The sequence below is a fragment of the Sulfurospirillum sp. E15m genome (assembly GCF_059415145.1).
This window is the reverse complement of the sequence record NZ_JCAHZS010000006.1, coordinates 1-57,671: the sequence shown is the minus strand read 5'-3', so window position 1 is coordinate 57,671 and position 57,671 is coordinate 1. Positions and strand designations below refer to the sequence as shown.

At 37.7% G+C, this 57,671-nt stretch carries 49 protein-coding genes and 1 other RNA gene (1 of these 50 running past the window's edge); 19 read left to right on the top strand and 31 right to left on the bottom strand.

Translation table 11 applies throughout. The features are described 5' to 3' along the window. Positions 1 to 473, bottom strand: the 5' portion of a protein-coding gene (locus AC5SLP_RS09070) for a 3-isopropylmalate dehydratase large subunit (protein WP_495254849.1). 793 nt of this gene lie to the left of the window's left edge; 473 of the gene's 1,266 nt are visible here — the first part of the coding sequence; the start codon lies at positions 471 to 473; the stop codon falls past the left edge of the window. A 127-nt stretch (positions 474 to 600) separates the two neighbouring features. Between AC5SLP_RS09070 and AC5SLP_RS09065 the strand changes: the two genes are divergently transcribed. Beyond that, on the top strand, positions 601 to 1,251 hold the full coding sequence (locus AC5SLP_RS09065) for a GntR family transcriptional regulator (RefSeq protein ID WP_495254848.1): 651 nt from the start codon (positions 601 to 603) through the stop codon (positions 1,249 to 1,251). A gap of 35 nt (positions 1,252 to 1,286) precedes the next feature. Here AC5SLP_RS09065 and ttdB read toward each other — a convergent pair whose 3' ends face one another. From ttdB to AC5SLP_RS09050, 3 genes are all read right to left on the bottom strand, one after another. Beyond that, on the bottom strand, positions 1,287 to 1,901 hold the full coding sequence (gene ttdB / locus AC5SLP_RS09060) for a L(+)-tartrate dehydratase subunit beta (RefSeq protein ID WP_495254847.1): 615 nt from the start codon (positions 1,899 to 1,901) through the stop codon (positions 1,287 to 1,289). Further along, positions 1,898 to 2,797: a L(+)-tartrate dehydratase subunit alpha gene (ttdA, locus tag AC5SLP_RS09055; RefSeq protein ID WP_495254846.1), complete on the bottom strand. Its 900-nt coding sequence runs from the start codon at positions 2,795 to 2,797 to the stop codon at positions 1,898 to 1,900. The genes ttdB and ttdA overlap by 4 nt, the downstream gene beginning before the upstream one ends. A gap of 134 nt (positions 2,798 to 2,931) precedes the next feature. Further along, positions 2,932 to 4,341 (bottom strand): DASS family sodium-coupled anion symporter, encoded by a 1,410-nt coding sequence (locus AC5SLP_RS09050; protein ID WP_495254845.1) that lies wholly within the window; start codon positions 4,339 to 4,341, stop codon positions 2,932 to 2,934. A gap of 266 nt (positions 4,342 to 4,607) precedes the next feature. Between AC5SLP_RS09050 and AC5SLP_RS09045 the strand changes: the two genes are divergently transcribed. Then, positions 4,608 to 5,786, top strand: coding sequence for a multidrug effflux MFS transporter (locus AC5SLP_RS09045; protein WP_495254844.1), 1,179 nt, complete (start codon positions 4,608 to 4,610; stop codon positions 5,784 to 5,786). Between the two features lie 30 nt (positions 5,787 to 5,816). Here AC5SLP_RS09045 and proX read toward each other — a convergent pair whose 3' ends face one another. The 5 genes from proX to AC5SLP_RS09020 form a co-directional block, all read right to left on the bottom strand. After that, positions 5,817 to 6,824: a glycine betaine/L-proline ABC transporter substrate-binding protein ProX gene (gene proX, locus AC5SLP_RS09040; RefSeq protein ID WP_495254843.1), complete on the bottom strand. Its 1,008-nt coding sequence runs from the start codon at positions 6,822 to 6,824 to the stop codon at positions 5,817 to 5,819. Beyond that, the gene (proW, locus tag AC5SLP_RS09035) at positions 6,817 to 7,842 is read right to left on the bottom strand and encodes a glycine betaine/L-proline ABC transporter permease ProW (RefSeq protein WP_495254842.1); all 1,026 of its coding nucleotides are present in this window, start codon (positions 7,840 to 7,842) and stop codon (positions 6,817 to 6,819) included. Before proW ends, proX begins: the two co-directional genes overlap by 8 nt. Continuing rightward, positions 7,835 to 9,037 carry a glycine betaine/L-proline ABC transporter ATP-binding protein ProV gene (gene proV / locus AC5SLP_RS09030; protein WP_495254841.1) on the bottom strand — a complete coding sequence of 401 codons (1,203 nt, stop codon included), beginning with the start codon at positions 9,035 to 9,037 and terminating at the stop codon, positions 7,835 to 7,837. Before proV ends, proW begins: the two co-directional genes overlap by 8 nt. Before the next feature lie 221 nt (positions 9,038 to 9,258). Further along, entirely contained in the window at positions 9,259 to 10,212 is a 954-nt protein-coding gene (gene mutY, locus AC5SLP_RS09025) for an A/G-specific adenine glycosylase (RefSeq protein ID WP_495254840.1), read from the bottom strand. Continuing rightward, a complete protein-coding gene (locus AC5SLP_RS09020) occupies positions 10,200 to 10,874 on the bottom strand; it encodes a uracil-DNA glycosylase (protein ID WP_495254839.1) in 675 nt (224 codons plus the stop codon). The genes mutY and AC5SLP_RS09020 overlap by 13 nt, the downstream gene beginning before the upstream one ends. 75 nt (positions 10,875 to 10,949) lie before the next feature. Between AC5SLP_RS09020 and ffs the strand changes: the two genes are divergently transcribed. After that, an RNA gene (gene ffs / locus AC5SLP_RS09015) (signal recognition particle sRNA small type) lies at positions 10,950 to 11,047 on the top strand. 107 nt (positions 11,048 to 11,154) lie between these two features. Here ffs and AC5SLP_RS09010 read toward each other — a convergent pair. The 6 genes from AC5SLP_RS09010 to dnaA all read right to left on the bottom strand — a co-directional run bounded on the left by AC5SLP_RS09010 (position 11,155) and on the right by dnaA (position 19,058). Further along, the gene (locus AC5SLP_RS09010; RefSeq protein ID WP_495254838.1) at positions 11,155 to 12,366 is read right to left on the bottom strand and encodes an HD domain-containing protein; all 1,212 of its coding nucleotides are present in this window, start codon (positions 12,364 to 12,366) and stop codon (positions 11,155 to 11,157) included. Further along, complete coding sequence (gene queF / locus AC5SLP_RS09005) at positions 12,360 to 12,755, bottom strand: preQ(1) synthase (RefSeq protein ID WP_495254837.1); 396 nt, start codon at positions 12,753 to 12,755, stop codon at positions 12,360 to 12,362. Before queF ends, AC5SLP_RS09010 begins: the two co-directional genes overlap by 7 nt. After that, positions 12,752 to 14,167, bottom strand: a complete 1,416-nt coding sequence (locus AC5SLP_RS09000; protein ID WP_495254836.1) for a bifunctional diguanylate cyclase/phosphodiesterase — start codon at positions 14,165 to 14,167, stop codon at positions 12,752 to 12,754. The genes queF and AC5SLP_RS09000 overlap by 4 nt, the downstream gene beginning before the upstream one ends. Beyond that, positions 14,167 to 16,479 (bottom strand): DNA topoisomerase (ATP-hydrolyzing) subunit B, encoded by a 2,313-nt coding sequence (gyrB, locus tag AC5SLP_RS08995; RefSeq protein ID WP_495254835.1) that lies wholly within the window; start codon positions 16,477 to 16,479, stop codon positions 14,167 to 14,169. The genes AC5SLP_RS09000 and gyrB overlap by 1 nt, the downstream gene beginning before the upstream one ends. A gap of 31 nt (positions 16,480 to 16,510) precedes the next feature. Beyond that, positions 16,511 to 17,578 carry a DNA polymerase III subunit beta gene (gene dnaN, locus AC5SLP_RS08990; protein ID WP_495254834.1) on the bottom strand — a complete coding sequence of 356 codons (1,068 nt, stop codon included), beginning with the start codon at positions 17,576 to 17,578 and terminating at the stop codon, positions 16,511 to 16,513. 154 nt (positions 17,579 to 17,732) lie between these two features. Beyond that, positions 17,733 to 19,058, bottom strand: coding sequence for a chromosomal replication initiator protein DnaA (dnaA, locus tag AC5SLP_RS08985; protein WP_495254833.1), 1,326 nt, complete (start codon positions 19,056 to 19,058; stop codon positions 17,733 to 17,735). A gap of 159 nt (positions 19,059 to 19,217) precedes the next feature. Here dnaA and ruvC point away from each other — a divergent pair, with 159 nt between their 5' ends. Beyond that, positions 19,218 to 19,682, top strand: a complete 465-nt coding sequence (ruvC, locus tag AC5SLP_RS08980) for a crossover junction endodeoxyribonuclease RuvC (RefSeq protein ID WP_495254832.1) — start codon at positions 19,218 to 19,220, stop codon at positions 19,680 to 19,682. Positions 19,683 to 19,728: 46 nt separating this feature from the next. Here the strand turns inward: ruvC and thyX are convergent, their stop codons facing one another. The 5 genes from thyX to AC5SLP_RS08955 all read right to left on the bottom strand — a co-directional run bounded on the left by thyX (position 19,729) and on the right by AC5SLP_RS08955 (position 27,399). Continuing rightward, positions 19,729 to 20,358 (bottom strand): FAD-dependent thymidylate synthase, encoded by a 630-nt coding sequence (gene thyX, locus AC5SLP_RS08975; RefSeq protein ID WP_495254831.1) that lies wholly within the window; start codon positions 20,356 to 20,358, stop codon positions 19,729 to 19,731. A gap of 57 nt (positions 20,359 to 20,415) precedes the next feature. Then, complete coding sequence (gene flgE / locus AC5SLP_RS08970; protein WP_495254830.1) at positions 20,416 to 23,205, bottom strand: flagellar hook protein FlgE; 2,790 nt, start codon at positions 23,203 to 23,205, stop codon at positions 20,416 to 20,418. An 87-nt stretch (positions 23,206 to 23,292) separates the two neighbouring features. Continuing rightward, positions 23,293 to 24,993, bottom strand: coding sequence for a flagellar hook-basal body complex protein (locus AC5SLP_RS08965; protein ID WP_495254829.1), 1,701 nt, complete (start codon positions 24,991 to 24,993; stop codon positions 23,293 to 23,295). A gap of 23 nt (positions 24,994 to 25,016) precedes the next feature. Continuing rightward, positions 25,017 to 25,727, bottom strand: coding sequence for a FlgD immunoglobulin-like domain containing protein (locus AC5SLP_RS08960; protein WP_495254828.1), 711 nt, complete (start codon positions 25,725 to 25,727; stop codon positions 25,017 to 25,019). Between the two features lie 16 nt (positions 25,728 to 25,743). Then, entirely contained in the window at positions 25,744 to 27,399 is a 1,656-nt protein-coding gene (locus AC5SLP_RS08955; protein ID WP_495254827.1) for a flagellar hook-length control protein FliK, read from the bottom strand. Between the two features lie 194 nt (positions 27,400 to 27,593). On the opposite strand from AC5SLP_RS08955, the gene typA reads away from it, so the two are divergent. From typA to AC5SLP_RS08935, 4 genes are all read left to right on the top strand, one after another. Continuing rightward, entirely contained in the window at positions 27,594 to 29,393 is a 1,800-nt protein-coding gene (gene typA, locus AC5SLP_RS08950; RefSeq protein ID WP_495254826.1) for a translational GTPase TypA, read from the top strand. Positions 29,394 to 29,468: 75 nt separating this feature from the next. Beyond that, positions 29,469 to 30,023, top strand: coding sequence for a LemA family protein (locus tag AC5SLP_RS08945; protein ID WP_495254825.1), 555 nt, complete (start codon positions 29,469 to 29,471; stop codon positions 30,021 to 30,023). Positions 30,024 to 30,035: 12 nt separating this feature from the next. Then, positions 30,036 to 31,001 (top strand): DUF3137 domain-containing protein, encoded by a 966-nt coding sequence (locus AC5SLP_RS08940; RefSeq protein WP_495254824.1) that lies wholly within the window; start codon positions 30,036 to 30,038, stop codon positions 30,999 to 31,001. After that, on the top strand, positions 30,986 to 31,456 hold the full coding sequence (locus tag AC5SLP_RS08935; RefSeq protein WP_495254823.1) for a flagellar basal body-associated FliL family protein: 471 nt from the start codon (positions 30,986 to 30,988) through the stop codon (positions 31,454 to 31,456). Before AC5SLP_RS08940 ends, AC5SLP_RS08935 begins: the two co-directional genes overlap by 16 nt. On the opposite strand, the gene AC5SLP_RS08930 is transcribed toward AC5SLP_RS08935, so the two are convergent. The 10 genes from AC5SLP_RS08930 to AC5SLP_RS08885 form a co-directional block, all read right to left on the bottom strand. After that, on the bottom strand, positions 31,440 to 32,528 hold the full coding sequence (locus AC5SLP_RS08930) for an MFS transporter (protein WP_495254822.1): 1,089 nt from the start codon (positions 32,526 to 32,528) through the stop codon (positions 31,440 to 31,442). The two genes, AC5SLP_RS08935 and AC5SLP_RS08930, sit on opposite strands and share 17 nt — an antisense overlap. 6 nt (positions 32,529 to 32,534) lie before the next feature. Next, complete coding sequence (locus AC5SLP_RS08925) at positions 32,535 to 32,996, bottom strand: RDD family protein (RefSeq protein ID WP_495254821.1); 462 nt, start codon at positions 32,994 to 32,996, stop codon at positions 32,535 to 32,537. Positions 32,997 to 33,002: 6 nt separating this feature from the next. After that, on the bottom strand, positions 33,003 to 33,611 hold the full coding sequence (pyrE, locus tag AC5SLP_RS08920; RefSeq protein WP_495254820.1) for an orotate phosphoribosyltransferase: 609 nt from the start codon (positions 33,609 to 33,611) through the stop codon (positions 33,003 to 33,005). An 8-nt stretch (positions 33,612 to 33,619) separates the two neighbouring features. Further along, a complete protein-coding gene (gene frr / locus AC5SLP_RS08915) occupies positions 33,620 to 34,180 on the bottom strand; it encodes a ribosome recycling factor (RefSeq protein ID WP_495254819.1) in 561 nt (186 codons plus the stop codon). Beyond that, positions 34,167 to 35,123, bottom strand: a complete 957-nt coding sequence (locus AC5SLP_RS08910) for a polysaccharide deacetylase family protein (RefSeq protein WP_495254818.1) — start codon at positions 35,121 to 35,123, stop codon at positions 34,167 to 34,169. Before AC5SLP_RS08910 ends, frr begins: the two co-directional genes overlap by 14 nt. 7 nt (positions 35,124 to 35,130) lie before the next feature. Then, positions 35,131 to 35,475, bottom strand: coding sequence for a preprotein translocase subunit SecG (gene secG, locus AC5SLP_RS08905; RefSeq protein ID WP_495254817.1), 345 nt, complete (start codon positions 35,473 to 35,475; stop codon positions 35,131 to 35,133). A gap of 68 nt (positions 35,476 to 35,543) precedes the next feature. Then, on the bottom strand, positions 35,544 to 37,934 hold the full coding sequence (locus tag AC5SLP_RS08900; RefSeq protein ID WP_495254816.1) for an HD domain-containing phosphohydrolase: 2,391 nt from the start codon (positions 37,932 to 37,934) through the stop codon (positions 35,544 to 35,546). Positions 37,935 to 37,936: 2 nt separating this feature from the next. Next, positions 37,937 to 40,159, bottom strand: a complete 2,223-nt coding sequence (locus AC5SLP_RS08895) for a CHASE2 domain-containing protein (protein WP_495254815.1) — start codon at positions 40,157 to 40,159, stop codon at positions 37,937 to 37,939. A 3-nt stretch (positions 40,160 to 40,162) separates the two neighbouring features. Then, on the bottom strand, positions 40,163 to 41,467 hold the full coding sequence (locus AC5SLP_RS08890; protein ID WP_495254814.1) for a surface lipoprotein assembly modifier: 1,305 nt from the start codon (positions 41,465 to 41,467) through the stop codon (positions 40,163 to 40,165). Then, positions 41,464 to 43,101, bottom strand: coding sequence for a FecR family protein (locus AC5SLP_RS08885; RefSeq protein ID WP_495254813.1), 1,638 nt, complete (start codon positions 43,099 to 43,101; stop codon positions 41,464 to 41,466). Before AC5SLP_RS08885 ends, AC5SLP_RS08890 begins: the two co-directional genes overlap by 4 nt. Before the next feature lie 133 nt (positions 43,102 to 43,234). Between AC5SLP_RS08885 and AC5SLP_RS08880 the strand changes: the two genes are divergently transcribed. The 11 genes from AC5SLP_RS08880 to AC5SLP_RS08830 all read left to right on the top strand — a co-directional run bounded on the left by AC5SLP_RS08880 (position 43,235) and on the right by AC5SLP_RS08830 (position 56,588). After that, positions 43,235 to 43,936 (top strand): methyltransferase, encoded by a 702-nt coding sequence (locus AC5SLP_RS08880; RefSeq protein WP_495254963.1) that lies wholly within the window; start codon positions 43,235 to 43,237, stop codon positions 43,934 to 43,936. Positions 43,937 to 44,380: 444 nt separating this feature from the next. After that, the gene (locus tag AC5SLP_RS08875) at positions 44,381 to 46,720 is read left to right on the top strand and encodes a molybdopterin-dependent oxidoreductase (protein WP_495254812.1); all 2,340 of its coding nucleotides are present in this window, start codon (positions 44,381 to 44,383) and stop codon (positions 46,718 to 46,720) included. Between the two features lie 2 nt (positions 46,721 to 46,722). Continuing rightward, positions 46,723 to 47,286: a 4Fe-4S dicluster domain-containing protein gene (locus AC5SLP_RS08870; protein WP_495254811.1), complete on the top strand. Its 564-nt coding sequence runs from the start codon at positions 46,723 to 46,725 to the stop codon at positions 47,284 to 47,286. 9 nt (positions 47,287 to 47,295) lie between these two features. Further along, positions 47,296 to 48,471, top strand: coding sequence for an NrfD/PsrC family molybdoenzyme membrane anchor subunit (nrfD, locus tag AC5SLP_RS08865; protein ID WP_495254810.1), 1,176 nt, complete (start codon positions 47,296 to 47,298; stop codon positions 48,469 to 48,471). Positions 48,472 to 48,576: 105 nt separating this feature from the next. After that, positions 48,577 to 48,897 (top strand): cytochrome C, encoded by a 321-nt coding sequence (locus tag AC5SLP_RS08860; protein ID WP_495254809.1) that lies wholly within the window; start codon positions 48,577 to 48,579, stop codon positions 48,895 to 48,897. 18 nt (positions 48,898 to 48,915) lie between these two features. After that, the gene (locus AC5SLP_RS08855) at positions 48,916 to 49,827 is read left to right on the top strand and encodes a LysR substrate-binding domain-containing protein (RefSeq protein ID WP_495254808.1); all 912 of its coding nucleotides are present in this window, start codon (positions 48,916 to 48,918) and stop codon (positions 49,825 to 49,827) included. Positions 49,828 to 50,014: 187 nt separating this feature from the next. Next, entirely contained in the window at positions 50,015 to 50,449 is a 435-nt protein-coding gene (locus tag AC5SLP_RS08850) for a hypothetical protein (RefSeq protein ID WP_495254807.1), read from the top strand. Positions 50,450 to 50,801: 352 nt separating this feature from the next. Next, positions 50,802 to 53,228 (top strand): molybdopterin-containing oxidoreductase family protein, encoded by a 2,427-nt coding sequence (locus AC5SLP_RS08845; RefSeq protein WP_495254806.1) that lies wholly within the window; start codon positions 50,802 to 50,804, stop codon positions 53,226 to 53,228. 2 nt (positions 53,229 to 53,230) lie between these two features. Continuing rightward, positions 53,231 to 53,893, top strand: a complete 663-nt coding sequence (locus tag AC5SLP_RS08840) for a 4Fe-4S dicluster domain-containing protein (protein ID WP_495254805.1) — start codon at positions 53,231 to 53,233, stop codon at positions 53,891 to 53,893. After that, positions 53,881 to 55,146: an NrfD/PsrC family molybdoenzyme membrane anchor subunit gene (nrfD, locus tag AC5SLP_RS08835; protein ID WP_495254804.1), complete on the top strand. Its 1,266-nt coding sequence runs from the start codon at positions 53,881 to 53,883 to the stop codon at positions 55,144 to 55,146. Before AC5SLP_RS08840 ends, nrfD (AC5SLP_RS08835) begins: the two co-directional genes overlap by 13 nt. A 224-nt stretch (positions 55,147 to 55,370) precedes the next feature. After that, a complete protein-coding gene (locus tag AC5SLP_RS08830) occupies positions 55,371 to 56,588 on the top strand; it encodes a rhodanese-like domain-containing protein (RefSeq protein WP_495254803.1) in 1,218 nt (405 codons plus the stop codon). Between the two features lie 75 nt (positions 56,589 to 56,663). Here the strand turns inward: AC5SLP_RS08830 and AC5SLP_RS08825 are convergent, their stop codons facing one another. Next, positions 56,664 to 57,371 (bottom strand): Bax inhibitor-1/YccA family protein, encoded by a 708-nt coding sequence (locus AC5SLP_RS08825; protein ID WP_495254802.1) that lies wholly within the window; start codon positions 57,369 to 57,371, stop codon positions 56,664 to 56,666. Between the last annotated feature and the right edge of the window lie 300 nt (positions 57,372 to 57,671).

Sequence of the window (57,671 nt, the reverse complement as noted above, 5' to 3'; positions counted from 1 at the left end):
TTGATAATTTCAGGAACCCTAAACCACAGCTTGCCAGTGGCTAAAATAATGGCTAAGTCCGTGGCGCCTACGCCCGTTCCAAAAGCACCAAAAGCGCCATGTGTGGTCGTATGTGAATCGGTGATAACCACAATTTCTCCAGGGTAAGCCAATCCCTTATCGGCTAAGACTTGATGGCAAACGCCTTGGTCAATATCCATCAATAAATCAATCCCTTGATCCCAACAAAATTCACGAAATTGTTTCTGATTTTGAGCTTGCGTAATTGTCGAAGCAGGGGCATAATGGTCCAAAAACATAATCACGCGGCTTGGGTCATGCACCTTGGTAGCTCCCATCTCAAAAAAAGAACGAATGGTTTGTAAGTAGAGATCATTAATGCCTGCCATATCGACATCGCAGTTAATAATCTCACCTGTTGTCACGCGTGGTTTGCCAGCTTTTTTGGCTAATAATTTTTCGATAGCATGCATCTTTTTCCTTTCACTTATTTTTTACATGTAAAAATTTGTATCTCTTATGTAAATATAATCCCTTTCTTCTTGAAAAGATAGGCTTTGAATGCTATACTTAAATAAAAGATATACGTAAAGAGACTCCATGATCAATCTTAAAAAAGTTCAAATGCTACCTGCTCGTGAACAAGTGGCTTCCATCCTTCGCTCTTCTATTCTTTCTGGCGGTATTACACCCGGTCAGTCCATCACCCTTGATAGCGTGGGCGAGCAAGTCGGCATGTCACGAACACCCGTAAGAGAGGCTTTTCAAATCCTCGCTAATGAAGGATTGTTGGAGCTTCGTCAAAACCGTTGTGCCATCGTAAAAGGCATCTCTGTCGAAGCCATTAAAGATCACTATGAAATGCGCATCTTGCTTGAAACGGAAGCCCTTCGTAGAGCATGTGAACGCATGACTGACGAAACACTCAAAGTCATCCAAAGTGTCAATAAACAAGGACAACGTGCTAAAGATGCAGGCGATACGGAAGCCTACAATCTTGCCAATCAAGCCTTTCATATGACTATTTGGGAAGCCGCTGATAGCGAAAAACTCAAATCATTTCTTTCGTTACTTTGGAATGGTCTTTCCATGAACCGCTTAGTAACAGCGCAAGAGTATGCAGGCATCTCTTTAGCAGATCACAACAAAATTGTAGAGCAACTGACCCACAAAGATTATGAAGGAGCATGTGAAACAATGCGCCAACATATCATCTACAGTATGAACAGTACACTTTCAAATTTTAAATAACAAAAAGGCGCATACAAAGCGCCTTTTACAATACGCTAACTCTTAGCAATCATCGAGACAATTTCTTGGGCTGTCTCTTTTAATGCAATCTCTTTTCGGTGGTGAAATTCCACTTTATTGGCTTCAAAAAGGTTATTGCCTTTGGTATCAATAGAGATGATAAGCGGTCCAAACTCTTTGACTTTCATAATCCAGAATGCTTCAGGCATACCAAATTCTGGCCACTCTTTGGCTTCTATTTTTTCCACTTGTTCCGCAGCTACTACGCCACAGCCTCCCGGAAAAACAGCATGAACGGCAATGCTTTCTTTACAGCCTTCGGCGGTTTTAGCACCCATGCCCCCTTTACCAATGACAAGTTTTACACCCGTTTGCGCTAAAAATTCTTTTTCATAACGTTCCATGCGCATACTGGTTGTTGGTCCAATTGAAACCATCTCCCAACCACCTTCGACATCTTTAACAATCGGTCCTGCATGAAATATAGCAATTCTATCCATAGGAAGCTTAGGCATAATGCCTTCTGCGACAACTCTTCGATGCCCTTCATCTCTGCACGTAACCAACGTTCCAGTTAAATAGACAATATCTCCTACGTTAAGTGACTGAATATCTTCATCTTGTATCGGTGTTGTTAAAACCTTTTTCATAGTCTAACTCCTTTGTGAGAGAGGATTTCATAGTGCATATTTTCATCGAAACGAATAATGCCGTGGCGATTTGCCCAACATCCAACCGTTACCCCCACACCCAAAACAGAAGGGTGATGCGCCATACCTTCGACATGCACTGCCATCACGGTATTTTTTCCAGAGATGCCTTGAGGTCCTAAGCCAATGGCATTGAGTCCTTCCTCAATTTTTTTCTCCATCGCAGCTGCTTTTGGATGCGGATGAGATGTACCGACAGGACGTAACATCGCTTTTTTAGAAAGCAGTGCAGCTGAATTAGAACACGTGCCGATTCCCACGCCCACTACAAGAGGAGGGCAGGCGTTAATGCCCCAATCTACAATCGTATCAAAGACAAATTTCATTGCCCCTTCATACCCTGCCAAAGGTGGCAAAACGATACTTCGCCCAGGAAGAGAACAACCACCACCGGCTTGATAGACTTCAATTTCTACATTACTGCTATCGTCCACAATTTCCCACTCAATAAAAGGAACATTCGTCCCTACATTCGTGCCGGTATTGACTTCATCAAATACTTCAACCGCATTAAGACGCAAAGGCGCACTTTTGGTTGCTTGAATGGTTGCTTCTCTTAAAATAGAACGCAGTTTCCCTAAATAGGGGAATTTTGCACCAGAACGGATAAAGAACTGGATAACCCCTGTATCTTGGCACGTAGGGCGATTGAGTTTTTTAGCTTTATCCATATTTTCAAACATAACATCGTAAATTGTTTTTGCAAGAGGAGAGTTCTCTTTGGTTCTTAATTCCGTTAGCTTTGCCATAATATCATCTGGCAACTCCTTGGAAACAACGTCTATAAACCTACCCAAAATATCTACCATCTCTTTTTCACGTTCAAGAGCAGACATTCTATCTCCTTTTTTGTGATGTGTGATATTTTATCACATTTAAATTACAAACGCGATAACTCTCTATAAAAGCCCTTCAATACGAAAAAAATCCTTACATGTAATTTTACATGTAAGGATGGAAAAACTGATTTTTAAACAAAAATGAGGACGCCAAGAAGAAGCATAGCAATATAAACGGCTCCAAAAATGGCACCTAACGCCCACCATCTGCCTTGTGAAATATAGCCAGCACCATACCAAAGTGGAGAAGGTCCTGTACCATAAGGGGTAATAATACCCATCAAACCGATAGCACTCGCCAATAAAATCATAAATGTTGGTAGTTGTTCAGGGGCAATTAACTTCACGGCAATGACGATAAAGATTGGTAACAATGCTGTTGTATGCGCTGTTAAGCTTGCAAAGAAGTAGTGAAGCAAGAAGAAAAAGACAATCATTGAGAGCATCAGCATGGTTGGAGAAAGCCCTGAAAGATACACTTCTGTACCTTTGCCAATCCAGGTCAAAATACCAACGTCTTTAAGCCCACTGGCAAGTGCAACAAGGGTTGAGAACCATACTAAAATGTTCCAAGCAGCTTTGTTACTAATCACATCGTCCCAAGAGACAATATTGGCCAATACCATCAGCACAACAACGACAATAGCGGCGGTTGTTCCGTTGATATTAAGTTCTTTTCCAAAAATCCACATAATAAGCGCTAAAAAAGCAAACGTTCCCATCAAAATCTCTTTAACGGTAATCGGTCCCATTTTAATAAGCTCTTGTGCTGCCCACGCTGGAGCTTCTGGAGATTTTTTTTGGGTTGGAGGATAGATAAGATAAACCATCAAAGGTGTCACTAAAAAAAGCGGTAATAATAGTGGAACCATAATGCGCGCCCAAGCACCCCATTCAATAGAGATATTTGCACCTTTTGCAATTAAGTCCAACGCCAAAAGATTTGGAGCAAGTGCGGTTAAAAACATGGAACTGGTGACACACGTAGCTGCCATAGCAACCCACGTAATATACGCACCCATTTTTCGAGGCTCGTTTTCAGGGGTTGAATTAAAAATAATCGGAATGTTAATAGCAATGGGATAAATCGTACCACCGCTTCGTGCGGTATTAGATGGCATAAAAGGCGCCAACACTAAATCCGCAAATGCAACCGCGTAGCCAAGACCCAAGGAGCTTTTACCCATATATTTAATCATCACTAAGGAGATGCGTTTTCCAAGACCCGTTTTTTGATACCCCATGGCAAACATAAATGCGGCAAAGATGAGCCAAATGGTACCATTGGAAAAGCCTGAAAGTGCCCATTTGATGTTGGCACCCGAAGTTTTGCCCACAAGACCCAAGAGGGCAGCTAAAGAGACACCGACTAATCCTACAAGAGCAGCAGGAACCGGTTCTAAAATCAACCCGACAATGACGGCTAAAAAGATAGCCATAAAATGCCACGCCCCAACACTTAACCCTTGCGGTACAGGAATAAACCAGACCACTAACAAAACAAGAATAGGAATAAGCATTTTGATTGCTTGCTTCGACATTGTAAAACCTCCCAAAATAAATTTTTAACATATTTCACATAATAGCTTCAATTCATGGGTAAAGGCTTTATCTTTAATCGGTGATAACATATTAAAGATAAAGTCATTTTAGGTCGCATTAACTTAAAGTTATATTAATATATATACATAAAGATAATTTAAGCTACCCGTGTTTCTAATGGGGATTCATTGCCTTCATTAACATACAATTTAAATTTTTATCCTATAATGAATAGAAACACTATTCCAATGAAAGAACTTTTTGAATGTCAAAACCACTCAGTGAGCGCCAGCTTATCTTAGCCCTTGCCTCTTTAGCAGCGATAACACCTTTAGCAATTGATATGTATCTACCTGCTTTTCCTTCCATTGCCAAAAGCCTTCAAACGCCTATCCCCAATGTTGAAATCAGTCTCAGCCTTTTCTTTTTCGGTATGGCGATGGGGCAGCTATTTGGTGGGCCAATTTCTGATGCCTACGGCAGACGACCTATGGTGATTATAGGACTCATCCTCTTTGGAATCAGTAGTCTTTTGCTCTCGTTTACAGACCATATTGAGCTTTTTTGGATATTAAGGGCGATTCAATCGTTTGGTGGCGGCATCGCAACGGTTAATGTCTCAGCAACCGTGCGCGATATGTTTGAAGGCAAAGAGAGTGCGCGCATCTTTTCGATGATTGCGATGGTCATGCTGATGGCACCTTTGCTTGCACCAACGATGGGCTCTTTATTCCTCAAATTTTTCGAATGGAACATTATCTTTATTTTTCTAAGCCTTTATACCCTTTTTGCGCTCGGGTTTTACCTTTTTCGTTTTCCCCCTGTTGCGCAAAAACGCTCAAAAGTGACACCCATACAAAATTATAAAACGGTTCTGAGCCACAAAATGGCGATGATTTTTATTGTCTCTCAAATCCTTTCATCCTCAGGAATGTACACGTTTATCACCTCTTCATCGTTTATCTATATGGAACATTTTCATGTTAGCCCAAGTGAGTTTGCTCTCTTTTTTGCACTGAATGTAACAACGTTAATGATAACAGGAAGAATCAACGCATGGTTGGTCAAGTACAAAGACCCTCTGATACTTCTGCGTTTTGGTATGTGTGCCCAAGCACTCCTTGGTATTGCACTTTTTAGCGCACAAAATCAGAGCATTTATGTTCTTTTCCCCATTATTGGGCTTTATGTTGGTACGCTTGGATTTATTTTTGGCAATTCCGTTTCATTAGCATTAGAATTTTTCCCAAGCATTAGCGCTTCTGCCAATGCGATTATTGGTGTTTTACAGTACAGTGTAGGTGCATTTATGGGCTTTACCGCAAGTTTTTTACACGATGGTACGCTGTTTCCTATCACGGGAGTGATGATGAGCGTCAGTCTTTGTGCTTCGCTTCTTTTGCTCTTAGGGAGTCGTGGGTATAGCCCGCATCATCAAGGATAAAGAGAAGAAAATTCTTCTCTTTATTCACCGCTATTTTGCGGCTTTTTTTGCTTCGTCAATCCAGCTTTGAAATGTTTTTTCATGCGCTTTAATCCACGATTTTGCATGACGAATGATATCTTGCTCACTTTTCTCACCTTTATTGATAAGCATGTTTTCAGCACTAATATCATTAATATCCAGTTTTGCAATTTCAAAGAGTTTCGCTGCCGCAGGATTTTGCGTTGCGATATCGCCGTTAGCAACAATTTTCATGGCATTAACATTAAAGCCATAATTTTGACCATTAGGCAAGGATGTATCTTTGGTAATAGGATGGGCACTGTGTGTGACTTGAAGCCATACGGTATCTTTCCCCGGTACTAAAACACCACTCACCCAATACGGTGTCCATGTGTAGTATAAAATCGGTTTACCCTGTTTATAGCGTGCAATGGTTTCAGCGATAATCGCCGAATATTCACCTTGATTGTGTTTAATGTTTTTTCTAAGGCCAAAAGCATCTAGTTGATATTCAATGACCTTTTCACATCCCCAACCCGGATTACAGCCTGCTAAATCTGCTTTTCCATCGTTGTTGCTATCAAAAAGTTTAGCAATTTTGGGGTCTTTGAGGTCATTAATGTATTTAATATGGTGTTTTTCCGCTGTCTTTTTATCAATAAGATACCCTTGTGCACATCCTGAGACATACACTCCTTTGCGGAACATAATGTTTTCACCACCTGCTTTTTCAAACATTGCATCGTGCAATGGTGTCCAATTAACCGCTGTATAATAGATATCTTTTGATGCTCTATTTTGAGCGATTGTTTGATAAATAACAGCATACGCCACTTCATCTATAGGTAAAATATCATACCCTAGCGTTTTAAGTGCCTCGTTGATAATAACTGTTTGAAACTTCTCCTCAGCAATAGAGCTGTGCATCGAATGCACTTTAATACCTTTACCGGGTAAGTCTTCTGCCATACTTATGCTACACAACAGCATAGAGCAAACGATGCCTATGACCCCTTTTTTGAGTCGATTAATCATGCTTTCTCCTTTGTTTTAAGATGGTCTTATAGATAAAGCCCAAAGGACCTTTCTCATACCATGTTGTATGAATACGTGTCATATCTTTTTCACCTAAAGCCTGCGTAATACGATCTAAAACGACGGCTAGAAGAACAATGCCGACACCACCGATAGAGGCCAATCCCATATCAAGCCTTCCAATACCTCGAAGCACCATTTGTCCAAGACCTCCCACCGCAATCATCGAAGCAAAAACGACCATGGAAAGCGCTAGCATCAATGTTTGGTTAATCCCAGCCATAATCGTTGGCATAGCAACAGGAAGCTGTACTTTAAAAAGCATTTGCCAAGGAGTGGCCCCAAAACTTTTTGACACCTCAATCAAATCTTTAGGCACTTGCCTAATACCCAGATTGGTTAAGCGAATGAGTGGAGGTAATGCAAAGATGATGGTCACAACAACACCAGGAACATTGCCAATACCAAAAAGCATCACCACAGGAACCAAATAGACAAATGCGGGTGTAGTCTGCATCGCATCAAGTACAGGTCTTAAGATAAAAGAAGCCCTGTCGTTGTGTGAAATCCAAATACCCATAGGAAGGCCTATCATCAAACAAAAAAAGACCGATGTAAATACCAAAGAGAGCGTTATCATCGCCTCACTCCACGCGCCAATACACCCAATAATCACCAAAGAGACAAATGTTCCAATGGCAATTTTTCGTCCTGCAAATTGCCATGCGATCAATGTTACAACCACAATAAAAACAGACGAAGGAATTATTTGAAAAAAGCTTTCAATCGCGCTTAAAACAGCATCAATAGGCACTCGAATCGATTGGAAAACATGGCGAAAATGCTCAACCGTCCACGAAAGACCGGACTCAACATAGCGATCTAAAGGGAAAAGAGTCTCTTTAAAAGGATGCAACCAATCAAACGATACCGCAGGTGCTTGGGATGCTGAATTGGCTAACCAATCACTTTGTGTTGTAGAAGCCTCAGCCCATGGATTTGGAGTTGTTTCACTCATGTTCATCCTCCCATTGGTAATCCAATGCTCTTAAAAGGGATGCTTTAGAAATGGCTCCCATATATTTTTGATTTTCATCTACCACCGGTACGGAGTAAGGCGTGCTTGCAACAATGCCAACAATGTCATTTAAACATGCCATGCCATCAATAATGGGAATTTCTTTTAAAAAAGCAACGTCGATACTTTCTCGCTTCGGCTTTGCTCGTAAACTATCCACCGATACAATGCCTAAAAAACGTTTCCTTCTATCAACGATATAGGCAAATTCACGGTCATGCTCTCTTAAAATTTGCAGTGCTTGTAATGTCCCTTGTCCATCTTTTTGAATCATGGTCACCTGTTGGTTACTGGCAATATCTTTAGCCGTAATGATGCCTCCAACATTCACGCCTTTAAAGAAAGAACGCACATATTCATTTGCTGGATTTTTCAAAATTTCATCAGGACTGCCAATTTGTACCACAGTACCTCCTTGCATAATTGCAATGCGGTCTCCTAGCTTCATCGCCTCGTCCAAATCATGAGAAATAAACACAATCGTTCGTTCTTGTTCACTTTGAAGCTTCAACAATTCATCTTGCATTTCAGCACGAATCAAAGGGTCAAGCGCAGAAAATGCTTCATCCATCAACAAGATATCGGGATTGTTGGCAAGAGCACGGGCAAGTCCAACGCGCTGTTGCATACCACCACTAAGCGAGTCAGGATACGCGTGAACATAATCAATAAGCCCCACTTGAGAAAGTGCTTCTTTTGCTTTGCAATAGCGCTCTTCTTTTCCTATACCGCTTAATTCAAGTCCAAAAGAGACATTATCGATAATATTAAGATGGGGTAAAAGAGCAAATGATTGAAAAACCATACTCATTTTAGTTCTGCGTACAGCTCTAAGCTCCGCATGATTCATTGTAGCGATATCTTCACCATCGATTAAAATAGACCCACTGGATGGTTCAATCAAACGATTAAAGAGTCGAACCAACGTTGATTTACCAGAGCCCGATAGACCCATGATGACAAAGATTTCACCTTTGTAAATTTGAAAACTAGCGTTATTAACGCCAATGGTTTGAGCAGTACGTCTAAAAATTTCCTCTTTGTCCAAACCTTTTTTTAAAAGAGTGAGTGCTTTTTTGGGTGAATCTCCGAAAACTTTATAGACATTTTTTAGCTCAATTTTAACCTCTTTCATTCTATCTCCTAAGGTAAAATTAAGTCAAATACAATGACTGTCTCTTTTCACCTTAGCAAAAAAGGTTTAAATGAAACTAAATTTTCAGGATATTCTTAAAATTATCTTAAGTTTTAAAACTCTCAAAAGGGCTGTGAGAGACTATGGGGTGGTACTTTAGGAAGTTTTAAGCAAATTGATAAAAAAATAGTTTTTTTGTGTATATTTGTAACATAAAATTGCTACTTTGACGAAAAAACCTTTTGAATAACTTTTTTATCAACCGTTGAAAGGGCTAAAGTTGTTATTTCATCCAAACTAAACCAACCGTCTATTTTTATATGGTCTGCTTCGCTTTGGATAATTTCAAGGTCGAGTTTAAAATGGCTGTAAGTGTGTGTCACATGACCTAAATGAATTCCTTTAGGATGTTCATCCATTTGTACAAATCCCCACAATCCGTGAAGTAGCTTTTCTTGACGTTGAATCAGTCCTATTTTTCCCTCTTTTTCGACCACAAGCGCAAACCGTTTTTTGGTGGGAACTTTTGCTTTTTTAAGTGGTAAAGGGTAGTGTTCGGGTGATTGTTTACCTTTACATGTAAAAGCAAGTGGACATTCGGTACATTGGGGATTTTTAGGGGTACAAATTAGTGAGCCTATATCCATCATTGCTTGATTGTATTCAAAAGGATGCTTCATATCTAAAAGCTTCCATGCTTTTTCCCACAGTACTTTTTCATCTTTGGAAGGTAAAGCAAAATAGCGGCATAAAACACGCTTCACATTAGCATCTAAAATAGGAAGTGCTTGATGATAGGCAAATGCACAAATCGCATGGGCAGTGCTTTTACCAATCCCTTTAAGCCCACCTAATTCTTCAGGTCTTGTGGGTAGAACACCTTTACATGTAATGGCAGTATGATGCAGATTTCTTGCCCTCGTATAATAGCCTAGCCCTTCCCACATTTTAAGAACATCATCGAGCGGAGCATCTGCGACACTTTGAAGTGTGGGAAAACGCTCTAAAAAAGGAAAGTAAAAGCGCTCTAATACAGTTTTAACTTGTGTCTGTTGAAGCATAATTTCACTAAGGTATATTTTATACGCATCATTACTCTGTCGCCATGGCAAGTCATGGCGACCATGCTTTTGATACCATGCGTAAATGGCTTCTTTTACATTCAAGCCAAACACCAAGCAATCGGTTTTTTGTTATAACATGTCAGATATTCGTTGCTTTTTGAAAAAGGTTTAGAACCAAAAAAACCACGATACGAAGAGAGAGGAGAAGGGTGAGGAGCGCGTAAAATCAGATGTTTTTTACCATCAATAAGGCTAGCTTTTGCCCCAGCAGGACTGCCCCAAAGTATAAAAACCAAATGCTCTTTTTTTTCACTCAATGTTTTAATAACGGTGTCAGTAAATGTTTCCCAACCCTGCCCACGGTGTGAATTAGCTTCACTCGCACGTACGGTTAAGACTGTGTTTAGAAGAAATACACCCTGATTTGCCCAAGCTGTTAGATTGCCATTTTTGGGAATGACGCATCCTAAATCATCTTTGAGTTCTTTAAAAATATTTTGTAAAGAAGGTGGATGAGGCACACCATCTTGTACTGAAAAAGAGAGCCCATGTGCTTGACCTGCTCCATGATAAGGGTCTTGCCCTAAAATGACCACTTCAACCTTATCAAATGGCGTATGATCGAATGCTGCAAAAATATTAGCACCACTTGGATAAACGGTGTGTGATTTCTTTTCTTCGACTAAAAAATTTTTTAGAGTCTCAAAATAAGGTTTTTGAAACTCATCCCATAAAATACGTTTCCAACTCTCTTCAATTTTTGGATCAACCATTATCATCCTTCTTATCGCTGTTCTACAATCATTTTCTTTTCTTTAAGAAATTTTGGGTAAAATACGCTTCGCCTTCTTCTAGACCTGTGCAATGTCTTCTAAGAGTAAAGCTTCAGGGTGGGAACACAGCAGAGCACTTTTTTTAGGTGTGTGCCGCAGTCATCTGGGAGAGGGTTTTTCTATTTTAACACACTTCTTAAGCAAAGCACAAGAAGCTACGTTGCACTAGGCACTAAAGCTAGCCTCTTTGAGGCAGAATCTTAATGCTTTTTGTGCATTTTTACACTCCAAAATACTTTTCAAGTTCCAACGCTAATCTATAAAAATCAGCATTCTCCATCATCCCTTTTTCTTTCAATTTACCACGAATATGTTCTTTACCTTGTATAAGTTCTTTAGACCTAACGCCGTGCGAAATCGAAAGTGTCGCTTCAACAAATGCGGCTAAATTATCACAATTTTTGAGTGCTTTTCCATCGATTGCATTAAATTTATCTTCATTATATGAGGAGAGTTCTTCAACCATTTCAATTTCATTTTCATTGATACGGTTCATAAATTCATCTTTTTGATTATCCCCATATAGTCCAAGAAGGTATTTAAATTCATTCACAAGCCCTTCAGGAAGGTACGGTAAAATCTCTTCTTCTATCATCTTAATTTCAAACTCACTGATAATATCATCCAATCCACTCACAGAGTATTTTACTGGAGAGATAATATCGCGTGTCAAAGCTTCTGGAAAATCGTGAAAAAGGGCACAAAAAAAGTTATTGACCAGACGCCCATCACACGCTTTGACAGAGAGAGAATAAAAATAACCCAAAATAGCAACGATAAGCATATGCCCAAGCACAGAAGTTTCAGGAATTCTAGGTGTTTGTGCCCAACGTTTTTGAAAACGCAATCTTCCACTGAGGTCAATAATTTTAGAGATTTTTTTATTCATTGCCATTTTACGAACACTGATAAGTTCATAATAATCTTCAATTTCTTCTTCGACAGCTTCTTTAACACGGTCTATATTGTTTAGAAACTGACTGGTTTGATAAACAATAGAAAATTCCCATCGTGTTGCCATATAAGAGGCTGCTTTAAGAATAAAACGCTCTTTTTTATACATGGAACTATCGCTAATGTATGTTTCAAAACGTTTGTAAAATGCACCATTTTCAATATCGCTGAGTGAATCATACAGTTGTGAAAGTACCCATGTATTAATCTCTTTCTCTTTTTTTTGAAGTGCTTTTCTAAACACATCGGGGCGAATATCCGTCACAACCACTCGACGTAAAAACTCAAAAATTCCCGCTTCAATCATAGAACGCATATCAATGTCTTCTTTACCTTCCATTTTTGCAATAAAATAGGCAATGATAAATTTATGTGCTTGCTTATCCAGTTCTACAAGTTCCACCATACGTGGATAGTCGTTCCAGCGCTGAATTGAAGCTGCTCCAAAAAACTGCTCAATGAGCTTTGGACTTAACATGGACTCTCATTTCGTACTTGTTTTGAATCAATTTCAATTACGGTATGAACATTCCCTCTTGGGTTAAAATCTGCAACGACTTTAAGCCACTTTGGTTTGAGCTTAGAATCGAGTAAATCATAAATTTCATTCGCAGAATTTTCATGGCTAATATTGCGATTCATAAAACTATTGATATAGAGTTTAATGGCTTTAAGTTCCACCACAAACTCATTTGGAATATAATCAATGTAAATCGTTGCAAAGTCAGGATAACCGCTGCGTGGGCACAAACAACAAAACTCAGGAAGGGTAAGTTTAATCACGTAGTTTTTTTTATGTTGATTGGGCCAAATTTCCAAATCTTTTTCAATATCAAATTCTTTAATAATTTTTTCACCGTATTTCATAAATTGTCCTTTATAATATGTTCTAAATTTTTAGGTTTTGAAATATAAAACCCTTGTATAAAATCAGGTTCATATCTCTTTATTTTTTCAAAAAGAGCCTCTTTATCGACGAATTTTACCATACTTTGAATATGAAGTGTTTGGCAAAGCTTTATATAATGACTCAAGAGTTCTTGATACTTTAAATCATCACTGTTTTTGGTAAATTCAATATCAAATTTCACCATATCAATAGGAAGTTGTTTTAAGTACTCTAAGCTTGAGTTATTTCCTCCAAAATTACCAAGAGTAATTTTGAATCCTATATCGTGGTATGCTTTAATAATTTCACTAAAACGATGCATCTCTTCGTAACTCTTTTTTTCTACGATTTCTAAAATAAAATGGTTGGGGTTCATCTTTTTTTGTTCAAAAAGCGTGACTAAAAAACGTTTAAATGAATTATTGCGAAGTGATACAGGTGAAACTTCTATACTAAAATAGATTTCATTTGATGTTAGTAGAGGTTCAATTTCTTCTAATAATAGAGAAAAAACTTTTTCATCAAACTCTTTTTCGTATCCAGCATGATTAACAATACGTTGGATTTGATGTTTTAAAAGTGTTCCATGTTCTTTTGATTCAATGCGCGTTAAAACTTCATAAATCATTTTTTGACCGTTTTTAAGCGCAATACAGGGCTGATATTTAAACAAAAGATCATTATGCTTCATTGCTTCTTCAATAACCATTTTTAAAGCGTCTGGTTTAATATTGGGTAGATTATCTCCGTTTTTAATCTGTTCTTCTACAAGGACCAACAGTCTTTCGATGAGATTTTCAACAGAAGAATCATACGAAGCTTTCAGCAGTGAAAAATTGACTTTAATTTCGATATTGTCAATACCCACATTTTGAATACTTTTGATAAAAATAGTCAAAAGATGTTTAAGTTCACTTGGAGAGAAGGGAATGATTAAAATAAAATTGATATTACTGTAACGACCAATAGGAACATTTTTAAAATGATGCTCTTCTAAAAATTGTTGTAATTTTTGAATAAATTGCTTTAAAACCACATCTCCATTTGTAAGCCCATAACGCTCATTAATGTCATTTAAATTTTTTACATGTAAAAGTACAATCGTAGTATGTTCGGTATTTTTGATTTTTTTGATTTTATGAATAATTTTTTCGCGATTGAAAGTCTTAGTAACAGCATCTATCAATGTGGTTTGAAATCCATTATAAATTAAATAAACCGTATAGTAAACATAAATAGGAATCAGTAAAATGATTAAATAAATATCAAGCGCATTATGATGAAGTTGAAAGGAGTGAAAAAAAATTCCTAAGAGAAGGAGAAAAGGAAAAACGATTTTAAGTGCTGTAATAAATCGATTTTCTCTCTCCTTAACCTCAGAATAGAGCATTAAACGTCCAAATGTTTTACATCTTTGGCATGGTCTTGAATGTATTGACGTCTTGGTTCAACTTCATCTCCCATAAAGAGAGTAAAGGTGTCGCTAGCGGCTTCTGCATCTTCAACTTTCACTTGTAAAAGACGTCTATTTTCAGGATTCATGGTTGTTTCCCAAAGTTGTTCAGGGTTCATTTCACCAAGACCTTTATAACGTTGAATATAAGCGCCTTTTTTAGCATTTTTTTCAATTTCATCTAAAATTTCAATAGGGTCACGTCCGTCAAACACATCAAAATCACGCTCTTGAATTTTTGTATAAATATAACGTGCTTCTTCGTACAACGGATTGGTAAAGAAGGTATCATCTAAAAGAAGTTCTTCTAGTCCATCGTTCGTTTGAATAAAAATATGAATGCTATCATCTGAAATATAATGATTAAGTAAGTTATACCCTACACCTTCGATAAAAACTTTAATAGCGGTAAAAAGCTCTTTGGAAGGCAATGCAATTAAATCTGGATTTTCGATTAAATAACGAATTACTTCAATCATTGAAAAACGTTTTTCCAACTCTTTTAAAATACCGCGATACGCTGCAATAATTTTAAAATAATCAACCAAATCTGGGGTTCCAACGCCTTCAATAGCAACACTTTCCATACCTGATTCAATTAAAAAGACATTCATTTCACCATCATCTTTGAGATAAATCTCTTTTTTACCTTTTTTATAACGATACAATGGCGGTTGCGCTAAATAAACATACCCGTTATCAACGATTGGACGTAAAAAGCGGAAAAGAAATGTTAAAAGAAGCGTTTGAATATGGCTACCATCAACGTCGGCATCGGTCATAATAATGAGTTTATGGTAACGAAGTTTTTCTTCGTTAAACTCATCGCCAATTCCACATCCAAGCGCTGTAATCATATTTTTAATTTCATCGGATTTTAAAATTTTGTCTAAACGACTTTTTTCAACGTTAAGAATTTTACCTTTAAGTGGCAAAATGGCTTGAAACACTCTATCGCGTCCCTGTTTTGCAGAACCACCCGCACTATCGCCCTCTACCAAGTAAAGTTCACAGATGCTTGGGTCTTTACTTTGACAATCGGCTAGTTTTCCAGGAAGCGTCCCAATGCTCATGGCATCTTTACGTCTTGTTAAATCACGTGCATTTTTAGCCGCTTCACGACCACGTGCCGCAGCAAGTGCTTTATTCATAATCGCTTTGGCTTCGATTGGGTTTTCTTCAAAATATTTAACCAATTGTTCATAGACAAGTTTTTGAACGATAGGCTTTACATACGAGCTTCCTAGTTTTCCCTTTGTTTGGCCCTCAAATTGAGGCTCAGGGACTTTAACGCTTACAATGGCAATCAATCCCTCACGAACATCATCGCCAGTGATTTTAGCGTCCTTTTCACGTACACCTGCATTCAAACTAATATAATTAGTAATTGCTCTGGTTAAACCTGCACGAAAACCACTTTCATGGGTTCCACCGTCAATGGTTTTAATGTTATTAACAAATGAGTAAAGAATTTCACTGTACGTTGAGTTATACATCATAGCAACATCAACTTCAACATCTTCTACGCTGGCTGTATAATGAACCGCATCGGCAACTTTTTCTTTTTTATTAAGATCTAAAACAAACTGTTTGATACCACCTTCAAAGTGATACACTTCAGCGCGTCCATCTCTTTGATCTTTGAGTTCAATCGTAATTTTTGGATTAAGATAAGCAAGTTCACGAAAGCGTTGAGCCAAAATATCAAATTGGAATTCTACGGTTTCAAAGATACTTCCATCAGGCCAAAATTCAATCATCGTACCTGTGCGATTGGTTGTTTTAACAATATCAAGTGGTGTTTGAGGAATACCGCATGCAAATTCTTGACGATGCTCATTACCTTCACGTTTAATCGTTGCAATCAATTTGGATGAAAGCGCATTAACAACTGAAACACCTACACCATGTAGACCACCACTCACTTTATAGGTATCTTTATCAAATTTTCCACCTGCGTGAAGTACGGTTAAAACAACCGTTGCCGCTGACATATTTTCACCATCATGCCAACCAACAGGAATACCACGACCATTATCGGTTACAATGGCTGATCCTTCGCGCGTAAGTTCAACTTTAATCGAATCACAATAGCCTGCCATCGCTTCGTCAATTGAGTTATCAACAACTTCATAAATTAAGTGATGAAGACCATTAATATTTGTGTCCCCAATGTACATACCAGGACGTTTTCTAACTGCTTCAAGACCTTTTAAAACTTTAATATTGTCTGCACCGTAAGTACTCATATTTTCTCCGCTTCTCTTTTTCTAATTATTTTTAAATCATAATTGGCATAACAATGGTCATAAAGTTGTCGCTCTCTAGTGTGAAAGGAAGACCACTGTCATTAAAGCCTAAGGTAAAGTTACTATTTTCGATATTGGATAAGAAATCTAAAATATAACGACTATTGACCGCAAGATAGATATCGCTATCGAGTCCTGTTTTAAAATCAATTTCTGTTTTTGCTTCAATGTTATCATCATTTAAACTTTCAAAAACAATTTTTTCAGGTTTAAAAATGATTTTAATTTCAGGAGAAATGATTGCAATTTGTTTAATGGAATCAACCATAAACTCTCGATTAAGTAAAATTCTGAAATTTTTATTTTTTGGAATAATACGTGCGTAATCAGGAAATTTACCGTTGATCAATTTTGTATAAAATGTAAAATGATCGGATTGTGCAATGAGTGTATTTTCATCGTAAAAAATTTCAATATCATCAAAAAAGAGTTTTTGAATTTCACTGATTGCTTTTTTAGGAATAATCAATGAAAAATTATATTCTGTTTCTTGTTCAATACTAATAATAGCTAAACGTTTTGTGTCTGTTGCAACAAAATGAATCGTATTGTCTTTAATATCAATAAGTGAGCCATTGAGTTCAAATTTTGGGTTGTTGGAATCAATTGCAGGTGCAATTTTTTTAATAGAACGAACCAAAGTTGCACTGTTGATATTAAATTTTGGTTTTGAATCAATCGTAGGGAAGAGGGGAAACTCTGTTGGATTGAGCATAGGCAGTTTAAATTTTGAGCTGTTTTGTTTAATATAAAGGTAATCGTTAATGGTTTCTAAAACAACTTCATCATCTTTCAAACTTTTGATAATATCCAAAAGCTTTTTACCATTAGCGGTTGCATTACCACTTGTTGCAATTTTTATTTCAGGAGTGTGATAACTAAGTCCAATCTCATAGTCAGTTGCTTTGATTACAAATTGATTATCTTCACCTTGTAATAATACATGGGATGTGATTTGACTAAGGTCTTTTTTTTCCAAATAAGGTTGGATGTTAAGAAGCATGTTTTCCAAAATGCTTTTTTTGATCGAAACTTTCATTGAGTCTCCTTTAATATATTAAATAAAAATAGTTGGAGTAGTAGGCTAGGTTGAAATAGTGAAAACATCAACATTATACCTAAAACTAGGGGTGATTGGTGTGAAAGATACCCATGGACTTTTTCACATTTCATCACATTTTGTTTTAAAACTTTTATTTTTCCTTGGTCAAAATTTTATTTTTTAAGTCTTCAACTTTCAGTTTAAACGATTCATTGGTTTCAATAAGTTCATTAATTTTTTTAATGTTATGAGAAACGGCTGTGTGGTCTTTCATGCCAAAATAGGTTGCAAGTGAAGGCATTGAATTTGGAGTAAGCGTACGCGCTAAATAGATACCAATACGTCTTGCTTCGACAATGTTTTTACTGCGCTTGGTTGATTTGATTTCACTTGGCTTGATATTGAGGTCTTTGGCAATAATTTGAATAATATCTTCAAGACTGATATTTTCACGTCTTTCTTTGATTTGTTCGCGCATAACATTTTTTGCAAAATCAAGGGTTATTTCTTGGCGCATCAATAAGGCGTATGCATTAAGGTTAATAATAGCACTTTCAATTTCACGGATATTATCGCCCATATTTGAGGCAATGTAATTTACAATATCGCTGTTAAGGTTAATACCATCGAGTTCGCATTTCTTTTTGATAATAGCAATTTTCGTTTCAAGTTCAGGCAAACCAATGTCAGCAATCAAGCCCCATTCAAAACGACTTTTAAGACGATCTTCCAAACCATTAATCATTTTTGGCGGTTTATCAGACGTAAGAACAATCTGTTTACCTGCGGAATGAAGTTCATTGAAGGTATGAAAGAACTCTTCTTGTGTTTGAATTTTATTGGATAGAAATTGAGTATCATCAATGAGTAATACATCACAATTACGATATTTTTCTCTAAACCTGTCCATAGATTGGTTTCGAAGATTGTAGGTAAAGTCATTCATGAACTGTTCAATCGTCGCATAAATAACAATTTTACCTTTTGATTGTACATAATTACCAATAGCGTGAATAAGGTGTGTTTTACCAAGTCCGGTTGGTCCATAAATAAAAACAGGGTTGTACATGATGCCTGGTTTTTCTGCAATGGATTTAGCGGCGGTATAAGCGTATTGGTTTGAGCTTCCTACAACAAAGCTATTAAAGGTGTAAGAAGGGTTTAGTATAGTATTTTTAGTGCTTTTAATCGATTCAATCGTTTCAATAGGAGCCGTTTTAACTTTTGTTGTTTTAAGATGCTCTTTGAGTACGATTTTGATTTCGGGTTTTTTATTGGTTTTGAGTTCAAAAAGGTGTGCAATTTTTTCGGAGTATTTGGTTTTAACCCAATTAGCGATGAGAATATTGGGAGCTACAAAAACCATTTGGTCAGAATTAGAAGCTTTTTCGTTAAATTTAAGTTGTTTAATATAACGATCATATTCTTGTGAAGAGACTTCCTCTTTTAAAAGTTCAATGACGTTATCGGCTAACAAATAATCTCCTTAAAAAAATCTTCACCCTGTGAATATCATGTGAATAAGTTTGATTTATTTTATCCAAACTATTATTAGTTATATGTTAAAGCGTCTATCGGTATAATGTGAAAAAAGTTATTCACCCTGTGAACAAAACTGTGAATAAAGGACAAAAAATTGGTTATTTTAGGTATCGATCCAGGAACACGAAACTGCGGCTATTCCATCATTCGTAAGGAAAAAAACAGCATTATTTTAGTAGAAGCAGGACTCATTAAAATTAAAGAAAAAATACTTCAACATCAAATCATGGAACTCGTTGAAGGACTCGATACAATTTTTGCTCACCATGTGATTAACGAAGTGGCTATTGAAGATATCTTTTATGCGTATAACCCTCAAACCGTTTTAAAATTAGCACAATTTAGAGGTGCTTTAAGCCTTAAAATTTTACAAGTTATTGGTAATTTTAGTGAATATACACCCTTGCAGGTGAAAAAGGCTGTAACGGGCAATGGTAAGGCGGCGAAAGAACAAGTAGCGTTTATGGTGAAGAAGATTTTGGGAATTAAACAAGAGATAAAACCTTTGGACATCACCGATGCAATCGCCATAGCTATTACACATGCCCAAAGGAAGTAGGGGTCAGCGCTAACACTTTAAATCTTTTATTATAAAAGTTTAAAGTTTAGCTCTGTACACCCATTATAGTTTCTTTGATACTAAAGAGGTATTTATGTTCCTCTGGAAGCGCATCATAGAGTGCATGGGCAAGATTTTGAATTTCCCAAAGTGCACTTTTATCACTGCGAAGGGTTAAAAAGTTTTGAAGACTTCTGGCATTAACTGTCCACGTTAATTCCGTTTTATAGCTCTCTGGAAGGCAGTATTTTGCTTTATCGTTGCTGATGCCTGCTACTAAGACTAAACGCAAGTTTTCAAGCGCTTTAATGCTCATTTCATCGACCATCTCTACATCTGTTAAAACCAAGTATTTTGAGGCTCTCTCAAAGTCTTTACATGTAAAAGATTCTTCGTTTTTAAGTTCCTTTAATGTGTAACGTGTTGATTTGACAGAAAGCGAAGCCATGCGGTGACGTGCAAGTTCTTGAAGAAGGGCACGTGAAACGCCTTCAATGTAAAAGTTATACACAAGGTGTTCTAGGGTTGAGGCATGTTTAAATTTGTTGCCAACACGGTCAATGAGCTCTTTATCTTTTTCGCCGCCATCGTCGCTTTTGTCAAAACTTTGCCAGCAGGTACGAATAGCATCGGCACAAATGAGAAGAGGCGTGTAGTGATTAAGTGTGATTTTCATGTGTTGAGTCCCAAGTTTTTTTGGGACTCATTGTAGTATATGTAAGCTAAAAAATTGTTATTTGAGTTGTAGTAGAGTGTTGAGCATCTCATCAGCAGTTGTAATTGTTTTAGAATTGGCTTGATAGCCTCTTTGAATAACAATGAGCTGCGTCAAAGAGCGCGATAGGTCTACGTTACTCATTTCAAGTGAACTAGCTTGAATAGAGCCTTTTCCACCCGTTCCTGCTTGTCCAACAATAGGATCACCTGAGTTTGACGTTTGGATAAAACAGTTTCCACCATCACTCTCCAAACCACCATTATTTGTGAAGGTTGCCATCGCAACTTGAGCCAAAGCAAAACTACGTCCATTGGTAAAACTACCGATAATCGTTCCTGTTTCATCAACACTCAAACCGTTAATATCACCACCGGCATAACCATCTTGACTGATACCTGTGGTACTTGAGTCTTTATCAAAACTGGTAATACCATCAAATTGTCCGAGTGTACCAAAATTAATGATAATATTTTGGTTGGCAGTTGAACCGTTATTGGCGGTATAGGTTAAGTTTCGTGGTGTATAAGTGGCTAATGAACCATCGGAATTAAAACTAATTGTTCCTGTGACCATATTTTCAGGATAAGTTCCTAAATTAATGTCGCCTGGTTCAGGTACAGAAATAAGAACAGACCATTCGGTTCCTCCTGTACTGGTGAATCCTGTTTTAGTAAATTCAAAGCGAACAGTATGTTTTGAACCGAGTGAATCGTACACATCTGTACTAGACGCTAAAGAAGCGGCATAGATACTTTGAGAAGTTCTTGTTGAACTACCTGTAGTGATTGCACCTTGAAGGGCATTAACTATTGTTGATAGGCCTTTATTAGCCGAAACATTATTACTTGTTAAATTTGTTACAGATAAATAAAGGTCATAATCATCTTCTCCTTTATAATTTGTTCCTGCAAGGAGGGTTGTACTAGCACCTAAAATATTAGTTGAACCACCTGCTGCGACAGTTGAACCCATCGGAATTGTAATAGGTCCTTCTGTTGCTAAAATAGTCGCACCAGCGGGTATTGTATCTCCACCTGTATAGGCTGTACCATTAATTGTTAATGTTCCTGTGTAAGTTGCTGGAAGCGTGATGTCTGCTCCAATTGTTTCACCCGCTGCAATATCAACACTGGAGCTGGCTAATAATGTGCCTAAAGCTGCTGCTGTTGTAGCTGTAGAAGTTCCAACAGTAGAGCCTTGAGGAATGGTTGCTGGTGCTGAAAGCTGAGTACCTGCTGGAATAGTGCTTCCTGCAGGATAGATTACAGGAGCTCCAGCAACTTCTATAGTTGTTGAAGCAGAGACAGTGATAGCTGCTCCGAAAATTGTATCAGTTGGAAATAGAATGGCTTGTGTTGAGAGACTACTGTTAAGATTTGTGACCGATGTAGAAATAGGTGTAATTAATGTTGTATTGGTAATATCGCCATCGTCGCTATTAAATGCATCGCCTTTTGGATTTGCAATTTCAAATTGACCAGCAGCATTGACAGTGACTGTAACACCATCATTTTTATCGGGTGTACTAGGGGTACCTGATGATTCATCGTAATCTACAAAAAGCCTTGCATCTTTTTGCATTGCTTCTCTTAAATCTTCTGTGGTAGTAAAAGTTCTTGCTACTTTATCGTCATAGGTATGATTAGCATTAATCGGTGTGTTACTGTACGTATATTGGTAAGCGGTAATAACAGAAGTCGATGCTAAACCTGTGTTATCAGTGCCTCCTACAACTAATTTGATATTTTTTGAAGCTACTGTTGTTCCTGATTGATTGTCATTGCTATTGCTTAAATAAAGTCCATTACCGCCTGTAATATTGGCTTTAACACCTGTGGTAGATGTTTGTGCATTAATTAACTGTTCAAGGTACGTTGTAAGATTATTGTTATTTTCAGCTGCTGTAGCCGTAGCACTTGAGGTAAAAGATCCGCTGATGGTAACACCGTTAATAGTCATATCAATCGTTGTAGTACCAGCAGAAGCTATAATAGCAGTTGTCCCTGTTTGTGCTTTTGCATAGCTAACCCAAACACCTTGTCCATTAGTAAGATTGAGTGCATTACCATCAGCATCAAATAAAACACCAAAGTCTTGTCCACGTTCGTAAAGTTCTTTACTTGAATTAAAGAGGTTTGAGCCTGTATCGTTTTCATCATGTACTTCAGTATCTTGCATAAGACCATCGCCGTTGGTATCAACCCAACCATTGTTACTATCTAAGGAGTAGATAACAGATTTTAATTTCCCGACAGAAGTACCTGAATCAAGGTTTGCTTTAACTGTTACTGTACCAGTTGCATTTGCAGGGGTAGTAAGTCCGGGAGGAATAGTAATGTTAGCAATCGGCGAAGTGGTATCAATATCGCCAGTCGTTTCATTTTTTATCCAACCTTGAGCGATGTAACCGTTGGTATCGACAAAGTTACCATTCGCATCAAAGCTAAAGTTACCATCTCTAGTGTATTTGTAGGTACTTCCACCGTCTGGAGATACGACGAAAAATCCATCACCGCTAATTGCAAGGTCAGTTGTTTTATCGGTAGTTTCGATAGAGCCTTGTTTAAAAATTTTTGTGACCGTGCTGACTTGTGTTCCAAGACCGATTTGCATAGAGTTTTGTCCACCAAGTTGGCCTTGAGGTGCTGTCGCAATGGATACGGTTTGACTTAAAAGGTTTGAAAAATTGGCACGAGAATATTTATAACCAGAAGTATTAACATTGGCAATGTTATTGCCTTCAACGTCCATTGCCATCTGATGCGCTTGTAATCCGGTAACGCCGGCCCAGAGTGATCTCATCATCGCGTATCCTTTTTAAAGTTACTTTTTATTGTTAAATTTTTGTATCAAAATAAAAGCAATAATTATTCCACTTTAGAACAATGATTGCTATCTTTTCATGTTAATAGCATTTTGAAGCAGTTCATCACTGGTCGTAACACTTTTAGAGCTGGCTGTAAAAGATTTTTGAACGACAATAAGCTCCGTTAAAGCCGTTGCAAGACTGACATTGCTACCTTCTAGTTTTTTACTTAAAATATCGGTACCTAAAAAACTGTTTCCATTAGCATCTTTATAAAAAATGGCTTTACCACTGTTTGCAGATTCGGCAAACAGGTTGGAAGAAACAGACGTTAATCCTTGGTCATTTTGGAAATGATAGACTGCAACTTTTGCAATGGCTGAGCTCTTACCATTGGTAAATTCAGCAACAACATTGCCATTGCCATCCATCGCATACCCTTTTAAGAATCCCTCTTTTGTTCCATTTGCAGTAGCAACATTGGATTTTTCAATACTTGTGCTTGAAATAAGCCCATCGTAACCTCCAATGGTTCCAAGATTAAGAGTCAATGGTGTTCCACTGTTGTTGAGTGTCGATAGGGTATTGCTCGTAAGTTGTCCTGAGCCACCAAACGTTAGCACACCTGTTTGCTCATCAACAATTTGATAGACTTTATTGGAGGACGTGTCGATAGAGTATAGGGTAGGGTCATAAGTCTTTGTTTTATCATAATTTTCATAATAGGTTAAGACTTTTACATCAGCATTCCATGTGGTTCCAGAAGTTCCTTGTGGCACAACTTTAGTAAATGTCATATCTACAATATCGCTGTTTCCATTAGCGCCAATGATGCCTGTTGTAAAGTGTTTTTTCGTAGCCACTTCTTGTTCCGTCTGAACGGTTGCAGAAGTAACAGTTAAATCGCCACTTAAATCAAGACCGCTAACATCTGAATTTGAAATGCTCCATGCTAAATTTGAATCTAATTTCGTATTGATTGTTTGTGTATTTCCATTGACATCGGTTAATACTAAAGAGATGATGTCACCCTCTTGTGGATTAAGAGCCGCTGTTGTATTGGATACTGTACCACTAAGGTTTACGGTACCTGACGCTGTGGGCGTAACGGTTGCTGGATAATCTGCACTATCAAGATCAAGGGTTACGGCATCTACTGTGACAGTTGGGTCAAGATTGGCTCCATATGAGACGGTAGTCGTTGGTATAGGGGGATAATAAAGTAAATCAGGTAGTGTGATTTTAGTTTGTTTTCCAATACTTCCCAACGGGACATCTTCCAAAGGAGTGATTGCATAAGGAGTTGCATTAGAAGAACCCGTGCCTGAATAGTATTTTCCAAATTTATCGATGGTCGCTTGGTCTAATGATGTGGGTTGTATGTTATTGCCAGATGTTGCCAAAAGATAATTACCCTTACCATCGACTAAGTTGCCGCTTCCATCCAGAGAAAAGTTACCTGCTCGTGTGTAATAGGTATTCCCGTCACTTCCAAGAACACCAAACCATCCCTCACCATTTAAAGCAAGATCAAATGCGTTATCGGTATTTTCAAGTACGCCTTCAGACATATCTAACGCGGTTGTTAAACTTTGTGCTCCTAACCCGTCATCATTTGTGTAGGAATTGTGTGTACCCAAAAGTATGGATGAAAAAAGAGAAGATACTTCTGCTGTACTTCCTTTGTACCCATTGGTACTGACATTGGCAATATTGTTTCCAATGACATCCATATAAAATTGACTGGTTTTAATACCTGATATACCATTGTAAAGAGAGCTATTCATTGCTTTATTCCTCTTATTCTGCGTTAAATCAATGATTTATCGTAAAATTCAACAACATCGCTTATTGCGTAGTAATTTGAGCCTAATTTAACATAGGTTGTTCCATCTTGATAACGCACAGATTCAACAGGATAAACGCCTGCTTGTGTTGTTTTCGCATCACCATTGGCATCGGTGTAGGTGGCTGTAACGCTGTAATAACCATCGTCAAGTTGATTACCATTGTTATCAATACCATCCCAGTTAAAGGCGACCACGCCACTTTTGCCTGCTGCTGCATCCCCAAGGTCAATGGTTTTAACGGTATTACCTTTGGTGTCTTTAATGGTCATTGTACCATCGGTAATTTCTGTTGGGAAATAGACTTCAAAGTCAGAATTGCTCTTGTCAAGAGTGATAGCAGATGAACCAAGGCTTGCCATTTTACCAATGGCTGAAACTGCATTCATATCGGTTGATGCCGTAAGCTTATCTGAAAGTTCAGTTAATGCCGTTGTTGTATTTTCAGAAGCTTCTAACGAAGCAAGTTGAGATGTTTGCGTTAAAATTTTATCACTGTCCATTGGATCTGTTGGGTCTTGATGTTGCAGTTCCGTGAGGAGGAGTGATAAAAAGTCGTCTTTATTTAGAGATGAAGAAGAACTCGATGTTGTTGAACTTTTTGTATTTGTTGTTGAAGATGTATCTGTTTTAAGAAGGTTAGAGTATCCATTTGTGTTAGTTGCTGTTGCCATCATTTATCCTTTAGTGTTATACGTATTGAGGAATGACGATTTCCATGAGAGTCGTATCTTCCTCGGTTGAATCGGTGGTAAATTCGTCAAAATTTCCACTGCTGTGCTTTTGATTGTTTTGTTGAGATTGTTCTTTATTGCTTTGATCGCTAAAGTTCATCTCTAAATTGGTAAATCCCATACTGACGAGCGCGTTTTTGACCTCTGTTTGATTTTGTGTGAAGAGGTTCATGGTTGTTGAGTTAGATGAGATATTTACATGTAAATTGTTGCCCCGTGTCAATAATGTCACATCTACATCACCTAAGTTTTTTGGACTGAGTGCAAGTTCTACTTTCATAATAGGAGGCTTGTACGCTTCAATTTTTTCTTTCAAATCGGTTGCAAATTGATTTAAACTATCTTTCGTTGAATTGGTTTGTTTATTATTTGTGATGTCTTGTTTGGCTGTCGATTTGATGTCATTTTTTATATCAAGACTGTTTTGTCCATCATCGGATGAGCTTTCACTCACTTCACGTTCATCATGTTCTCTCGTTGAAACTTTTTGTGTGAGTATTAAATCTTCATCACTAACCGTTTCATCGGTTGTCTTTTCAGATTTAACCGGTTTGATAATGGTCTCGGGAATATCTTCAGTGATAGAAGACTCTGTTCTGACCTCATTGGTACGAGCAGAATTTGTTGTTACAACAGGGACAGTTTCTTCTTGTACATCTGCTGTTGTTGTTTGAACAGGCGTTTCTATTTTTTTAGTTTCATTACTGTTCACAACTTTTTGCACGATTGTTTCAAGCGGTTTTGCTGTTGTCGGTGTTGTCTCTTCTTCTACGGTTTGTGCAACTTTAATTGCAGTATCGTGTTGTTTTTCATTTACTATTGGCGTTTCATTTTCCAAAGTAAGCGTCGTATCTAATGTTTCATCTGGTTTGACTTGTGTTGTTGGTTGAACAAGTTTTGGCTCACTTGGTAGCGATGCATCTTTGGAAATCAACTCACTTAAAATAGATGGTGTCGTATTTTCTGTTTTTGGTGTTTGTTTGGTTAGCAATGACATTAAATTGGTCTGTGTCGTTGCTTGTGTCGTTGTCTCTTGTGGTGTTGATGTTGTTTGTGAATTATCAAGTGCCGTTTGTAAGTCATTAAAAAAATTGTTTTGTGTCAGTGTTGGAAATTTGGTTTGCAAACTTTCCACCGTCTCTTTTGAAATGGAAATTTTTTCAAGCCCTAAGTTGTATTTTTTAGATAAAGCCAGTAAATCGCTCACGCTATTAACATTCGCAAAGTCTTGACGCGCACTTTCACTTGCTAAAATTTTTTCCAAATTTGATGAGGCTTTTAGTGTTGGGAATGTTGTTGTTTGTGAATCATTTTTTAAAGCATTAACGACACTTAAAAGGTCTTCTAAAAGATGTTCGTCAATGCTTTTTCCTTCATCATTTAGCGTAAGGTCGGTTGTTGCAGATGTTTCTTCTTGCACGAGTCCAGACGTGTCTTGCGCGACTAAATTGAGGGAAACTTTCTCATCATCATTGGTGAGTTGTCCCAAAATCATAGAGAAAAAACTCTCTGAAAAAGAGTCGTCGCCACTTTGTGTTTTTGCAACATCATTGGTGGTTGGCGTAAGTGATAAAGGGCTTTTTGCCTGAACAAAAGCGAAGATGTCTTGCATTGTCATTACCTTATTATAAATTTATATGAGACAATTCTGCACCAATGACAAGCAATCTTCATTCCATATTGGTAACAACTCTTTACATGTAAATTTAGTAAGAAGATGGTATAATGAAGCATATTACTTCTTCAAACTACACAAATCACGTACGTTTCATATGATGTAAAAGTTAAGATTACGAGGAGAATTTTTTGCAAGAGTTTAGAAATATTGCCGTGATTGCACACGTTGATCACGGAAAAACAACTTTGGTTGATGAATTGTTGAAACAATCTGGTACGTTCAGTGCCCACCAAAAAGTAGAAGAAAGAGCAATGGATAGCAACGATCTTGAAAAAGAACGTGGTATCACCATTCTTTCAAAAAATACTGCTATTCGCTATAAAGAGACTAAAATCAATATTATCGACACTCCAGGCCACGCTGATTTTGGTGGTGAGGTTGAGCGTGTTTTGAAAATGGTCGATGGCGTTTTATTGCTTGTTGATGCACAAGAAGGTGTTATGCCTCAAACCAAATTTGTTGTGAAAAAAGCATTGAGTTTGGGACTTTGCCCTATTGTTGTGGTTAATAAAATTGACAAGCCTGCGGCTGATCCTGACCGTGTTGTGGATGAGGTTTTTGATCTTTTGGTTGCTTTGGGTGCAAATGAACACCAACTAGAGTTCCCTATCGTCTATGCTGCGGCTAAAGAGGGTTATGCTAAATACAACATGAGTGATGAAAATAAAAACCTCGAACCTCTTTTTGAAACGATTATCAAGCATGTTCCAACACCTTCTGGAAATGCTACCAATCCACTTCAACTTCAAGTGTTTACCCTTGATTATGACAACTATGTCGGTAAAATCGGTATCGCACGTATTTTTAACGGTACTATCAAGAAAAATGAAACAGTGATGCTTGCAAAAGCAGATGGCGAACAAGTGAAAGGTAGAATTTCAAAACTCATCGGATTTCACGGATTGGAGCGCATCGATGTCGATGAAGCTTTCAGTGGTGACATTGTAGCCGTTGCAGGTTTTGAAACACTGGATGTTGGCGATAGTTTGGTGGATCCAAACAATCCTATGCCACTTGACCCATTGCACATTGAAGAGCCAACGCTCTCCGTTGTTTTTGCGGTCAATGACTCTCCATTTGCGGGACTTGATGGTAAATTTGTCACATCCAATAAAATTTATGAGCGCTTAGAATCTGAGATGAAAACGAACATCGCAATGCGTTATGAAAATGCTGGCGAGGGTAAATTTAAAGTCTCTGGCCGTGGTGAGCTTCAAATTACCATTTTGGCTGAGAACATGAGACGTGAAGGGTTTGAGTTCTCTTTAGGACGCCCTGAAGTTATCGTTAAAGAAGAGAATGGTGTCAAATTAGAACCGTATGAGCATTTGGTGATTGACGTACCGGATGAGTTTACAGGAACCGTTATTGAAAAACTCGGTCGTAAAAAAGCAGAGATGAAAGCGATGAACCCAACAGGTGATGGACAAACCAGAATTGAGTTTGAAATTCCAGCACGTGGTTTGATTGGTTTTCGTGGACAGTTTCTAACCGATACCAAAGGTGAGGGTGTTATGAACCACTCATTTTTAGAATTTCGACCACTTAGCGGTGAAGTTGAACATCGTAAAAACGGTGCTTTAACCTCTATGGAAACAGGTACGGCGATGGGTTACTCTTTGTTTAGTTTACAAGAAAGAGGCGTTTTATTCATTGATGCGCAAGTCAAAGTCTATTGCGGTATGATTATTGGTGAGCATTCACGTCCAAATGATTTGGATGTCAATCCAATTAAAGGTAAGCCACAAAGTAACGTTAGAAGTAGTGGTGCTGATGAGGCGATTAAACTGGTTCCACCACGCAAAATGAACTTAGAATTAGCGTTAGAGTGGATTGAAAATGATGAATTGGTCGAAGTAACACCGACTAATATTCGTATTCGTAAAAAATTCCTTGATCCAACACAACGTAAGCGTATGAGTCGTTAAACCATATTTACATGTAAAGACTTTGCCAATGCTGATGGTAAGGTCTTTACATGATGATTTATTGAGGAGCGTAAAATGCAGACGTTTTTAATAATCGTAGGTGCACTTCTTCTTGCGATGGTTTTTATGTACAACACTCTCATCTCTCGAAAAAATCAAGTTGATAATATTTTTGCTGGACTTGATGCCATCTTAAAAAAACGCTATGACCTTCTTCCCAACCTTGTCGCTACGGTAAAAGAGTATATGGTGCATGAGCGCATTACGCTTGAGAAAATCACTGAGCTTCGCACGCAAGCGTTACAAGGGAATTTGAGCGCTAATGAAAAAATTGTATTAGAAAAACAACTCTCCTCGATGCTAGGTAGTGTCATGGTTGCTGTTGAGAATTACCCAACACTCAAAGCCAATGAAAATTTCTTACATCTACAACACACCCTGAATGAAATTGAAGAACAAATCTCCGCTGCACGCCGTGCGTATAATCAAAGTGTGACTGATTATAACAACGCCATAGAAATGTTCCCTACCAATTTTGTAGCAAGTCTTATGAAAATGGACCGCAAAGTCGTTTTTAATGTTCCTGAAAGTGAGCGTCAAAACGTCAATGTCAAGAACCTCTTTCAATAACACCTCCTTTGCATGGCAAATATAGCATCGTTATTGGATTATTATTATGAATCCATGTATCCAGAATTACAGGTTTTGGAATTGGATAGGCTTCGGATTATTAAAAAACTTCAAAAGGCAGCTCTTTTCCTTGCTCTCATAGCCGTTGGAGTATTTCTGGTTCTTATACACCAGACTATCATGGCTCCTTTGCAAGCCGCACTTATCTGCGCAATGGGTGGATTTTTAATCTATATGTTTGTCTACCGCCATGAAAGTTCAGGTTATGCTCTTTTATTTAAAGACCAAGTCATTGAGAAGATTATTCATTTTGTGGATGATTCCCTTACGTACCGCAAAAGTGACACTATCAGGGAAGCAGAGTATCAAACAAGCGAACTTTTTCTTGAATCTTATGATCGTTTTAGTGGAAGTGATCTTGTCAGTGGAAAAATTGAAGGGGTAGATGTACGTTTTTGTGTAATGCATGTCGAAAGAAAAGAGCGTGATAAAAACAATAAAGAGCAATGGCACGATATTTTTTCAGGACTCTTTTTTGTGGCTGAATTTAATAAAGAATTTCACTCAAACGTTGTTGTTTTACCCGATATTGCTGAGCGAACATTAGGTGTTTTAGGAACATGGTTACAAGGGATGAACATTAGTCGAGGAGAGCATATCAAGCTTGATCATGTAGCGTTTGAAAAATATTTTGTGGTCTATGGCAATGATCCCATTGAAAGCCGTTATATTCTTTCGCCATCGCTTATGGAAAAAATTGTCGAATTTCGTCACAAAATCAATAAAAATATCTCTCTTTCTTTCATAAATTCAAAAATATATATCGCCATACCCTACACAAAACCACTTTTTGAGCCGATATTATCTCGTTCCCTTTTAGATTTTTCCTATATTAAAGAGTATTTTGAGATTTTAAATACTATGATAGGAATTGTTGAGGAGCTTAAACTCAATGAAAAGTTATGGAGCAAACGTTAATGTTTAATGAAAGACTACTCAAAATATCGTTAGGCTTTATTATTTTATTGATTATAGTGGGATTTGTCGCGATTAATTATATGCTCAAAGATGAAGCGAGTATCTCTTCTTACGCCGATTCTCCTGTTGCCAAAAAAGTAACAAATGTAAGTACCGATGCACAAGAAGTCAGCTTAGATACAATTTTCATCAATATACGTTCTCAAAAATTTAAAATCCTAAAAGCAGATATCGCATTAGAAATGAAAAGTAAAAGCGGCAAAAAAGCGCTTATGAACAATATGGATAATGTACGCAACGCCGTGCTTCAATATCTCAACACGATGGATTCTAATGGTCTAGAGACGGTTGCGGGGAAAGAGAGACTCAAGAGTGAGCTTATCAGTATGTTAGAAGATACCTTCGGTTATGAAATTGATACAATCTATCTTAAAAATTTTATTCTTTCTCCTTGAAAAGCATTAAACTACCCCATGAAAGAAGCGCAATAAAACTGGCATAAAGATAAAGATACTCTCCGTAAAAATTTCCTGCAATCAGCGCTCCTACAAATCCTCCAAGTCCAAATGAAAGACCATAATAAAACTGTGCCGCAAGTTTTTTCTGCTGATACAGCGTATATAGAAGACTTAGGGCTGCTGTGTGATGCAGTGCAAAACAAAATGCATGAAGAGATTGTGCCGCGTAAGCAATCAAGAGCGATGAGGGAAATAAAAAAAGTAAAAACCAACGAAGCGCTGCTGTTAAGACACCAAATTTCACTAAGCTCAAAAGATTAAAACGGCGTAACAGAGGGGATTGAAAATAAAAGAGCACAATCTCACAGATAACACCAAATGCCCACAAATAACTGGTGGTTTCTAGACTAATGCCATGACTGGTTTCATAAATGGTAAAAAAGTTATAAAACGCACCAAAACTAACTTGCAAGAGAAAAAAGCTAATCCATAAAAACTTTACATGTAAAAGTTGAAACGGTGTGTCGCGCGGTGTTAGAACTTCAAACACAGGGTTATTATTTGTCAGCCAATACGCAAAAAAAGCTGTCAGTGAAATACCCAATAAAAGATAATGCAAGCCATTGCTGTAATCTTCTAAATGTCTTGCTAAAACAATACCAATGAGCATAAAGCCAATGGAACCAAAAAGCCTTGATTTACCAAAACGCTCTTTTTGAAGATGCTCCATAGCGTAGGTTTCAACGTAGGGAAGTATCATTCCAAGGCATGCACCCAGTAACATATTGGGAAGCATAAAAAAGTAGAAGTTATGAATAGCAAAATAAAAAAGTACGATTGCAAAAATGGCGCCGAAAAGAGCAGTATAAAAAACTTTTTGTGTCAGCTCAAAATGTTTGAGAAAGAAAAAAGGAACCACAAACCGCATTAATGGGGCTAAGGCAAAAATAGTACCAATTTGTAAAGCACTGTACCCAAGCATTTGTAAAATTTTCGGCATAAAAATGACGTAAACGCCTGTTACGGCAAAGTATGAAAAGAAAAACCCAGAGATTTTAAAAAAGATCACGCAATTTTACTTCAAAACAGGAGCAGAGTGTGTGAGAATATCATGAATAAAAAGACGATCTTTGCGAAAGAAAGGGAAGAAAAGCCCAATAAAAGTGGCAAATACACTAAGTGCAATGACGTAGCGTATCAGAAGACGGCTGAATGAAACTCTTTTCAGCGTGGTTGTGTCTATCAATTCAATTTCATAGGCTTTATAGCCAGGCGTTTGACCTTTTATGGCAAAGAAGAGGATCGTAATAAGCCCATAAGGGACGATGACCAGAAGCCATCCTAAAATCATATGTGCCGCAAAGCCTTCACGCGAGCCAAAAATAAGATAGAAAACAATGTAAAGAATGGGCATGAGAAGCATAAAAGAGTCCACAACAAACGCCTTAGCGCGTCTTGTGAAAGGTGCGATGGTGTAAGGAAGTAAAGAAGCGTTTGCCTCCTTCTTTCCTCCTCTTTTTGTCTCTCTCCATCGCATTGTAATTTAATTACCTCGGCTACCAGGTTTGATGGCAACACTCCCTTCTTTGCATAAAGGACATTTGCTTGGCTCATAAATGTCAAATTCAAAATCAGCCAGAGCAAAGAATGGTGCATCGTTGGGTAATTTACATGTAGGTTTTCCCTCTAAATTACTGCCCACGCGTTTACAAAAACCACGATTGGCTAGGGCTGCAAATCCAACGATAATGCCACCCATGTTTTCGGCAACTTTAGCGGCTTCAAGTGCAGAACCGCCTGTTGTGATGATGTCTTCACACACAAGGATTTTTTCACCTTTTTTGATTTCAAAACCTCTTCGAATAGTCATTTCGCCATTGACGCGTTCTGCAAAAATAAATCGTTTTCCAAGTGCGCGCGCAAGTTCATACCCTGCTAAAACACCGCCAAGGGCAGGGGAACAAATGGTATCAACTTCTAAACCATGGGCTTGAATCATACGTGCCAGTTCAACTGCTAATGCTTCGGCAACTTTTGGGTCTTCCAAAACTTTGGCACTTTGAAGATAGAAGCGAGAATGTTTACCGCTACTGAGTAAAAAATGTCCTTCAAGAAGGGCATTTGCATCTTTATAAATTTTCTCAACTTGCATGGGTTACCTTAAATTTTAAGTAGTTCGGCTTCTTTTTCTTTCACTAAATCATCGACTTTTGAAACAGCCGCATCGGTAATTTTTTGGACTTCATCTTGTCCTTTTTTAGACTGATCTTCTGTGATAAGTTTATCTTTTTCCAGTTTTTTCACTTGATCATTTGAGTCTTTACGTACATTACGAATAGCAATTTTTGCTTTATCACCCATGATTTTCGCTTGTTTTGCACCCTCTTTACGTTGTTCGCTTGTCATTGGAGGGAAGAATAGCTTGATAGCCTCACCGTCGTTGTTTGGATTGACGCCGATATTAGCTTGCATAATTGCTTTTTCAATCTCTCTGAGCATCTTTTTTTCCCAAGGAGAAATTGTAATCGTTGTTGCATCTGTTGCTAAAACAGTAGCCACTTGGCTAAGACCTGTAGGTGTTCCATAGTAATCGACATGAATGTTATCTAGAATTGAGATAGAAACTTTACCACTACGAATGGTCGTGAAGTCGCGTTTAAGTGCTGCAATACATTTTTCCATATGCTCTTTTTGTTCAGCATAGATTTTATTCAGTTCCATATTTATCCTTTACAAGTAGTTTCGTTGAGATTTTATTGCCCACAGAGACAATAATGCGTGTACGCTCTTTAGAGGCTATTTTATTAATTTCTGCCTGAAAAACACCATCGCTTAAAGAGGTTTCTTGGTATCCATATCCACTAATATAAATACCGCCTTTTGAAGCAGACGTGTCCGCTTTGACATAAAGTGAGGTAATTTCATTCTTTTGGTTAAGTGTCTCTGGTTTATTCCAAGAGGCATTAAGTGCTTTGTATTTAAGGAAGCTTGCGAGGTCACTTTTGCCTACCAATGCTGAACGATCCAAATCCAAAGGATCGCTGAAGGTTGCAATAGCACCCATATTTTGATTTAATAGGGCTTCAAAGCCATAGCTTTGTGCAACTTTTTTCACTCTGGGGGTAAATTCACCAAAAGGGTACGAAAAATAGTGAGGTTTGAGACCCAGACGTTGCTCAAAAAGTGAAAGTCCCTCTTGAAAATCATGGTGAAGTGCTTCATCGCTGAGTTCGTTCATATGTGGATGATTCATAGAGTGAAATTCCAATGAGCCATACTTTGCAGTATCTTTTAGTTGTTCCCAGCTCATAAAATCACCGTATTTATGCTCGGTAGCGCCTACATAGACAAACATCGAAAAAGGGTAGTTGTACTCTTTAAAAAGGGCTAGCCCATGCTCGTAAAAGCTTTTATAATTATCATCGATGGTTAAAATGACCCAGTTGTCGGGGATGCTTTCTTTGTTGTGCAGTGCTTGAACCAATGTCTGAAGAGGAACAACTTTATAGCCATTGTTTTTAAAATAATCAAACTCTTTGCGAAGCTCTTCTAGGGACGTGTTGGTTGAAGGGTACCGGTTGTCATTAAAACGATGGTAGATGAAGATATGCGCATCAGCCCATACCATCATGCTCAAACACAACACAATCCAAAGAGGTTTCATTGTTTACTTATTTAGTGCTAGGTGCTTCAGGAGCCACTGGCGCAGTAGGTGCTGCTGTCTCTGGCGCTGGAACGCTTGGAACAACATTTTTCTCTACTTTAATATCTTCAGCAACAGAAACTTTTTTATCTTGATTGTAAAAATAACCGAGTGTAAGTGTGTTTGCTACAAAAAGGATTGCAACAACAAATGTGAATTTTGCCATAAATCCTGCTGGACCTTTAGCTCCAAAAAGAGATTCATTACTTCCGCTATAGGCGCCAAGTCCAATAGATGAGCTTTTTTGTAGTAAGACAGAGACAGTTAAAATGGCGGTTAAAACAAATTGTAAAACCAATAAAACGGTGGTCATAAGAGATGTCCTTTGTTTTCAAAATAGTGTAGAACCAAGGATTATACCCAAAATGGGTTAAAAAATCGTTAAAGCATATTAAAATCAACCGTGATTTCGTCGATAGACCGCGCAGGTAAGTAGGTTTTAGCGTATTCTAGATAGACACCAGATGTGTAAAAAAACTTCACCAAATCTTTATCGAGTTCATTTTCTTTGGCCATGGTGTACAGAATTTTCATAGCGGTTGATAGAGGCATTCCTGCTTTATAAGGTCGGTCACTGGCGGTGAGGGCTTCAAAAATATCGGCGATGGCTAAAATACGAGCTTCAAAACTGATTTCGTCTCCTTTGAGCCCTTGGGGATACCCTTTCCCATTAATTTTTTCATGATGGTTTCCTGAAATTTGAGGAATTTCTTTGTACTTTTTTGGAAACGGTAACTTATTTAATAAATCAACGCTAAGTTTAGCATGGTCGTTGATAATGTCGCGTTCCTCTTTGGTTAATGTTCCTTTTTGTGTGCTTAAATGATAGGCTTCATCTTCCGTTAAAATTGTATAGATTTCATCACCGATATGCCATGACGTGTGCGCAAGTGCTTTGATTTTAGCAGCATCCGTATCGCTTAAGAAGGTATCACCTCTGTTATGGGTTTGAATCAATTCCCACGCATCTTGTAATCGCTGTTTTTGCGTCATGTAGTGAGCTTCAAGCACTTCAAGCTCATACGTCTCCTTGCCTTCTAAATGTGCAATTTTTTTCTCCAAAAAATTTACATGTAAAGCGTGCTCAATAGTCGAAATACGGCTCTTAACAAGCGTGATGCGGTCAAAAATTGCTTCGAGCTTTGTAGCCTTATCAACAATTTGTTCAGGGGTTGCAAGTTTCCCGATATCGTGCATTAAGGCGGCGAAATTAATCTGTTTGAGCTCTTCTTGGTTGAAATGCTTTTGCGTGTAGAGCGTTGTGTCATTATTGATAGCCCGTGATAGCATAAGACTCAGTTTTACCATACGTTTGATGTGCCCTGCCGTATAGGGTGATTTTTTCCCAATAGCAAAGATGATGCTTTTTAAAAAGGCTTCAAGTAGACTTTCTAGGCCTTGAATGAGCGATGTATTGGTAATCGCAATGGCTGCTTGTGACGCAAGGGATAAAGAAATTTTTTCATCATCACTATCAAAGGGAATCACTTCGCGTGTTGAGGAGTGTAGTTTATTAAGAAGCTGTAAAACACCAATGATTTCATTTTCATGATTTTTCATTGGAATCACCAGCATAGATTTGGAGCGATACCCTGTTCCTTGGTCGAATTTCTTGGTTCCATCAAATGAAAAGCCTTCGGTTTCATACACATCGGGAATATTAATCAACCTATCTTCCAAGGCACATGTTACGGCAACCATTTTTTTATTGGGTTCGTTGTTTTCTAAATACAGTGGAAGTGGCTCCCAGGTGATTTTTCCGCTTGATCCACCCATTTTGATGTTTAAAGAGTCGGTTTGTGCAATTGTAAAACGAAGTTGGTGCTGGTCTAGCAAATAGAGTGTGCCTCCATCAGCACTGGTTAGATTTTTAGCTTCGGTAACAATTATCTCCAAGAGTGAATTAAGGTTTTCATTGGCTGAAAGCGCTGTTCCAATTTGCGTTAGCTTTTGAACACGTTCATCACTGCTCAATAACGTACTAAGGCACAGTTCGCCTGTTGCAATGTCAATGAGTTCGCCATCTTTTAAAATATTATGCTTTTCAATGCCGATAGCGCAAAGCTCGTCGGTAATTTGGTCCATATAAAAGGGCTTGAGATGATTGATATAAATTTTGACATCTCTGTTTAAAAGTTTGAGCCCTGATTCTAAAAAATTAGGGGTAAGATGTTTACTCTCCTTTGCAATTTTTGTCAAACGATTGGGAAAAGAGACATCAATAATCAACGCTTTAATGGCACTGTTTTCATTCAGTGTTTGCCAGAGCAGTTCATTGTGAAAGGAATCCCCAGAAAATAAAAGTGCGCTGTTGTGCTGTTCAATAATATACCCGCAGCAAGGAACGGTATGGTTGGATGGTATAGGAATGAGCGTAATGCCATCTTCAATAGGATAACGCTCAAAAGGAGTAATGCTGACATACTGCAATGCCGGTACGGTTGAATTTAAAAGAGGAATTTTGTTGAAATTAGGCCACACTTCATCGTTAAAGAGGTGTTTTTGTAGTGCTTCTATGGTTTGAGGAAGCGCATAGAGTATCAGTGATTCGCTGCGCTTGACAAAAAAATTATCAATCATAAACGCGCTATCAATGATATGGTCTAAATGGGCGTGTGAAAAGAAAATACGATGGATATGTAAGGCGTCATCGCCTAGCGCATGCATGATGTTCCCTGCATCAATAAGCGTGTGTTTTGTAAGTTGGAGGCACGTGGTAAAAGCATTTTGTGCTCGGCTCCCTTGTGCGCCAAGAATGCGAATCTGACTCATACTTATCCTTTGGTTGTGTGAACAAACACACCGTTAAATTCACTGGGTGGAAAAGCAATATAGTGCGAACAGCGTTCACAATAAATTGTGTAAATCGTATCATTAATATGATAATTTTTTTGTTTTAAATCTTCAAATAAGGTCAGTGCTTCACGAAACTGTGCTTGTTGATACTGTCGGAGTGCTTCATGGTACAACGTCAGTTCTTCTTCAAGCATCTCTTGCGAACATTCATACAAAGGTTGTTGATGGTTAGGAATGCTTTTAAAATCATGCACCTGCCATATCTCAACGGGTTCTTGCTTCCCTTTTACCGTGACTAAATCCAATAATCGCATAATGTACTCACCTTTTAATTGGCGCTTGGTAAAATGCGAAATAATCACATGGGCTCCGTAATATTTGCACAATGATTCCAACCGTGAACCAAGATTGATAGGATCACCAATAACGGTAAAATCGCTTCTGCGACTGGTTCCCATTTCGCCAACAATGGCAAGACCCGTATTGATACCAATACCAATATCAATGATGGGCTTGTTGTTGTGAAGCGCCATCGTATGAATAGCGGAGAACTCAGGGTTTTTCTGTAAACTTTGATTTAATTTGACCAAATGATGCAGTTGTTCTAATGCCGCAGAGACTGCTTTATCGGCATGATTTTCAACACTCAGTGGCGCGTTCCAATAAGCCATAATCGCATCGCCGATAAACTTATCAACCGTACCACCCGCTTTGATGATAATGTCTGTCATCGGGTCCATATACGCATTCATAAAATGAATCAGATGTTTTGGATCTCCCGCTGCTTCGGAAATGGCTGTAAAATTACGAATATCCGAGAAAAAAATCGTAATCTCTTTTTCCATACCTTGTAAAAAATCGGCTTCACTGCTTAAGATATTATTCATAACGGCAGGGCTTACTTTACTGGCGAATTTATGTTTAATCATCTCTTTTTGCTTGATTTCAAGAAAATAGTTAATGGCTTGCCCCACGATAAAAAGAATAGTGATAGAAACAATCGGCAGAATAGTGTTGAGCAAAATACTTTGATAAACCATCGCATAATAGTGCGCTGCGATAATGATGAGATTAAGCGCCAAAAGGCCACTAAAACTCAACAAAGCGCTGGGGAGCAATAAAAGAGCAAACGTGACCAACACCAATAATACAATACTCACCATATCAACACCGCGCGTCCAAATGGGTTTTGCAATAAAATTTTGATGGAGGATATTGTCAATGGCATTGGCATGAACTTCGACACCTGCGTAAACACTTTCAAACGGAGTACTTCTTAAGTCCAAAAGTCCTGCGGCTGAGGTTCCCACTAGGGCTATTTTATCTTTTACATGTAAAGGATTGACATGCTTGTTGTACACGTCAATCGCGGAGATATACTGATAACTGTTTTGGCTCCCTCTATAATTAATCATTAAGCGCCCAAAAAAATCGGTAGGGATTTTGTGTTCGCCTATAACAATTTGATTGAGACCATTTTCATCGTATAAGATGTCCACTTTTTTTTCACCCAAAATGAGGCGCGCCATCTCTAAACTAAGTGAAGGATAAATCACGCCATTGTATTCCATGACTAAAGGGATACTTCGGACGATGCCATCGCTATCGGGAATGGTATTGAAATAGCCGCTAGAATAAGCTTTTTGTTGAATAAGAGGTATATTTAAAATAGGGCGATACGGTTTTATCACATACGAGTGATTAGGACGTTCATGCTCAATCATAATGGCAGATGTTTTAGGTTGCCCTTCGGGTTGGATAGAATCAGGCGTAAGTGCAAAGACATAACCCACAATGGTGGGAGTGTCTTCAATCGTTTTTGCCAACATTTCATCGTAATTAGGAACATCCTGAAACGGAAGCCCCAATTTTTGAAAAACATTGTGAGGCGAGCTATTATCTGCCTCTGCAAAGACAACATCCAAGCCAATGATAGCAACGCCAAGGTCAGATAAATTTTGAAGCAAGGTAGCCACTTTGTCTCTGCTCCAAGGCCATTGTCCTAGTGCTTTAAGACTTCTTTCATCAATATCAACAATGATGATGTTTTCATCGCCCGGAAGTTCTCCACGGCTTTGAAGCATCAAATCTTTGATTTTATACTCAAAAGGTTGCCATACGGCGTTAAAATGCAAATAGCCTACAACACCACTGAGTATTACTACCAGTGTAAAAAAGAGTTGCAGTAGGCTTTTTCGCATAGGTTAAAATGTCCACATAATACTGGCTAACGCATTGAGTTTATCGTAATCGTACGGTTCATGATTGGAATGATTGTCGCTGTAAGCAACACTCGCACCTAAAGAGAGATTTTTTTGGACGGTATAGCCCAAAGAGAGTTCATATTGGTCTTTTTCATCATGACGTTTTGTTAAAAAGATAGAATCGACATCGCTGTAACGATCTTCAATGCGAGTATAGCCAAAAGAGCCTCGTAATGTTTTGGTAAACTCTTTGGAAAGGTCTATGCCGTATTTAAATTCGGTGTAATCTACATCGGTGCGTGTTGATTCAACCTCTTTGTTAATGCCATAGCTGGTTTGAAGGGCAAATGAGAAAAGATTGTCACCGACGATGCGTCGATAATTGGCGTAAATGAGATGCGCATTGACATCATGTGTCTCTTCGTGATAGTACCCTCGTTTAAAGGTGTACCCTCCTTCAATAGCCGAAAGTGGATCAAGCAAATAAGTATTTTTAATACCAGCTCCAACATTGTAAAGATAGCCTTTACCATCAATATACACACGATCAAACATCACGGGGAGTGCGAATTTGACTTGCTTTTCACTCCATGTGGGAGCACTGGAGAGTGAAAAAAGAACAAGATTATTGAGGCTTGATTTTGAATACAGCTTATCATACCCTACAAAACTATTTTCCAATGTCCACCCGCCACGTTCACCAAAATCATAGCTATGGTTGAGAACAAATGTTGAAAAACCGTAGCCATCTTTTTCTTTACTGCTTCCAGAAATGGGTATATTAAGAGAAGGAAGGATAAATGCTTTATTGCCAATATCGTTATTGACATTGCTATCATAACCACCACCTACAATAACGGCGCCATTAAAGTGATGTGGACTGATACTTGCATCAATGCGACGTTTAAAAGCCATCGCTACATCGCGTATATCGCTTGGGAGTTGGTCATTAAGAACCAAATTGAGTTCCGTTTGTGATAATTCCAATTGTTGGCGTTCATAATAAAGTCGTGCTAACTCAAGATGGGTTCGCGTGTGTTTAGGGTTGATCATTAAAACACGATCAAATGCGGCCATCGCTTCATCGTATTGACGAAGTTCCAACGCACAGCGCCCGACAAAGAAGTTGATTTCTGCACTCTGCGGGTTTTGTTCTAAAAGTTGTTCAAAAAGAGGATAGGCTTGTTTAAAATCTCCTTGATTATACGCTGCTTGTGCATGCATATACAGCTCTTTGGATGTGATATCCGTAGCCAAAAGATGTGTACTCAAAAGAGCGATGAGAGTAAGGGTTGAGAGTTTCATTCTTTGACCGCCTTGAAAACGCCTGAAGCCGTGCTTGTTCCAGCGGTTGCTTTAAAGGTTCCACCGACTGCTTCAGCCGAAGTACCATAAAATTGACCTGTGACGGTACTGGAACTTCCTGCTTGAAGGGCATTATTGATTTTAACAGTATCGCTATTGGTCGTGCTAAAGGTTGTTCCATCACTCGGTATTGTCGCTGATACTCCAATGTTCCAAGATTGCGGTGTTGTTTGTTCGGTTTGAAATTTGATATAACTGCTGTTTAGCAAGCTACCAGTGCCCCCACCAAAATCAAAATTGAAAACCACTTCATTATTATTCGTTGCATCAATAGCATACGTATGAGAACCATCGCTGACAGAACCTAGCACATGCCCGTTGTAGGTATAAGAAGTGACAGCTTCCCCTGCGATTAAAGAGGCAATGGTTGCCGCTGCCGCATCTGTATCAACACCTGCCACCCAGTAATTGGTTGTTGGAAGCAGCATGCTATCGTCATGGGTTTTAACGGCCCAATATCCCCATGAAACATAATCGTTAGGATAGGAGTTTTCCGTTTGAATCCATCCTTTATAATTATCAAAATCTTTAATCGAAAATGAGTTCAAGTCGTTATACGTCATCGTTAAACTATTGCCAGATTTTTTTAAATCTAATGAAGTAATAGCGTCTGTATCTCTATCTAAGACAATAGAGCTAAACGTTGTTTCACCATTGTTACGCAAACTATCGTTGGTGCTATTGATGGTAAGAAGAAAGGTATCGGCTGTGCTGAGTATCTCTGTCTCATCCATTATATAGCGCGATGTGGATAAGCCTGATAAGCTAATCGTACCACTGTGGGTTGATGAAGAAAGGAGCGTTGGATTAAAGATAGGGTAAAAGTCATCACTATAATGGGTAACTTGTCCTACAACATTCGTGTATGTCGTTGATTGTTGCGATGTCTGCGCGGCTTGTGCTGCAAGCGATGGAGCACTTAATGGCTGTGGTTGTGATGCAGGTGTTGGAGGTTGCGGCTGAGGGCTTGTTCCTCCTCCTGCAAGTTGTTGTATAAATGATGGCGTTACATGAACAGGTGGGGATGGCGGTTGGGAAGCCGAGAGAATGGTTGTCGCAAATCCGGCATTGACAAGAACGCTTCCTCCTTGTGTTGTAACATCAATCGCTCCTGAGAGACAGGCGAACAGACTGGGCGTTTCAGGTTGGTCACCCATTTGCCCCGCCAGTGTTGTTCCTCTAATGCCAATAGTCGCTGTTTTGGTTTCAATCTTAAAATTTTCAGGTGCTGTTTTGCCAATTTTTCCTGTGATGCTTTTAAAGGTTCCTTGTGTAAATTTAAATTTCGCACGAGGGTTTTGTGCATCATTGATGTATTCTTTGATATCTAAATCGCTTTTACTGCCCAGTGTAATCACGGTTTTATCATCAAAAACGAGTTGAATTTGGCTATTTTCACCGGTTTTGATGAGGTCATTTTCCTCTAAAAGAGCTCCAGTTGCAAGTGCAATCATTTGATGATCACGGGTTGCACTCGCTTCACCTTTCAGAAGAGAGACTTTTCCAATAGATGCCCATAATTGCGTTGCAAAAAGTAAACATAAAATAATTCCAAAACGCCCGAAATTAGACATTGTAGCCCCCTACACATGGTATTTTAATAATTTTATGAAAAGATTTCTTAAAGTAACATTGCCTCTTCTTACGGTGAATGGCATAGAATACTAAAACAGTCATTTTTTAGGCATACATGGGTATAATTTGCCTATGATTGCTCAACACATTAATGAATTTTCTAAAAATGCTTATCGCTATGATGATTACACCGATATTCAAAAAGAGGTTGCGCAATATCTGCTTGCATCTGTGACAACCAATCCTCAAACCATTTTAGATTTGGGGTGTGGAAGTGGTGCTATTTACAAACAGATTCCTTGGAAGTTTACTTCGTTTACAGGTGTCGATAGTGCAGTAAAGATGTGTGAAAGGCATCCTAAGGATTTGAATGTAACAATTCTTTGTGATGATTTTGAAGCAGAGGATTTAGCTTCAAAGTTACAGCCTTCTTATGATCTTCTTATTTCATCTTCTGCTTTGCAGTGGGCACATGATATTCAAGCTCTCATTGAAAAAATGGCTTTTACATGTAAAGAGGGAGCGTTTGCCGTTTTTACCGATAAAACATTTCAAACCATTTATGAGATGAGCCATCTTCCCAGATTTTTACCCGAAGCAAAACAGCTACGTGCAGTCTTCGAAAAGCATTTTACATGTAAAAGTGAAATCAAATCCTACCGGCTCTTTTTTGATGATAACCTCTCTTTGTTTCGTTATATTAAAAAAAGCGGTGTCAGTGGCGGAAAGAAATATTTAAGTGTTGCTCAAACGAAAGAATTGATTCGCAATTATCCACATGACTATCTTGAATTTGAAGTTCTCTTTATATGGGGAACACCCGCAAAAGCTTAATTATTTAAATTAGTTATTATAATTATAATAGTAAAAAATATTTTACAATTTAATAAACGTATTAATTATTAATTTATTTAATTATTAATATAATTTATTTTAAACAAAATCCCCTAAAAATAGAGTAATGGTTAAATAAACTTAAACAAAATAGACTATTTATTTAGTCTATTTTTTGTAAAAAGTGAAAAAAAAATTAACTAAATGTTCAAAAAAATTGACTTTTTGCTCTTTCTTCTAAAAAAAGTTATCATTTTTTTTCATTCTTTATATTCCGATAAATAGGGCATTCGCAGCAAATTGCCTATTTCAGGGAAGTAGCTCCTATCTTAAATGTAAGTTTCTTCTAAGATTTAACCTTTACAATGGAGTTACAAAGATATGCTTTTAGGCTTTATCTCACAAGGTAAAGCTTAAAAGGCAGAAAGATAACAAGGAGACGCGATGAAAGTAGAGATCTCACGAAGGAGATTTCTTCAAGGTAGTGTGGCAATGTCTATTGCAGGAGGAGTAAGTCTTAGCTCTTCTTCTATGATGGCGAGCGCTGCATCACCAGCCAAAAAAGTTGGCAATGAAGATAAAAAAATAGCAACATTATGCGAGATGTGTGTTAATAAATGTGCCGCAATTGCGCATGTGAGAAATGGTGTCATATCAAAACTTGATCCAAATCCATTATTCCCAAAATCACGTAACATGCTTTGTCCTAGAGGTAATTCAGGCATTCAAGCCGTATACGACCCAGATCGTCTTAAATACCCTTTGATTCGTGATGGTGAAAAAGGGAGTGGTAAGTTTAAGCGTGTCAGTTGGGACGAAGCTTATGCTTACATCAATGAAAAACTCACCAAAATTTTAGATGAAGAGAAAGACAATCGCTCAACCGTAGCCTTTTGTGCGGGTGAGGGTATGGCAGAACATACGTTTAGAAGTTTCTATACGATGTTTGGTTCATCTCATTTCCTTAACCATGCAAGTCTCTGTCTTGCGACAACCGTTTCTGGTTATTCACTCACGATTGGCGGATATGGTCAAGCAGACCTTGAGAATGCCAAATATGTCATTATGGCAGGAGCAAATCGTGCTGAAGCGATTGTAACGCCTGACACCATGGACTTTTTCAAACGAACCAAAGGACGTGGTGCTAAGCTAGTCGTTGTTGATCCTCGTTTTACCAATACCGCTGCAAAAAGCGATAAATGGTTGGCAGTCAATGTTGGTACTGACTTAGCGTTTGTTTTGGCACTCACTTATGTTGCAATCAAAGAAGAGATTTATAATAAAGCGTTTGTTGAAAACTACTTTAATGGTTTTGAAGAGTATAAAAATCATATCTTAAGTAACAACTATACGCCAGAATGGGCTGAGAAGATTACTGGTATTAAAGCGAAAGATATTTACGAAGTAGCACGCGAATTTATGGCAAATGCTCCTCAAGCGATTTACTATCAAGGAAGACGCACTACTTGGTCTAAAAATGATTTCCAACTTCGTCGTGCTCAAGCAATTTTTTCAGCCCTTGGTGGTGGTGTGGATGTGAAAGGTGGTATCTGTTTTGGTAAGAGTATTCCTATTGCCGCACACGATGTTGTAGCGCCTTTATACGCACAAGCAAAACCAAGAATAGAACAAAAAGAAGCTGCGGTTATCGGAGGGTCAGGTTCATGGGTCGCTTTTAGAAATATGGTTTTAGAAAATCGAAGTCCATATCCTATTCGAGCACTCTTTAACTACAAACACAACCCAATGCAAAACATGCCGAACAATGCTAAAACAAAAGAGTTCCTCAAAAAATTAGATTTGGTGGTTACGATTGATACGATGCCAAGCGATACGGTAATGCTCAGCGATGTTATCTTGCCAGAGTGTACTTACTTAGAGCGAACAGACCCTGTTGTCTCTTTTGGCGGTATTGAGCCCTCTATTGCCCAACGCAATAAAGTCATTGACCCAATGTTTGAGACAAAACCAGTAATGGAAATTATGCGAGGATTAAGCGCAAAACTTTCAAAACCACTGTTTGAAATTACCAAAAAATACGATGAAGATGTCAAATCAGCGCTTGAAGATGATGATGAGGCAACGGTTTACAAAGATTTTGATATGACAACGCCTTTTGCCTCTTCACAAGAAGAGCTCAATGAGCATGCCGTAGCAAAATACGAAGGTGCTGCTGAAATATTGAAAGAAAAAGGCGTTTTCTATCCTAATATGAATGAGTATTTCAAAAAAACAGGTGTGAACGATTATGAGTACTATCCAGAAAGTAAACGTGCTTATTCGGTAAAAAACAATAAATACGGTACCCCATCTGGCAAAATTGAGTGTGTGGTTGCTTCATTAGAGAAAAAAGGTATTGATGGTATGCCAACGTGGAAAAGCGAATATGAAATGGCAATTCCCGCCGGTAAATTTAGATTTGTAACAGGTCGCCATGCCCAATTTACACAATCTGGGTCCTCTAATAACCGAATGTTACTCAACCTTGTTCCTGAAAATTATGCTTGGATTAACAAGCGTACAGCAGAAAAAATGGGTATCAAATTTGGCGATAAAATTGAAGTATCGAGTCGTGCAGGTAAAACGACCATAAAAGCGTATCCAACAGAGAAAATTGGACCTGATACACTCTTTTTTATCCATGGATTTGGCAATTACTCTGAAGCATTAACTCGTGCATACCATAATGGTGGTAATGATGCCGCTATTATTGAAGATAGCATTGAGCCAATGCATGGAGCCTCTTGTCTTCATGACACAATTGTAGAAATTAGAAAGGTTTGATTATGGCACGTTATGGAATGGCATTAAACTACAATAACTGTATAAATTGTAGAGCATGTGAAAGCGCATGTAAAGAAGAAAATGGCGTTTTACTTTTACCCGATCATTATCGTATTTGGGTAGGAGTCAAAGAAGCGGAAGGACAATTCCCGAATATTTCGATTGCGTCACAAACGTATCATCCAAGTCAATGTCAGCATTGTGAAAATGCGCCATGTCAGCAAGTATGTCCAACCAATGCAACACACTATAGTCCAGAAGGTGTTGTGCTTGTTGATCCAACGAAATGTATTTTGTGTACCTATTGTATCAATGCGTGTCCTTATGATGCACGTTATGTCGATGAGAGAACCAACACGGTGGATAAATGTACGTTTTGTTCCGATACCAGACTTGCCAATGGTGAAACCACCACAGCGTGTCAAGCAACGTGTCCAACAAAAGTAAGAGTATTTGGTGATTTAGATGACCCAAATAGTGAAATTTCGCAACTACTTGCCAACAAAGAGTATCGTCAAGTTAAGAGTCACTTGGGTACTAAACCAAAACTATTTTATATTTTGTAGGAGTTTACAATGCAAACACTTTCTTTGAAAAAACTCTTTTATTTTGAAAAAACGCCACTCAATGTTGTGATGGCATTTGTTACCGTTGCACTTCTTGCCGCTTTTGCAGCAGGAGCTGTTGTGTATATTCTTCATGGACACCACGCGTATAACGTTACGCGCCAACATCCATGGGGGCTTTTGATTGCAATGTACGTCTTTTTTGTTGTATCCAGTACGGGTCTTTGTATTATCTCTTCGATTGGACATGTTTTTGGCATAGAAGAGTTTCAGCAAATTGGTAAACGTGCTATTGCTGGGGCTATTATTACGATTAGTTCAGGTTTTGCGGTCATTGGCTTAGAAATTGGCCACCCTATGACAATGGTCATTTACAATGTCTTAACACCGGGTTTAACATCAGCGATTTGGTGGATGGGAACATTATATGGTTTGTACTTAACATTTATCTGTTTAGAATTTTTCTTTCTAGCGATTAAAGTCAATCATACTTTCTCTAAAATCTTTGGTATTTGCGGTCTTTTGGTCGGTCTTGCTGCCCACTCTAATCTTGGTGCGGTTTTTGGGTTTTTGATTTCACGCCCATCTGCAAATGGCGTGTTTTATCCTGTTTACTTCATTCTTTCTGCAATGATTACAGGATGTTATTTGGTCTTCTTAATGTATGGTTTCAGATATAAAATGAACTTCCCTGAAAAAGTCAGCGTGATGTTGGTCAAACTTGCAAAAATTTTAGGCATGCTTTTAGCGGTGCTAATCTTTTTTGAAGCGTGGAAAATCATCACAGCACTTTATGGCAATATGCCTGAGCGTGCTGAGACTATTTTACATGCAACTAAAAGCCCAACATTCTGGTTTGGAGAGTTGTTCCTTGGTATGTTGATTCCTTTTACGGTTATTCTTTTGAGTAATGCAAAAGCGATTAAAGCAACCGTCTATGCTTCAATCACAGGTATGATTGGTATCTTCTTTATGCGATACGATTTAGTTCATGATACTTTGATCTACCCAATGGCAACTCTAAAACGTTCTGAGTATCAATTGCCTCCAACGTTTATCGAATATTTTCCTTCTGCGACTGAGTTTGCAATTGGTTTTGGTGGTATCGGTTTGGCATTGTTTATGTACTATCTTGCGGATAAAGTGTTTAATCTTGACGAAACCGAAGGCGCTCATCACGCATAAGCGAATTGGCTATCGCATCCCAACCATGTACTTTACATGTAAAGTTGAAAAAGCATAGAAGAAGCTCTCTTCTATGCTTTTATTATTTTGAATAAAGAAGTAAAAATGATAAAATTCACGAGAACAATAGAGCTACTGTGTATTGGAACTCTCTTTGTGATGACTCCAGCGTATGCGAGTGTTGATAAAGGGCTAGAACTTTACAAGCAAACAATGCGTAAAGTATGTGGATTTAGCGGTAATGTTATGGCAAAAAAACATGCTCAACATGAATGGAAAATGGTGTACGAAGCAGGGAAACTTCAAGAAGAACTTTTACGCCAATGTCCCAATGCAAAGCCATTAAAAACAGATGCATTGAAAGATATGTATGAATTTTTATATTATTACGCGAGTGATAGTGGCAATACAGCAGTATGTTATTAATTTAAATTTGGAAAAAATATGTTTAAAGACTTTGCAAAAATAGAGACGTTCTTAACTGTAGTCCGTGAGAAAAGCTTCTCAAAAGCCTCTCGCAAATTAGGTATTAGCCAGCCAGCCGTAACACAACAAATGAAGCAACTTGAAGAGTATTTAAACATCCAAATTGTTGATCGTAAAAAAAATGGGATTAATTTAACCAAAGCCGGTGAGGAGCTATTCCAAGTTTTTCTAAATCTTGAAAAACAGATGTTGCTCACTGAAAAAGAGATTTTACGCTTAGTTAATAAAGAGATGCTTTTTATCCTAGGGGCGTCCCCTGTTATTGGTAATTGTATTTTGCCTGAATTTTTAAATGACATCCAAGAAGTGATTTCAAACAGTGTTATGGTCAAAGTGAATAACTCCCTCGAAATTACAGAATTATTGTTGAATCGAAAAGTTGATTTGGCGTTAATTGAGTCACCTGTCTTTCATAATGACATCTTTTATCGAGAATGGATGGATGATGAGCTTGTAGTTGTTAGCCGCTCTGCTTTACCAAAAGTTCTGAAAAAAGAAGAACTATTTGATCTGCATTGGATATGCCGCGAAGAAGAGTCGAACACGCGTAAAATTATTTATGAAACGTTCGCAAAAATAGAGGTAGATTGTAAAAATTTTACCATTAAAAATATTGCCAACAGTGCAATGACCATTAAGCAAACATTACTAAAAGCAGATACAAATGGTGCTCCCACCGTTTCGATTCTCTCCAAATACATGGTTGAGGACGAAGTGGAACAAGGAACATTGCATGTTGCTAAAATAAAAGGTATTCAATTGGTACGAAAATTTTATATTTGTTATCTTAAAGATCGTATTCAAGATGCTCTGATTGAAAGTACTTTGGATTATTTAACGCATAAACAAGATATAAAACCCGCTTTCTAACATTTTAAGAAGTGCGACTGTACTTCTTTCTCCTTTTTTAAATCGACTCTCCCCATCAGCTTACATTTCAAAAAAGTAAAATTTATTTATATTTTGTAACGAAAAACTATCTTGTTTACCATTACAATAAATAAAAGTAAATTTTTTGATAATTATATTATATAATTGTCAAAAAAAGGAGTTAAAAATGAAAAAAGTTATATTAAGTTTACCAATTGCGATGTCGTTTCTTATCGGTGCAGATACTGCGCAAGTAGAAAATTGTATTGAGACTTTTCAGCGAGAATTGTCCGAAATACTCTATGCTAAACCTGCAGATAAAAATCTTACACTTGAAGATTTAACAAAAAAAATGAATTCTGCTTTGGACAAAGAGTGCGATATTAATGTTTCAAAAATTGATATTAACAAGACTGCAAATGATGTTCAAATACCAAATAATTCAAATGATGAACATGTTATCGTTTTAGATACAACTGAAGATAACGGTGATTGTATAGAAAATTTCCAAAAAGAGATAAGAGATATTTTAAATGAGGATAGTTCATCTGGGAAAGAAAAGAAAGTTAAAGTGATTATTAAAGGAGATGGTAATAATTGTACAAAAGAACAAACTCGCTAAGCATTCTATCTTGGAGATACCCCTTGGGTGTATCTCCTCTTCAACAATTTTATAGCACTTATTTTGGTTAATTATTTTTAAATTTTAATATATAAATCTCAATAATGTAACAAATTTTTAACTATTTTATTAAAAAATGGCCTTATTTTTACTCTTTATAGAATTAATTATAAAAATATTTTATTTTTTTTATAAGCGTTAGTTAGGTACTTGCAATAAAAATTTAATTAATAAAACTTATAAATAAAATTATGATTAATAATAATATAAAGAAACTGCCTTTACAATGTACTCCAGAAATCATTATTTCTATGAATTTCAAGATTATAAATTAAACAGAAAATGGAGCAACATGATGAAAGTTGAAATCTCACGAAGGAGATTTCTTCAGGGTAGTATAGCGTTAAGCGTATTGGGTGGAACAACTCTAAGCTCAACGGCTATGTTGGCAAAATCGAAAGAAGATGCTAAAGATTTACTCATGAAGAAAGTCCCTACCGTCTGTGAAATGTGTGTGAATAAATGCGCTGCGATTGCAACAGTAAAAAATGGCATTGTCACGAAACTTGATCCGAATCCTTATTTTCCAAAATCAAGGAATATGTTATGCGCACGTGGTGATGCAGGCATTCATGCGTTGTATGACCCTGACCGTCTTAAATATCCTTTGATTCGCGTGGGTGAACGAGGTGATGGAAAATACAGAAGAGCAACATGGGATGAAGCCTATACTTTTATTGAGAAGAAATTGGTACAAATCTTAGACGAAGAGAAAGATAATCGTTCTTGTATTGGCTATTGCGCTGGTGAAGGGATGGCGGAGCACACCTTTAAAGCATTTATGTCAGACAAATTTGGTTCAGCCAATTTCATTAACCATTCCTCTATTTGTTTGCAAACAGCAGTCTCTGGCTTTACATTAACGATTGGCGGCTATGGTCAAGCAGATTTGGAAAATGCCAAATATGTCATTATGGCAGGGGCAAACCGTGCAGAAGCTATCTTAACCCCCGATACTATGGATTTGTTTAAACGCACGCGTGGGCGTGGGACAAAATTGGTTGTAGTCGATCCTCGCTTTACCAATACGGCAATGCATGCAGATACGTATGTGCCAATCAAACCAGGAACGGATTTAGCATTTGTTCTAGCACTCACGTATGTTGCGATTATCGATCAAGTTTACAATCGCAGTTATGTCGCTAAAAATTTCGTTGATTTTGATAAATACAAACAGCATATTATCGACAATGATTATACGCCTGAATGGGCTGAAAAAATCACTGGAGTTCCTGCCAGTACGATTTGTAAAATCGCGCATGAATTTATGGCGAATGCTCCTCAATCTATTTATTATCAAGGCAGACGCACTACCTGGTCAAAAAATGATTTTCAACTACGTCGAGCGATGGCCTTATTTACAGCCTTAGGTGGAGGTATTGATGTCAAGGGTGGCATTATATTTGGAAAATCCATTCCTCTTGGAGACCATAGTATCAATGCGCCGATGTATGCTAATGCAAAATCGAGAATTGATAAAAATGTTGCCGCCATTGTTGGAGCAACGGGTTCATGGGTCGGATGGCGTAATCTTGTCGCAGAAGGTAAATCATCGTATCCGATTCGTGGCATGTTTGTTTATAAGCAAAATCCAATGCTCTCGGTTCCAAACACAAAAAAAACACGTCAAATGTTTGAAAAAATGGATTTGGTGGTTGTGATAGACACGATGCCCAGTGATACGGCAATGATGGCAGATGTGATTTTGCCTGAGTGTACCTATCTTGAGCGAGAAGACCCTGTAAGAGCATTTCCTGGCACAGAACCCGCTTTGGTGCTGCGCCAAAAAGTGATTGACCCGATGTATGAGACAAAGCCTGTACAAGAAATTATGCGAGGTTTGAGTACAAAACTTACAAAGCCATTGTGGGAAATTACCAAAAAATACGATGAAGATGTACAGGAAGGATTGGAAGAGAGTAAAGAAGAGGATTTTATTGAAGAAAATGGTTTTGATTTGACAGAGCCTTTTGCTGAGTCGCAAGAAGAGATTAACAAACATATGGTCGTCAGTAAACATGGTGAAGAAGCGTGGAATATTTTACGAGAAAGGGGTGTTTATTATCCCAATATGTTGCAATACTTCAAAAAAATTGATAACAATACCTATGAATGCTACCCTCAAGATAAAAAATTTTATTCTGTTCTCAAATTGGAAGAAGACTTTAATCCCGAAACATTCTTGCACGATACCTGCGTCAATCCAATCGATGTTGCAGGATTGCAACGTTCCTTTAATACACCCAATAAAAAAGTGGAGTGTTACTTAGGAAGTATGACGGCAAAAGGTGTTGATGCAATGCCTACATGGAAAGAGAGTGATTACGTTCCTGTCCCTGCTGGTAAGTTTAAATTTGTGACAGGTCGTCATGCACAATTTACACAAAATGCAACACAAAACAACATTATGTTGCTTGAACTGATGCGTGAAAATTATTTGTGGATTAACGATAAAGAAGCGCTCAAACTTGGTATAGAGTTCGGTGATACGGTTGAAGTCCAAAGTAGCGTTGGAAAAATTCATATTAAAGCGTATCCCACTCCTAAGATTATTGCAGAAGCGGTTTTTTATATCCATGGTTTTGGCGCCAAATCCGAAGGACTTAGCTTTGCCCATGATAATGGTGCAAGCGATAATGAAATTATCGAAGATACAATAGAACCCGTTCATGGTTGCGCCAATATGCATGAAACTATTGTTTCTATCAGAAAGGTATAACAATGAACTATGCAATGGCTCTTAATTATCAAAATTGTATTAACTGTAAAGCATGTGAAGTAGCATGCAAAGAAGAAAATGGCGTTCAATTGGGTGCTGATAAACAGCGTATTTGGATAGGTGTTGTGGAAGGAACGATTTTTGGAAAACCTTTTGCCAATCTCTATCCTTCACAATGCAATCACTGTATTGATGCTCCTTGTGTCAATGTTTGCCCTACCAATGCAAGCCACTTCGCCAAAGGAGGCATTGTCAAGGTAGATGCCTATAAATGCATTTTATGCAAAGGGTGCATGGAAGCCTGTCCGTACGATGCAAGGTTTGTTGATGATACGATGGTTGCTGTTGATAAATGTACTTTTTGTGATCATCGCATTGAAGAGTATGGCACAACCGCTTGTCAGGCTACATGCCCAACGAAAGTGAGGGTATTTGGTGATTTGGATGATGAAGAGAGTGATATTGTCAAACTACTCAAACGAAAACGATTTTTCTTTCAAAAAGAGAGTGCTGGCACACTTCCAAAACTTTTTTATATCTTACCCGATGATGAAGCATATGCCAAGCAGAGTGTTTCTCCTGATACGATGATTCACACATGGAATGATATAAAACCTCTTTATGAGAGTGCAAAGAATAGAAGGAGTCAAGAATGGAGAAAATAAATTTTGCAGGTCTTGAAATTAACAAGATACATTTTAGTGAACTTTTTTTCAATAAAACAATGCTTTTGGCCTATTTTTTACTAGCATTTGCTGTATTTGGAATTTATGATATTTTTGATGTCCGGTATTTTAGTGCCGCAGCCAATGCGCATGCATCAGGTCTCAATCCGACAAGCCCCGCATTAAAAGAAGCAATGCATTTAGCTGTTTTTGGAGATGTGGGAGAGGTTAATCGCCGTAGTCCATGGACACTGTTTATTGTGAATTACATGTATATGATTTATACGGGGAGTGGTGTCATTTTTTTAGTTGCCTTGGCTGAATTGATGAATTTTAATTTGGTGGCTAAAGCAGCAGCAGGATTTATGGTTATAGGTATTTCTATGGTTTTTGCAGGATTGTTTACAATTGCAACAGATTTGAATATGCTCAATATGTTATGGATGTTTATAACGCCTAACATAGGTGCTGGAATGTGGCTTATGCTCCCTTTGTATTGTACGTATATCCCTTTTGTTTTATTTGAAATTTATTTAGTCTTAACAAACAAACGTACCCTTGCCAAACGTTTGGCATTGCCTATTTTGGTTCTAAGTATCGGTGTTGATTTAATAGAGTATTTTATTCAAGCAAAGCTTTTTTCAATGAATACGGCGCGCCATTTATGGACCGAATTTCCCTTTTTAACCTTTTACTTTATTCTCTCAGCATTCGTCTCTTCTTTAGGGATTATGGGAATATTGAGTTATTTAGTGCATCGTGATAAACCAGAATACAAAGCTATGATGGAGTTATTGCGTAAGGCTATGTTATTTTTCGTATCGATTTTAGGGGTGTATGAAATTTTTGGGTATATGACAGTCGATAGAGATTGGGCGTTTTTGATTCTATTTGGGCCGTTTCGTTATGTTTATTTTATGGGTTATATCTTTCTCACCTTAGCACTGCCATTTTTATTAATTCTCAAACCAGGAAAGTCAGTCTTGACGCTTTTTGCTTCTGTGAGTGTGGTTATAGGCGGTTTTGTAGGACGGTATTTATTTGTTTATGGTGGTAATGCAAATCCTATGTCAAATCGTTTTGGATTAGGGTATGAAAAATACGATTTCTATGCGCTCTCCAAATCATTTAATTATATTGCTCCACATTATGGAGAAATTTGCATCGTTATTGGCTCTTTGGGTGTGGCCATTGCTATCTATAAACTTTTTGATGCTCTTTTTTCTATTAATATACTAAGAGAACATCACTAGGAGTGTAGTGCTACCAAAGGGATATAAAAAATTTATCCTTTTAAAAAAAATTTAAACATTTAAAGCTTTTTAAGTAATAAAGTAAGATAATTATTATGTTTTATTTATATATTTATCAGGAAATAATGCTTACTTTGGTGTCACGGGAGTGACTAACGACGTTTAGGAACTCAACTCATTTGTAAATATTGAGTCTATAACGTAAATTCTAAAGAGGAGATAAGATGAAACTAAGAGTCATTAGTGCTAGCATCGTTGTTGCAGCATTGTTATTCAGTGGATGCGCTACTAATCAACCTGAAGTCAATACAATACCCACTACAAAGGTATTGACAGCACCAACACCTCATGTGAAGGAATTGATTGAGAAATATAAACTTGAAATAGTTGATTATGCTTATACAAAACAAGCCATAGGCAATGGCACACGTAGTGGAGCAAAAGCCCTTTTAATTGATGCAAGACCAAATCCAAAATACCTTGCCGGGACAATTCCAAGCAGTTTGAATATTCCCGATACACAAATTGATAAATATATTGGACAATTGGATAAAGTGGCGAAAGATAAAGAAATTATTGTTTTTTGTGGCGGTTGGGAGTGTGAAAAAAGCCCAATTGTTGCAGGCTATTTAAAAGACCATGGTTTTACTAATGTTAAGTTGTATCAAGCGGGTGAACCAGAGTGGAAAGAGAAAAATTATTTAGAAGTAGGACTTCCTGTTGCTCAAGCTGCATTTAAAAACGAAAGTGCCCTTTTAATAGATGCAAGACCACTTGGCAAATACCTAGCCGGTTCAATTCCAGGAGCTTTACATATTCATGATGCTGATGCAGATAAATTCATTGGGCGCTTACCGATAGATAAAGCCACATCTATTATTACGTTTTGTGAAGGATACGATTGTGCAAAATCGCATAACTTAGCACATAAGCTTCAGGAGCTAGGTTATACTAAAGTGAGTGTTTTTGCTGCAGGTTATCCTGGTTGGAAAGAAGCAGGTCTTCAAACAACAGCGGGTGGTATGAAAAAAGTAGAAACGGCTACCGCCCCTAAAAAAGATATGTTTGTAGAAGGCATTAAACTCGGTGCAGACGAAGGTACAGTGGATGGTGAGTGGTACAAAGCATTAATTACGAGCGATAAAATTCCAGCTAATGTTGCGGTCATTGATGTAAGAACACCAGCAGAATTTGCGAATGGGCACATTAAAGGTGCAATTAATATTGAAGCGGGCAAATTAAGTGCTAAAGAGTTAGCAGCCAAATTACCTAAAGGCAAGGTAGTTATATTTAATTGTTCTGCAGGTGGTCGATCTATGGAGGCTTTCTTGAAGCTTCAAAATGCAAAAATAGATGTGAGTAAAATTTTCTATTTTGATGCTAATATTAAATGTGATAAAAACAGTAAATGTGAGATTAAAGTCAATGAGCCTTTAGGCTAAAATCTTTACATGTAAAAATACAAAAGGGGATAGGGAGTATAATTCTCTATCCCCTTTTTTTATGCTTTTTAGAACCTATTCGTCACGAGAACCAAAAATTCCAAGAATTTGAAGCAAGGAAATAAAGAGATTTAGAAAGTCTAAATAAAGGGCAATAGCACCTTCAACAGGTGTTTCATATGCCCCTCTAATGATATTTTGAGTATCGTACAAGATAAATGCACTAAATAAAATTGAACTAATTCCTGCAATAGCTAACTGAACAATCGGACTATGAAAAAAGATATTGATCAAACTTGCAACGACAATAACAATCAATGTAATAAATAGCATTTTGCCCATTGCCGAAAAATCTCTTTTTGTATTCATCGCAAATACTGAAAGTCCACCAAAAGCAACCGTTGTCAAAATAAATGCATTTGCAACGATACTTGCTCCACCTGCCATACCTAATGTGTGTGCAAGAAGAGGAACAAGGGTTAATCCACTGATAAACGTAAAGCCAAAAAGTAAAATCATATTGATACCGGGTTTGCGTTTAGCTGCATAAAGCCCAAATAAAAACACAAATTCTAAAATCACTAATCCCCAATACCAAGAAGCAACCGTTTTAGGCATCCCTAATCCAACATAAGATCCTGCACTTGCTGCAAGAAGTGAAGCTGCAAATAATTGGTATGTTTGTTTTATGAAAACGCCAATTGAGCTATCACTCGCTTTCGTTTGTTCATAAGTACCTTCATGTGAATGTTGTTGTATATAGTTTCTGTCATACAGTCCCATGTAAAATCTCCTTTAAAATATGTCATAAGAATGTTAAAATAAAAAAGCATTTTATCAAATTCAAGAATAAGAATGCAATTTTTAATTTCCCTATTATATGGAAAGAGAGTAAACGAAAACTAAATAAATTTAAGAAGTTCTCAAAAACTTTGAGTGCCTTGAATATCTTTAATGTTATTTTAAGGAAGGTGAGTATATAATTTCGTCCTCGTTTGAGAGAACGGGGTTAGAAAGAAGCGCCCAAAGTAGGGCATTTGCTTCAAGTTCATTACCATTTTAACAATGTCAAATTCAATCTTT

Excerpts from the sequence above, each read along its gene's own strand:
- AC5SLP_RS09065 (WP_495254848.1), top strand. The coding sequence starts at position 601 with ATGATCAATCTTAAAAAAGTTCAAATGCTACCTGCTCGTGAACAAGTG.
- ttdB (WP_495254847.1), bottom strand. The coding sequence starts at position 1,901 with ATGAAAAAGGTTTTAACAACACCGATACAAGATGAAGATATTCAGTCA.
- ttdA (WP_495254846.1), bottom strand. The coding sequence starts at position 2,797 with ATGTCTGCTCTTGAACGTGAAAAAGAGATGGTAGATATTTTGGGTAGG.
- AC5SLP_RS09050 (WP_495254845.1), bottom strand. The coding sequence starts at position 4,341 with ATGTCGAAGCAAGCAATCAAAATGCTTATTCCTATTCTTGTTTTGTTA.
- AC5SLP_RS09045 (WP_495254844.1), top strand. The coding sequence starts at position 4,608 with ATGTCAAAACCACTCAGTGAGCGCCAGCTTATCTTAGCCCTTGCCTCT.
- proX (WP_495254843.1), bottom strand. The coding sequence starts at position 6,824 with ATGATTAATCGACTCAAAAAAGGGGTCATAGGCATCGTTTGCTCTATG.
- proW (WP_495254842.1), bottom strand. The coding sequence starts at position 7,842 with ATGAGTGAAACAACTCCAAATCCATGGGCTGAGGCTTCTACAACACAA.
- proV (WP_495254841.1), bottom strand. The coding sequence starts at position 9,037 with ATGAAAGAGGTTAAAATTGAGCTAAAAAATGTCTATAAAGTTTTCGGA.
- AC5SLP_RS09020 (WP_495254839.1), bottom strand. The coding sequence starts at position 10,874 with ATGGTTGATCCAAAAATTGAAGAGAGTTGGAAACGTATTTTATGGGAT.
- AC5SLP_RS09010 (WP_495254838.1), bottom strand. The coding sequence starts at position 12,366 with ATGTTAAGTCCAAAGCTCATTGAGCAGTTTTTTGGAGCAGCTTCAATT.
- queF (WP_495254837.1), bottom strand. The coding sequence starts at position 12,755 with ATGAAATACGGTGAAAAAATTATTAAAGAATTTGATATTGAAAAAGAT.
- AC5SLP_RS09000 (WP_495254836.1), bottom strand. The coding sequence starts at position 14,167 with ATGCTCTATTCTGAGGTTAAGGAGAGAGAAAATCGATTTATTACAGCA.
- gyrB (WP_495254835.1), bottom strand. The coding sequence starts at position 16,479 with ATGAGTACTTACGGTGCAGACAATATTAAAGTTTTAAAAGGTCTTGAA.
- dnaN (WP_495254834.1), bottom strand. The coding sequence starts at position 17,578 with ATGAAAGTTTCGATCAAAAAAAGCATTTTGGAAAACATGCTTCTTAAC.
- thyX (WP_495254831.1), bottom strand. The coding sequence starts at position 20,358 with ATGAAAATCACACTTAATCACTACACGCCTCTTCTCATTTGTGCCGAT.
- flgE (WP_495254830.1), bottom strand. The coding sequence starts at position 23,205 with ATGATGAGATCACTCTGGGCCGGCGTTACCGGATTACAAGCGCATCAG.
- AC5SLP_RS08965 (WP_495254829.1), bottom strand. The coding sequence starts at position 24,993 with ATGAATAGCTCTCTTTACAATGGTATATCAGGTATTAAAACCAGTCAA.
- AC5SLP_RS08960 (WP_495254828.1), bottom strand. The coding sequence starts at position 25,727 with ATGGCAACAGCAACTAACACAAATGGATACTCTAACCTTCTTAAAACA.
- AC5SLP_RS08955 (WP_495254827.1), bottom strand. The coding sequence starts at position 27,399 with ATGCAAGACATCTTCGCTTTTGTTCAGGCAAAAAGCCCTTTATCACTT.
- AC5SLP_RS08945 (WP_495254825.1), top strand. The coding sequence starts at position 29,469 with ATGCAGACGTTTTTAATAATCGTAGGTGCACTTCTTCTTGCGATGGTT.
- AC5SLP_RS08940 (WP_495254824.1), top strand. The coding sequence starts at position 30,036 with ATGGCAAATATAGCATCGTTATTGGATTATTATTATGAATCCATGTAT.
- AC5SLP_RS08935 (WP_495254823.1), top strand. The coding sequence starts at position 30,986 with ATGGAGCAAACGTTAATGTTTAATGAAAGACTACTCAAAATATCGTTA.
- AC5SLP_RS08925 (WP_495254821.1), bottom strand. The coding sequence starts at position 32,996 with ATGCGATGGAGAGAGACAAAAAGAGGAGGAAAGAAGGAGGCAAACGCT.
- pyrE (WP_495254820.1), bottom strand. The coding sequence starts at position 33,611 with ATGCAAGTTGAGAAAATTTATAAAGATGCAAATGCCCTTCTTGAAGGA.
- frr (WP_495254819.1), bottom strand. The coding sequence starts at position 34,180 with ATGGAACTGAATAAAATCTATGCTGAACAAAAAGAGCATATGGAAAAA.
- AC5SLP_RS08910 (WP_495254818.1), bottom strand. The coding sequence starts at position 35,123 with ATGAAACCTCTTTGGATTGTGTTGTGTTTGAGCATGATGGTATGGGCT.
- secG (WP_495254817.1), bottom strand. The coding sequence starts at position 35,475 with ATGACCACCGTTTTATTGGTTTTACAATTTGTTTTAACCGCCATTTTA.
- AC5SLP_RS08900 (WP_495254816.1), bottom strand. The coding sequence starts at position 37,934 with ATGAGTCAGATTCGCATTCTTGGCGCACAAGGGAGCCGAGCACAAAAT.
- AC5SLP_RS08895 (WP_495254815.1), bottom strand. The coding sequence starts at position 40,159 with ATGCGAAAAAGCCTACTGCAACTCTTTTTTACACTGGTAGTAATACTC.
- AC5SLP_RS08890 (WP_495254814.1), bottom strand. The coding sequence starts at position 41,467 with ATGAAACTCTCAACCCTTACTCTCATCGCTCTTTTGAGTACACATCTT.
- AC5SLP_RS08885 (WP_495254813.1), bottom strand. The coding sequence starts at position 43,101 with ATGTCTAATTTCGGGCGTTTTGGAATTATTTTATGTTTACTTTTTGCA.
- AC5SLP_RS08880 (WP_495254963.1), top strand. The coding sequence starts at position 43,235 with ATGATTGCTCAACACATTAATGAATTTTCTAAAAATGCTTATCGCTAT.
- AC5SLP_RS08875 (WP_495254812.1), top strand. The coding sequence starts at position 44,381 with ATGAAAGTAGAGATCTCACGAAGGAGATTTCTTCAAGGTAGTGTGGCA.
- AC5SLP_RS08870 (WP_495254811.1), top strand. The coding sequence starts at position 46,723 with ATGGCACGTTATGGAATGGCATTAAACTACAATAACTGTATAAATTGT.
- nrfD (WP_495254810.1), top strand. The coding sequence starts at position 47,296 with ATGCAAACACTTTCTTTGAAAAAACTCTTTTATTTTGAAAAAACGCCA.
- AC5SLP_RS08860 (WP_495254809.1), top strand. The coding sequence starts at position 48,577 with ATGATAAAATTCACGAGAACAATAGAGCTACTGTGTATTGGAACTCTC.
- AC5SLP_RS08855 (WP_495254808.1), top strand. The coding sequence starts at position 48,916 with ATGTTTAAAGACTTTGCAAAAATAGAGACGTTCTTAACTGTAGTCCGT.
- AC5SLP_RS08850 (WP_495254807.1), top strand. The coding sequence starts at position 50,015 with ATGAAAAAAGTTATATTAAGTTTACCAATTGCGATGTCGTTTCTTATC.
- AC5SLP_RS08845 (WP_495254806.1), top strand. The coding sequence starts at position 50,802 with ATGATGAAAGTTGAAATCTCACGAAGGAGATTTCTTCAGGGTAGTATA.
- AC5SLP_RS08840 (WP_495254805.1), top strand. The coding sequence starts at position 53,231 with ATGAACTATGCAATGGCTCTTAATTATCAAAATTGTATTAACTGTAAA.
- nrfD (WP_495254804.1), top strand. The coding sequence starts at position 53,881 with ATGGAGAAAATAAATTTTGCAGGTCTTGAAATTAACAAGATACATTTT.
- AC5SLP_RS08830 (WP_495254803.1), top strand. The coding sequence starts at position 55,371 with ATGAAACTAAGAGTCATTAGTGCTAGCATCGTTGTTGCAGCATTGTTA.
- AC5SLP_RS08825 (WP_495254802.1), bottom strand. The coding sequence starts at position 57,371 with ATGGGACTGTATGACAGAAACTATATACAACAACATTCACATGAAGGT.